Origin of the sequence: Paenibacillus sp. FJAT-26967, from assembly GCF_001541095.1 — a bacterium.
Classification (GTDB): Bacteria; Bacillota; Bacilli; order Paenibacillales; family NBRC-103111; genus Paenibacillus_F.
Genome location: NZ_LMXH01000013.1, coordinates 1,351 through 59,021, shown reverse-complemented (window position 1 = coordinate 59,021; position 57,671 = coordinate 1,351). Strand labels below are relative to the sequence as shown.

The window sequence follows — 57,671 nt, the reverse complement described above, 5'->3', positions numbered from 1 at the left end:
AGCAGAAAAGCAGCGATCACGACATGAACACCAATACCCGACAGGACTCTTCGAGTGCCAGGCTGCCTTATAAGCAAAAAGAGCAAAGCACCGACTGACAGTACCAACAAAGCCCCCATCGCTGCTTTCACCTTACCGTACCTCCTTTCCCACATGATGGTATGTAGTTACGATCTTGAGTGTTTTGGCTTGTCTTAACAGCATTTCGTAGCGTTTCTCGGCAGCCTCCATCGCAAAGATCGCATAATCGATCTCATCTTGCTCCAAGGCATATTCGAAATGATGCTGCGCGGACACCCATTGGAGATGGGCTTTGCGGATTTCCTTCAGCAGGTCCTGCTTATCCTCTTCCTCTGTGCGGCCCTTACGCTGAAACAGCTGTGCGCTGATCTTTAATTCACTCATACCCGTCCCTCCATCTCTCCACAAACTTGACCTTAATACTTATGGCGGGAAAGGAAGGTTTTAGAACGTGGCCATGCAAAAAAAAGCCGCTGTTCCCGAGAGAGGGAATGCGACTTTTAGTCAAGAAACTGTATAAATCGGCTTAAATAAGAACTTCGTTCATATTTCCCTGCGGCCTTCAAGTGCTTTTGTTAAAGTCACTTCATCTGCATATTCCAGATCTCCGCCGACAGGCAATCCGTGCGCTATACGCGTAACTTTAAGGCCAAAGCCTTTTACCAGCCGTGACAAATACATCGCTGTAGCTTCGCCTTCAATGTTCGGATTGGTCGCAAGAATCATTTCCTGCACACCTTCATCTCCAAGCCTTTTCAGAAGCTCCGCAATGTGGATCTGATCGGGACCGATGCCTTCCATCGGCGATATGGCGCCATGAAGCACGTGGTAATAACCGTCAAACTCCCTCGTCCGCTCCATAGCGACCAGATCCTTAGGCTCCTGCACCACACAAATGACAGAAGCATCTCTGCTCTTGTCCTGGCAAATCCGGCAGGGATCGATATCCGTAATATTACAGCAGACGGAACAGTAGTGAAGGTTGCGTTTCACGTTAACAAGCGCCTTAGCAAAATCTAATACATCTTCTTCTTTCATCCGAAGAACATGAAAAGCGAGGCGGCCGGCCGTTTTGGGACCGACTCCAGGCAAGCGGGTGAACGCGTCGATCAACTTCGATATGGGTTCTGGATAATGCAACGCCAGGTTCTCCTTTTGCAAACAAAGATGGAAAAAAGGCTTCTTTACGAAGCCCTTTTATTAAAACAAGCCCGGGATGTTCATGCCGCCCGTAAATTTACCCATGTCTTTGCCAGCCAGTTCCTCCGCTTTGTTCAAAGCATCGTTAACGGCTGTCTGGATCAAATCTTGTAACATTTCAACATCTTCCGGATCTACCGCTTCGGGCTTGATCGCTATAGCCGTAATTTTCTTATGACCGTTGGCCGTTACCGTTACGACGCCGCCGCCAGCAGTTCCTTCAACGGATTTGCTTCCAAGCTCTTCCTGCACCTTGAGCATTTGCTCCTGCATTTTCTTCACTTGCTTCATCATTTGGTTCATGTTGTTCATCGTTAACAACTCCTTAGTCTATTTAATTAGGCTCCCAAACGAACGATAAACGGGATTTATTCGTCTTTAATGCTGACCAAATCTTCTCCGAACAGACGGATAGCTTCATCCACCCACGGTTCCTTCTCCGGCTCGGTTTCCTCTGCTTGAAGAGTCAATTCTTCCCGGGCAGGTTCAGCAGCACCTTCACGCGCTTCTTTCCATTCTTTCTGCATGACGGTGGCAAGTTTAACGGCAGATTGTCCCAGCACTTCCGACATAACCTGCTCAATCAGCTGCTTGTTCGCAGGCTTCTCCGTTGTATCCCGGTGCATGGCGCTCTTGAAGGCAACTAGCACTACATCATTGTGAAAAGCAACTGGTTCACCATCCACCAGCCAAGCGTGAACGGTAATCTTGCGCTCCTTGACGGTAGCAAGTATCTGCGTCCACTTGCCGATAGCCGCTCGGGTATCGGAGCTATCTACAGCCGATGTGAAATCATCCAGCCGAACAGCCGATTTCCTGACAGGGGCGCTTGATGATCTTGGCGCCACCGGGGATCTGGCCGGCGCAGCAGCCGCGGCGGGAACACCACCCTCAAGCAGCTTGCCGAGCTGTTCTTCCAGCTGCTGAATCCGGCGGCTCAGCTGTCCGAGCGCATCCGAGTCAGGTGCTTGGGATATGCCCGGGGATGCTTGTTTGGACGCATCCGCGAAAGCATTCCCCGCTTCGAATGAAACCGCCGGAACAGCTCCGCACGCTTTCATTACAGCTACTTCCAGAATGGTCTGGGGCTGCGCAGAATATTTCATTTCACCCTGGTACTGGTTAAGCACATCGATAATGCTCATCAACTGATCGATGCCAAACCGGGAGGCTACCTGCTGCATTCTGCCGATGTCAAAAACTCGTTCGGTCAAAATGGATGAATCCGGTACGAGCCGGATCATCAGCAAATCGCGGAAATAGTGAATGAGGTTCTCCATGCATTTGTCCGCGCTTTTGCCTTCCTGCATGAATTGGTCAATCAGCTCAAGTGCCGCCCCGATATCCGTCTCCTTAATCGCTCCGACCAGCTTCTCGAACTGATCGGAGGCGAGACCACCCGTCATCGCTACTACATCGCCGGCCGTTATGGAGCCGACAGCAAATGAAGATGCCTGATCCAGCAGACTCAGCGCGTCCCTCATGCCTCCCTCTGATAAGCGGGCGATGTAATGAAGCGCTTCTTCCTCGATCTGGATATTCTCCTCACGGCAGACGTAGGCTAATCGCCCTACCTGTTCTTCCATTGATACCCGTCTGAAGTCGAAACGCTGACAGCGGGAAATAATAGTCGCCGGAAGTTTATGGGGTTCCGTCGTAGCCAGGATGAATATCACATGAGCCGGGGGCTCCTCCAGCGTCTTGAGCAGCGCATTAAAAGCCTCCGTGGTCAGCATATGGACTTCATCAATGATATAGACTTTATACCGAACTTCAGTCGGCGCATATTTCACTTTGTCCCGTATATCACGAATTTCTTCTACGCCACGGTTGGATGCCGCATCAATTTCAACCACATCCATAACCGATCCTTCGGTTATCCGGATGCAGGCTTCACATTCGTTGCAGGGCTCCTCGGCAGGTCCGTGCAGACAATTGACAGCTTTGGCCAGAATTTTGGCCGCGCTGGTTTTCCCCGTTCCCCGGGGACCGCTAAATAAATAAGCATGTGTAAATCTATTCTCACGAAGTGAGTTTTGCAGCGTTTGAACGATCGGCTTCTGGCCGACCAGCTCACGGAATGCTTGGGATCTCCAAGTCCGGTATAAGGCAATATGTGTCATATGTTTTCTCTCCAATAATTCGTCCTGAATTATTGAACTTATTATACTATAACCCGGGCGGGATTAAAACTCGTAAGCTGGAGGCTATACGCAGGGGATACTGACGGTGAAGGTCGTACCGAAGCCTTTGGATGATACACGTATATTTCCACCCATATCATGAATGATCCGCTGACACACAGAAAGTCCTAGTCCTGTTCCCTCTTGCTTGGTCGTAAAGAACGGGTCGAATATTTTATCAATAACATACGGAGGAATTCCGGGACCCGTATCATGAACCTCTATATGAACGCACTTTGTTTCCTCGTCCAGCTTCTCCGTAATCGTAAGCTGACCGCCCTCGGTCAGGGCTTCGATTCCATTTTTACAAATGTTAAGAAATACTTGTTTAAGCAATTCCTGATCCGCAATAACGGGCGGGAGTCCCGGAGCCGCTTCATAACGCAGCTGCACCTCGTGTAAGATGGCTTCATTATTCATGATGGGCAGAATCCCTTTGATCACAGAAGAAATGTCTACCTTTTGCAAAAGGACATTCTTGGGCTTGCCCAAAAGCAGAAATTCATTAACCAGCTCATTCACCCGGTTAATTTCATCCAGCATAATTTCAATATAGCCCTGTTCCTTCTCCAGGTCTTTCATCTCGAACGTTTTTTTCAGCACCTGTAAGAAGCCCTTGATGGATGTCAACGGATTCCGGATTTCGTGAGCTGTCCCCGCTGCAATTTGACCGATCATCGCCAGCCTGTCACTACGCTGTACCTGCGCCTCAAGCGATCTTATATTCGTGACATCTTTAAAAATGATATATGCCCCTACAATTTCATTATCGACGTCTCTAAGCAAATTAGAATCCAGCAAAAGCTCATAGCGGCTTTGATTATTCATCCACGAAACGGCATGATTGCGGACGACCCGCCCCTCCAGTACAGACCTTTCTACCAGTCTATGTTCCGGTGGAACAGAAGCAAAAATATCATCCATGGGTTTGTATAAAATCGATTCTTTCCTAAAGCCGAGAATCCGGCAGGCCATATCACTGATATCTAATAATCTAAAATTCGTGTCAATCAACAGAATGCCCAAGTTCACGTCTCTTAAGAAAGTCCCCGAAAATTGTTGAATTAAATTCTGCTCGCCCATTTCATCCAGATCATCAAGCAGCATCAAATAAAGAGGCTGTCCTTCTTTTTCGGCCTGAATAATGGAGCACTTTTGTAGGAATATAAACCCTTGCCTGTCTTTGACGACAGTAACCGGTTTTCTTGTATGGGAATCATGAGCCGTCTCACTAAAATGCTGCTTATAGAAGAGCTCAAGCGAATCGGGAAGTTGGATAACGTCCGAAAAGGGTCTGTGAATCAATTCTTCAGCTGTAAACCCTGAGCGTGTCAGGAAAGGTCTGTTCACATAAACAATATCACCCCCGCCGTCTGCCACAATCAAGCAGCTTTGAGAAAATAATTCTACTCTCTCTCCCAGTTCTGCTGTAGAAATATACACCCCGAATTGATGAAGGCTGGCATCCGACATAAATCCTTCCCCCTCATTAAACCAGCTTAAACATCGGCAGTCCCGATGGATTACGGATGTTAACCTATTCTATTTGTGTTTTCATTTTCCTTCTATTGGAAAACAAAAATAGACTTTATCCCTTTTCACCCAGAAATCCCCAGAAAACTGCCCTACAAAAAAGCCCTCGTCTTTAATGACGAAGGCTTGTTATTGTCCTATATAAGGTACCGTGCACCTGTTATTGATAAAGCGATACGAACGTACCTTTATCGTTAGCTCAAGTTAGGCAACCCCTCGGCACATGGGCGCTCCTGCTTACGGCTGCTTCCTTCCGGACCTGACCGGGTTCACTGGTGCTCATTGCGAAGGACCCGACTCTCAACACCACGTGTAAAAGCCGAACCTCACATCGGCAGTACCTCTAACAGGGATTCAACCCCGCTACAGCGGATTGCGGGCAACAGGGCACCGCTACCTCCCCGTCTAGCACGGCAGAATTAAGTATAGCGGATTGTGAAGCAAAGTGCAACCTCGCGGACAAACTTACCATTTCCAAGCCGACGGATTCTCTGCCTTAACGCATAATGGTGACGATAAACCGGTATCTCGGCAGGCTCGTATGCAAATCCTGCTCGGCTTGAGCTCTAATTCCCGCAGCCATATCCGGCGGCATTCCAGGCGGCAGACGAAGCTTAACATAACCGATGGGTCCGTCTAAACGGACATGAACATCTGAAACATAAGGCAGTTTTTTCATTTGGTGATGGACAATATCCGAATCCGTCTGATACGTGTGGTACCCAGGATTGAGCGCCAGATTAGGATTTGCACTGGTTGTGCCCAGATAACCATCCTTGGTGTATTGATATGTCCTCGGACCCGCAGCCTGTCCCGGACTGCACGCCGTCACGGATAAAGCTGCAACAAGCAGAGCTGTCCATACCGCAGCAGCTTTCTTACTCCTTGGCTTTTCCAAAAGCAAAAACCCCCCTTGGCATCCTGCCTCGTGTTAGAACACGATATTAGGATGACCCGGGGGGGTTGTGTTATGCGATCTGAAATAATGGCTTAGATGCCATATTTTTTCTTGAATTTATCCACGCGGCCGCCGGCATCAATAAACTTCTGTTTGCCAGTGAAGAACGGATGGCAGCTGGAGCAAATCTCTACACGGAGGTTCTCTCTAACCGAACCACTTTCGAAAGTGCTACCACATGCGCAAGTTACCGTAGTCTCGTGATATTTGGGATGGATCCCTTGTTTCATTCCCATTCACCTCTTTCCGCCCTGGATCTGTTTGTCGAACCAGAGTTAAATTGACACATAAGAGATTATAGCACGGGCTCATCCCATATTGCAATGCCACTTTTTTATAGAATGTACGTCAAGCGTCCGATCTATTCTTAAAAAAAGCAGGTACATGGGTATAAGAGCCGATTACCACATCCGGAAGTTCTTCCCTGTAAATCTCAAGCATCTGCTTCATGCCCAAAATCTCTCCCTGAGCAGGGGGAATGAGATTCAAGTAGCTCTCCGGGTCAATATTCAAGTTCCTCATCTGAATCAGACGAAGTCCCGTACGGCGGACAAAGTCAATCATGGCTTCCACTTCTTCTTCGCGGTCCGTTACCCCCGGGAAGATCAAATAATTGATCGAAGTTATAACCCCTTGGCTCGACGCATACTTGATGGATTTCTCCACATTCGCAAGCGAATAGCCGCGCGGTTTGTAGTAGGCATTATAATGGTCGTCCAGCGCACTGATGGTACTGACGCGCATTAGATCCAGACCGGCATCGACGATACCGCGGATAAAATCGTTAAGACCTGCGTTTGTATTGATATTAATATATCCCATATCCGTTCTGCTCCGGACTTCACGCATAGCCTCTATAATCAGTTTGGCCTGGGTTGAAGGCTCACCTTCACAACCCTGACCGAAGCTGATAATACTGTCGGGGGTTTTCAAGTGTTCCATCATGATTTCCACAAGCTCCTGAGCCTTCGGCTTGAAATTCATCCGAGTCTGAGGGGCAGGAAATCCACTATCGTCCGGCTGTTCCGAGATGCAGCCGAAACAGCCTGCATTGCAGGAGTATGAAACGGGCACAGCCCCTTCCCAACGGTTTAAGAAGGTATTAGAAGCAGTCAGACACTCATATTCGAGGGCGCATTTGGACAAATGCTCATAGAGACGATTGTCCGGATACTGGGCCCTGATACGGCTCACACTAACTTCTAGCTCATCCGGATCACAGTTGCGCGGATTCCAAGGTTCGGGATCATCGCACTGCTCCGCGGCGACATAGAATCCGCCATCTTTCCATACTACTGCGGTATAGCCAAAGAGCGGAAACTTCTCTTCTTTGTTCGTTTTAACATAGCCGGGGAGCATCAATCGGGTAAAACCCTGGGGAAGCAGAGCCCCTACGGCCGCATAATCTCCAGGAAGCACCTCCATTTCACCGGTATCTCGGTTGATCCCTATCGCACGCGTGTGCGGAAGGCTCACGAGTGTAGCTCCTTCGGGTAATGGAATTAATTCTTCATCCAACAGCTCAACAATTTGATCGGCACTTCGTCCGAGCGCATCATATTCGGGATGATCGAACACGTTGCCGGACAAGTCCGAATAAACCACATTCATGATTAGGTACTCCTTTAATGCCGGGTATTAACGATATTTCAGATGTCTAGATCGACTGAAACGGCCTCAGGAAACAGAATTCTTCATCTTCCCTTTGCCAAGCGTAACATTGCCGTTATTCGTTTCGAGGGAGTCGAGGAATTCTTGGTTCGTCTTCGCCTCGCCCAGCTTCTTGATGAAAGCTTCTGTATATTCATAAGTATCGCTCATGCTTTTACGCAGTCCCCATACCTTCTCAAGTTCTTCTTTGGTTAATAAACTTTCCTCGCGCCGGGTTCCGGAGCGGCGGATATCAATCGCAGGGAACGTGCGGCGCTCAGCCAGTTTGCGGTCAAGATGAAGCTCCATGTTCCCTGTTCCTTTAAACTCTTCATAAATAACGTCATCCATACGTGATCCTGTTTCGACAAGCGTAGTTGCCAGAATCGTCAAGCTGCCGCCTTCCTCGATATTCCGTGCGGCACCGAAGAAACGCTTGGGGCGGTGAAAGGCCCCCGGATCAATACCGCCCGAAAGGGTACGCCCAGACGGCGGAACAACCAGGTTGTACGCTCTCGCCAGACGCGTAATACTATCCAGCAGGATAACAACGTCCTTCTTGTGCTCGACAAGACGCTGTGCACGCTCCAGGACAAGCTCGGCCACTTTGATATGATTCTCGGGCAGCTCATCGAACGTAGAAGCAATAACCTCACCTTTGACTGAGCGCTGCATATCGGTTACTTCCTCTGGGCGCTCATCAATCAGAAGGACAAAGAGTTCGATTTCCGGATAGTTTGTGGAAATGCTATTCGCAATTTCTTTGAGCAGCAGCGTCTTACCGGCTTTGGGCGGCGCCACGATGAGACCACGCTGTCCAAGACCGACAGGAGCCAACAGATCCATGATTCTGGTCGACAGTTTATGAGGCGTTGTCTCCAGCACCATCTTCTTCTGCGGATAGAGAGGTGTAAGTGCCGGGAAGTGAAGACGCTCAGAGGCGGTATCGGGGCTTTCTCCGTTCACCGCTTCTACATGCAGCAGTCCGAAATAACGCTCATTCTCTTTGGGAGGGCGGCATTTACCGGATACCAGGTCTCCCGAACGAAGATCGAATTTCCGAATCTGAGATGCTGAAATGTAAATGTCCTCGGTGCTTGGAAGGTAATTAATAGGACGCAGGAAACCAAAGCCCTCCTGGAGAACCTCAAGCACCCCCTCCATGAACATAAGGCCGCTTTCCGCTGCCTGGGCGCGCAGAATAGAGAAAATAAGCTCTTTCTTTTTGAGCTGCCCGTAATAAGCAATTTGATATTTTTTAGCGAGCTTATAAAGCTCCGTTAATTTGAGGGCCTCCAATTGCGCGAGGTGCATATCCATTCTATTCAACCACCAAACTAGTAAGTTATTTTCTTAGAATCTAGAAAGCTAGCACCTAGTACTAGTACAAGTGTAGCCTAAAGGTCTTAAGCTTATTCTTCTCTGTCCTCACGCCAAACTTCCGCGCCCAAGAGAGTCAAATTCGTTACGAGGTTGTCGTAGCCCCGGTCTATAAACTCGACTCCGGCCACTTCTGTCACATCTGAAGGAACCGTCAAGCCTGCAATGACGAGGGCAGCCCCGGCACGCAAATCTGTAGCCTTAACTTTAGCGGCACTCAGCTCACTGCCCTCAATGACCGCGGTACGGCCTTCAACTTTAATTTTAGCACCCATACGTACCAGTTCCGGTACATGCTTGAACCGGTTGCTGTAAACTAAATCAGTCAGCATGCTGACCCCGATAGCTTGAGTAAGAAGACTTGTCATCGGTGACTGCAAGTCAGTCGGGAAGCCCGGATACACAAGCGCTTTGACATCCACACTTTCATAGAGCAGCTTGCCCACTACACGGATGGACTCATCCATCTCATGAATCTCAACGCCCATTTCCTGAAGCTTGGCTGTCATGGCTTCCATATGTTTAGGAATAACATTGTCTATCGTGACATCGCCGCGGGTTGCCGCAGCAGCAATCATGTACGTTCCGGCCTGTATGCGGTCCGGTATAATGGAATGACGACAGCCGTGCATATGCTCGACGCCCTCAATACGGATTGTTTCGGTTCCGGCACCCTTGATCTTGGCGCCCATGGAGTTAAGCAGTGTAGCCACATCTATAATTTCAGGCTCTTTGGCCGCATTTTCAATCAAAGTAGATCCTTTGGCCCGTGAGGCTGCGAGCATAATATTAATGGTTGCGCCCACACTTACCATATCCAGATAAATCTTAGCTCCACGCAGCTGCTTAGCGCGAATATGAAGCGCGCCGTTCTCATTTGAAATTTGAGCACCCAGTGCTTCAAATCCTTTGATATGCTGATCAATCGGGCGGGGCTCAAAATTACAGCCGCCTGGCAGACCGATAATAGCCTCACCGAATCTTCCGAGCATAGCCCCCATCAAATAGTACGAGGCTCTTAACTTCTTCACATTGCCGTTAGGCATAGGCTTGCTTCTCATGGCACTCGGATCTATAACCATCTGATCCCCGTTCCACTGAATAGACGCACCCAACTCACTGAGAATTTCCGTATAAATAGCCACATCACTTAAATGCGGCAAATTGTCCAAGGTTACCGTCGACTCGGCCAGTATGGCGGCAGGTATCAAAGCCACTGCACTGTTCTTGGCCCCGCTGATCGTTACTGTTCCTCTAAGCGGGCGACCGCCGGCGATCATTAACTTTTCCATAATGCGTTATCTTCCCCCTACATCCGGTAGATAGCTTTTAGTTGTGCTGCAGCTTGAATAAAGCCGCGTGATTAAGTGACAGCCGACTATTACATGTCGAGAATAATGGAGCTGGCTTACAGTTCATAAACCAGAAAAACCCACTTGCAATCCGGAAAATCTCAAGAATTCTAAGCGAGCACGTAGCAAAACAAAACGCAAGAACTGCGTTTTCTGTGTAGCTATCCTATTATAAAGAACGGAACATATAATACAACAGAAGGGAAATGCATCAATTAAGATGCACTTCCCGTTTATACAAGGAATGTTAGGCTTGATTGGAGCTGCCGAACAGTTGAATTTTGGATTTAACCACTTCAACCATTGCTTTGCGAGCTGGAGTGAGGTATTTGCGGGGATCGTATACTTTAGCGTCTGCACCAAGAACTTCGCGGATAGCTGCAGTAGCGGCCACTTGGTTCTCTGTGTTCACGTTGATTTTGCCTACGCCAGCTTCGATCGCCTTGCGGATCATTTCGTCAGGTACGCCGGAACCACCGTGAAGTACAACCGGTACCGGAACAGCCTTGGAAACTTGCTCGATGATATCAAAGTGAATGTTCGGCTCACCCGCATACATGCCGTGTGCAGTTCCGACAGCGATTGCCAGGCAATCGACACCGGTTTCTTCGTAGTAACGAATCGCTTCTTCCGGCTTCGCCAGGTTAGCATCCGCTTCATCAACCGAGATGTCGTCTTCTACGCCACCGATTGTTCCAAGCTCACCCTCAACGGAAACGCCCATTGCGTGTGCGGCTCTAACAACTTCTTTGGTCAGACGGACATTCTCTTCATACGAATAGTGGGAACCGTCAAACATAACGGAGCTGAAGCCCGCACGGATACATTTCATAGCTACTTCAAAAGAGCTTCCGTGGTCCAGGTGTAGCGCAATTGGAAGACCGGATTGTTTCGCTGCCGCTTCTGCGATTGCTACTGTGTACTCAATCCCCATATACTTAAGCGCACCCTCGCTTACGCCGAAAATGAACGGTGAGTTCAGTTCCATTGCAGCTTCCGTGATCGACTGTGCAAACTCAAGGTTGTTCATGTTGAACTGGCCTACAGCAAATTTATTTGCTTTAGCCTTAGGCAAAAATTCATTCATTGATACCAATGGCATGATTTCTTCCTCCTATATGTGTGTGTTGGCTTGATCGTTTTTAAGATGCGCTGCCGCTCTTTTTGTCATACCGTGCTATTATAGCACACTCAAACATAAAACGTAACTGAACCAAATCATAGACGTGAAAGTTTTCACAAAAAGAAGAAACCTGACTTTACGATCAGGTTCCCAGAGTAGTCGGAGTTTCAAGAAGCTCCGTATTTACAGCCAGCCTCAGTTCGTCAATATCGAACGGTTTTGTAAAGTGCATGATGGCACCGAGTTCCGTAGCCTCTTTGATCATATCCAATTCTCCGTATGCCGTCATCATGATTACTTTAATCGAGGAGTCAATCTTCTTGACGTGCTTGAGAATATCCAGGCCGTCCATTCCCGGTATCTTCATGTCTAACAGAACTAGATCAGGAGCATGCTCCCTAACAATCTCCAAGGCAATCTTGCCATTCGGAGCCTGATAAGTCTGGTATCCCTCACTGCTGAACACTTCTGTTAAAAGCATCCGAATCCCATTCTGATCATCTACTATTAAAATCTTTTTATCCACGGGAATGCCTCCTTCCACAAACTCCGGCTGAGATTTTCCGATACGACTGCGGCACCTACAACTTCACCATACTTCGCTGCGCGTCCGTCAATTTCCTCCCTATTTCCCGAGAGAATTATCAATTTATTGAAAAAAAAGAAGAATCCCGGCTGTTAGGCCTGGGATCCTTGTTGTTTATAAGTGAATGCAGCTTTGACGAATTCACGGAAAAGCGGCTGCGGGCGATTCGGACGGGATGTAAATTCCGGATGGAATTGAACGGCCAGGAACCATGGATGGTCCGGAAGCTCAACGATTTCCACCAGACGTCCATCCGGTGATGTTCCGGAAATACGCAGGCCGGCGGATTCGATCATTTCGCGGTATTCGTTGTTGAACTCATACCGGTGACGGTGACGCTCATATACCAGCTCATCATTGTAGCAGCTCATTGCAAGCGAACCTTCCGCGATTTTACAAGGGTACAGCCCCAGACGCATCGTACCGCCAAGGTTCTCGATATCCTTCTGCTCAGGCAGCAGGTCGATGACCGGATAAGGAGTTACCGGGTTAATCTCTGAACTGTTGGCACCCTCCAGGTTAGCAAGCGCACGCGCATACTCGATAACCGCGACTTGCATACCCAGGCAAATACCAAAGAACGGAACCTGCTTCTCCCGCGCATAACCGATCGCAATTACTTTACCTTCAATACCCCGGTCGCCGAAGCCTCCAGGCACGAGAATGCCGTCTACGCCGCCGAGAAGCTCGTCCACGTTGTGGTCGTACACTTCTTCCGCATTGACCCAGCGGATCTTGACTTCAGCTCCGTTGTCAATGCCCGCATGTCCCAGCGATTCCACAATACTCAAATAAGCATCATGAAGAGCAACATACTTACCAACGATAGCAATCTCCGTTGTTTCTTTAAGACCCTTAACGCGTTGAACAAGCTGTTCCCATTCGACCATATCGGGCTCTGGGGCTCCGCCAAGCTTCAGATGGTTCACAACGATATCGTCAAGTCCTTGCTCTCTAAGCATCATTGGCACTTCATAAAGCGTCTCTGCATCCAGACACTCGATTACGGCTTCGGGATCCGTATCGCAGAATTGTGCGATTTTACGCTTCATGTCTTCCGTCAGAGCATGCTCCGTGCGGCAGACGATGACATGCGGCTGGATTCCCAGACTGCGGAGTTCTTTTACACTATGCTGAGTCGGCTTTGTTTTGACCTCACCGGCAGCTTTGATGTAAGGAATCAGCGTAACGTGGATGTACATAACATTCTCGCGGCCGATATCACTTTTGATTTGACGGATTGCTTCAAGGAAAGGCAGACTTTCGATGTCGCCGACAGTACCGCCGATTTCAGTAATGACGACATCGGAGCCGGCTTCTCGGCCAGCACGGAAGACGCGGTCTTTAATTTCGTTTGTAATGTGTGGAATAACCTGTACAGTCCCGCCCAGATATTCGCCTCTGCGTTCTTTGGTGATAACAGAAGAATAGACTTTACCCGTGGTGACATTCGAGTTCTTGGATAAGTTGATGTCGATAAAACGTTCGTAGTGGCCCAGATCCAGATCCGTCTCCGCGCCATCATCCGTTACGAATACCTCACCGTGCTGGTACGGACTCATCGTCCCCGGATCAATGTTGATATAAGGATCAAACTTCTGGATGGTCACCTTCAGCCCCCGGTTCTTGAGCAATCGGCCGAGTGAGGCCGCTGTAATGCCTTTACCGAGCGAGGATACGACGCCCCCCGTTACAAAAATGTATTTAGTCATCTGAGAACTCCTTCCGAGCTTTTCTGTATTCAAGTTGCATTAGGGTAGCCCTACAAAAAACCGTACAGATCGTACAAAACTACAAACCGGCAAATATACTTACACGATCAAACGCCGAACATGCACACAAAACAGCTAAGCTCTGCTTGTATGTTTCCACTAAAACCTCCGGGTCATCAATATCTCCCGAAAATAAAAAAAAGTGACACCCGTGGTATACGGGGGCACTTTTAATTCAAGTCAAATTGGTCGTTCTTTTTGAAGCCCATGCAATAGTTTACTAAGAACGACATCGGCTGTCAAGAACGTTAGAGCGAATTATTTAAGGTCTTTGTCTTCATCCTCAAAATCTTCTTCACTATCGTCCGAGTCCTCATCCGAATCGTCGTCCGAGTCGTCTAATTCGCCGTCCTCAAGTTCTTCATCGATTTCTTCTTCTTCGAAGAATTCGGTCTCTTCTTCTTCCTCTTCTTCTTCCTCTTCTTCCTTATCGGCACTATCGAATCCGCGGTCCGCATCGAGGGCTGTGTACTCTTCTTCTTTGTACTCTTCCTCGTCCGAGTAATCTTCGTCCAGATCGTCGTCTTCATCATTGATAATACGCGGACGTTTGGCGTTTCCTACAGCATCATCGGATTTCTCCACCGGATACCAGCGTTTCAGGCCCCACAGGTTCGTACCGACACAAGCAAATCGTCCATCAATATTGATCTCTGTATATAATTGGGCAATGACATTCATCATTTCGTTCTCGGCTAAGCCTTTGATTTTCGCGATTTCATGCATCAGATCACGATAATAAAATGGCGTGTTGGCCGCTTTCAGCACCTCAAACGCCAGATCCACCATTGGCATTTCTGCGGCTTTATCCGGCTTGATTTTAAGTGTGTATGGGCTACTCATTTGTGGCACTTCCCTTCACCGTAATAACAATACTTTAACTACCTTATCCCATTTCATCATTAAGTAAAACCTATTTTATGTAAAAATGCAACTCTTGCTGTCAAGCCCTTTATAACAAAGGCAAAAGCGAAGGTCCCCCTTCGCTTTCTGACTGTATCCTGCGGTCTGATGGAGCAGCCTGGCTGTATCCATTACCGCCCCCTATTTTGGAAACGAGAGGCATTTTCACCTCTCCCTTCATCGTATGTAGGCAGAAGCACGTTGACACGGCCGCGCACCTATTTATTTGGAAAAAGGCCAATCTCTCAGTCGGGCCCCCCGACCTGTACATATAATGGCTCAGAATCGCACCACCTTGTTATGGGGGGAATGGGGCTTTGGACTCGATCAAATGGTTGGAGATGCTGCATGCAGAGATCCAGGCGTCAGAAGGGCGGCGCAAGTATATCATTCTTTTTCAGAGCCACCGGGATTACAAAAATATCTCCAATCTCATCGGTCTTCATAAACATTCTCTTCCCGGTCTGTCCGCTGTACAAGATTTGAAGCTCATTCATGCTATTTCATGTCCGGTGCGTTCATATTCAGATCTAGCGAAGCACCCCACCGTATTATCCATTGAGGAGGATTCGGCTGTTAATATTCAGCTGGTTCCCCGAAAAAAGGCCAGAACGTCCGATGACAGCGATACATCCTATGAAAGCACCCAAGTCATCCCCTGGGGCGTCCAGCAGATTAAAGCGCCCGATGCCTGGAAAAAGTCCAAAGGAAGCCGGGTGAGCGTAGGTGTCATTGATACCGGCATTGACTTCTACCATCCCGATTTGCAGGCTTCCGTCGCAAGAGGGATTAATATCCTGAACCGTCACCAGCTTCCCGTAGATGATAACGGCCACGGAACACACATTGCCGGTACCATTGCGGCAGCGGGCAAGCGGATGGGGATTATGGGCGTTGCTCCCAAAGCGGTCATTCATGCCGTCAAAGCTTTCGATATGAACGGAAGCGCTTATGTCTCAGACATCGTCGCAGGGATAGATTGGTGTGTACGCAATGGTCTGGATGTCATCAACATGAGTTTCGGCATGAGAACATACAGTCAAGCTCTGGAGGATGCCGTTACAAATGCTTATCAGGCAGGAACTGTGGTCGTAGCCTCTTCCGGTAACGACGGGAAGAGTGCACAAATCGATTACCCCGCCCGATTCCCCAACGTATTCTCAGTCGGAGCAACCACGAAGACGAATAAGGTCGCGCCGTTTAGCAACCAGGGGAAGCGTATTGATATTTATGCGCCCGGTGAAAGCATCTATTCCTGCTGGCTGCAAGGAAAATATAATGAACTAAGCGGCACGTCCATGGCAACTGCTCATGTCAGCGGAGTCATAGCGCTCATGCTGTCGGTACGGGCGAGACTCCGGCCGAGCCAGATCAAGCAGATCCTGCGGCGGAGCTCTACGCCGCTGAAGAAATCCAAGTCCGCGGATACGGATGCTCCGGGACTGATCCATGCGAGGCGCGCGGTATCCTCGCTGCTCAAAACAAATAAATCCTGATCCCGCAGAGGGCATCAGGATTTATTTGTCAGGCCGGCCTGTCCGTCTATTGCGGACAGGCCGGGGGCCGTGCGGCACACAAGGCGTGCCGCTCCCAGAACCAGCGGCGCGCAAGCCGATTGCCGCTGTCTCTTGCGCGGGCGCCGGGCCCTGACCAGGCGCGCAGGGCTGCATCGGCGCCGATACTGCCAGAAGCGCTCGAGCGGAGCGCTTCCTCCTGCAGCGTCACCATTATCCGCAAGCAGCACCCTGAGCTCCGTCCCGGGGAGGGCGAGCCGGCCATGCAGCAGGGAAACCCTCTGCATGCATAGCTCCATAGCCGCCTCCGAAGCTGTGGTCAATGGCTACATCCGATCCGGAGCAGATACGCCCACAGAAGCGAGTACGTTGCGGATCACGATGCGAAGCGCCGATAGAAGCGCAAGGCGAGCTTGAGTCTGCTCCGCATCTTCCGTGATGACGCGTTCCGCTCTGTAGTAACTGTGGAAAAGTCCTGCCAGATCATACACATAGCGGATCAAGCGGTGCGGCGCATACAGATCGGCGGCAACCGCCACTTCTTCCGGAAGCTCGCCCATTTTGCGGAGCAGCTCGAATTCTGCTTCTGTATTCAGATAGGAGAGATCTACTTGCGCAAGGTCACGTATCTCCACTCCCTGTTCCTCCGCCTGGCGGAAAATGCTGCAGATACGTGCATGTGCATACTGCACATAGAACACCGGATTCTCGTTCGATTTGGAAATCGCGAGATCCATATCAAAATCAAGATGAGAGTCCATACTCCGCATCGTGAAGAAATAACGAATCGCATCCACGCCGACTTCGTCCATCAAATCTTCCATCGTAACGGCTTTGCCCGTACGCTTGGACATTTTGACTTTCTCGCCGTCCTGGAACAAGCTCACCATCTGGGCGATAAGAACAGTCAGGCGGTCTGCCTCATAGCCAAGTGCTGTCATGGCCGCTTTCATACGCGGAATGTAGCCGTGGTGATCGGCTCCCCAAATGTTGATCAGCTGATCATAACCGCGTTCGAATTTGTTCCGGTGGTAAGCCACATCCGGTGTCAAATAAGTGAAAGACCCGTCATTTTTAATCAATACGCGATCCTTATCGTCACCCAGCTCCGTCGTACGCAGCCACGTAGCACCTTCGTGCTCAAATACATAGCCGGATTCGCGGAGTTTGCCCAGCACGTCGTCGATGAGCCCTTTTTCATAAATGGACGTTTCGGAGAACCACTCGTCGAAGTGGACACCGAAGCGTCCAAGATCGCGTTTAATTTTATCAAGCTCTTTCTGGAGCCCGTACTGACGGAAATAAGCGAGGCGTTCTTCTTCACCCAGATTAACCAGCCGGTCGCCCTCTGCAGCAGCCAGATCCTGTGCAAAGCCTTTGATGTCTTCCCCGTGGTATCCGTCTTCCGGCATCTCGGCTTGTTGTCCAAGAGCCTGAAGGTAACGGGCTTCGATCGACTTCGCCAAATTCATCACCTGATTACCGGCATCGTTGATGTAGTATTCGCGCGTAACATCATAGCCCGCCAATGTCAGCAGGTTACAGAGCGCATCGCCCACGGCTGCTCCGCGTGCATGTCCAAGATGCAAGGAGCCTGTAGGGTTCGCGCTAACGAACTCGACTTGAACTTTCCGTCCTTGTCCAATATTAACCTCACCGTAGTTGTCGCCCTTGTCTGCTACACCGGCAAGAATCGGATACAGGTAGCTCTTATCCATACGGAAATTAATGAAACCGGGTCCGGCAATTTCAACATCCGCGATTTGGGCCTTGGCCTTATCCAGCTTGGCAACAAGCTGATCGGCAATGGCGCGCGGGTTCTGCTTGGCTATACGGGACAGCTGCATGGCCAGGTTAGTTGCAAAATCTCCATGTGCCTTGTCTTTGGGCACCTCCAGTACAATCTCCGGCAGCTCCGATGCCTGAACAAGCCCTGCTGTAACCGCCGCTTCACCAATCGCTTCTTTGAGCGTATGTTTTACTTGCTCCAACACATTCATGTTACATCCTCCTGAATCGTTAACGTTAATGTATATAAACCTGCATGTTCTTCTTCCACATACAGGTCATAGCTCCACTGAATCCGGCCTATTCCCTCGACAAGCTGGCGGGTATACGTTCGCGTGTGTATATCAATCGGAAGGGAACCTCCGGCTGCACGGTACCAGCCTCTCCTCGATTGCCCGGGAACAAACGTCTGCTCCGCCCCGACTTCGCCGCTTCGCATAATTTTGAGCTCACCCGGGGCTATTTTCACCATCGTGAGCGTCTTCCCCATCTCGGCCGATGTCTCCTCATAGCGGACATAGACTTTATCCTCCCGAAGATACAGCTCACCACGCGCTTCTTGTGTTATCCGTTCCTCACCCGCAACACTGCTGATGAAGACCTTGACGTTCTTTTTATTAGACATAATCGTTAAACGCTCCGTTCCGTCCTGACGGCCGCCAGAGGGCTGAAGCAGGAAAAGAAAAGTTAGCTATAAGTGTATAGCATCGCACCGGGATTTTCAATGGACCTTTGCAAGACCGGGCCTTGCGGGCGGGCAGAGATGTACCCACCAAAAAATCCCCCGGAGCGGATCGGCCCCGGGGGATTTGCTTGTTTATTGGCTAAGGTATACGAAACACCTTCATTATAACTACTTCACCAGTCCGAGCAGCATTTCACGGATAAGCTTGGCCGCAACAATCTGCGTCTGCTCCGACGGGTCGTAAACCGGAGCTACCTCAACTACGTCAGCTCCGACAACGTTGACGTCGGAACCGGCGATAGCGTGAACGGCCGCGAGCAGTTCCTTGCTCGTAATGCCGCCCGCTTCAGCGGTACCTGTGCCCGGCGCTGCCGAAGGATCAAGCACATCGATGTCGATAGTCAGGTACACGGGGCGGCCTGCCAGATCCGGCAGCACCTTCTTCAGCGGTTCCAAGACTTCGAACGGATGGAAGTTCAGGTTCTTGCGCGCATATTCAAACTCTTCGCGCATCCCCGAGCGGATACCGAACTGGTACACATTCTTGCCTCCGATAAGCTCAGCGGCTTTGCGGATTGGAGTCGAATGTGAGAGCGGCTCGCCTTCGTACTGCTCGCGAAGGTCGGTATGCGCATCGAAATGGATGAGCACGAGATCCGGATATTTCGCATATACTTCGCGGATGACCGGCCAGGATACGAGATGTTCGCCGCCTATTCCGAGCGGGAATTTGCCGTCGTCCAGCAGGCCGCGCACGTACTCGCCTATGATCTCCAGGCTGCGGCCGGCGTTACCGAACGGCAGCATCAGGTCGCCTGCGTCGAAATAGTTCACTTCGTCCAGGCTCTTATCCAAGTAGGGGCTGTATTCCTCAAGCCCGATGGACACTTCGCGAATGCGGGCAGGACCGAAACGGGAGCCCGGGCGGAAGCTGACGGTATAATCCATAGGCATTCCGTATAACACGGCGCGGGAGGCCGCGTAATCTTCTGAAGCGGCAATAAAAATATTGCCGGAGTATGCTTGATCTAATCGCATGCTGTCGTCGCTCCTTTCTTTTATAGGAAGAGAATTTATTTAACGAGATCTTCTACGAACTTAGGCAGTACAAACGCTGCTTTATGAAGGCGCGGAGTGTAGTACTTCGTCTCGAATTCTGGAATCGATGCTTCTTCAACCTGAAGCGGATCATACTTTTTACTGCCCATAGTAAAGGTCCACAGACCACTTGGATAAGTAGGAATATTTGCTCCGTATACACGGACAATCGGGAAAATTTCACGAACATCGCGGTTAACGGTCTGGATCAGATCCGCCTTGAACCACGGGTTGTCCGTTTGCGCAACGAAGATGCCGTCTTCTTTCAATGATTCATAGATTCCTTGATAGAAGCCTTTGGAGAAGAGCTCAACTGCGGGGCCGACAGGCTCCGTGGAATCAACCATAATCACATCGTACGTATTTTTATGATCATGAATGTGCATGTAGCCATCGTTTACGATGACTTCTACACGAGGGTTGTCCAGTTCGCCGGCAATTTCCGGCAAGTATTTCTTAGAATATTCGATTACTTTACCGTCGATTTCCACGAGAACGGCTTTTTCCACTTCAGGATGCTTCAGTACCTCACGGATCACACCGCCGTCGCCGCCGCCTACTACAAGTACGTTCTTAGGGTTCGGATGCGTTGAAAGCGCCGGATGCGCTACCATCTCGTGGTATACGAATTCATCTCTTACGCTAGTCATAACCATGCCGTCCAGGACAAGCATGCGGCCCCATTCGTTCGTATCAATCATGGCGAGATCTTGAAAATCTGTTTTCTCCGTCACCAGCGTCTCTTTAATTTTGGACGTAATGCCGAAGTTCTCCGTCTGTTTCTCGGTGTACCAAAGTTCCATATTCCCAGCCTCTTTTCTTCGATATTGGTTGAGTAAGGAGAGCATACAGTGAGGTGGTCTTGAGACCGCCGCCCCGTTGTTCCGTACTAATTAATAGCCTCGTCATTGTCTTGCGGGCAGATCATTCCATTCACGGGACAAGCCCTGTGTCTTGAAGGTTTGCTCACACAAATTGTATTATAGAGGATTGAACCCGAAATGCAAGAAAATTGCAGGACGGAATGGGGCAGGTTTACGAAATTTTAGGACCCTGGCGGGAAAATAATTGAATAGCGCCCGGTAAGCTTTTCCATACTGATAGTAAGGATGCCAAGCAAACCAAGCGCAGAAGCAATCCGTCCCGTCCCCTAGTCCGATGCCCCCAGAAGAAAGGAGAGTGAGGGACTTTGGCCGAACAACCTGCTACACCCGAACAACCAGCCGCCCCCGCGAGCAAAAAGAAGGAAGGTCCAGCCGGATCACCATCGCCCTGGCAGCGCCGCCTGAAACGGGGATTCTCTTTCTCCTTTGCAGCTTTCCTGATTATTTGTGTACTTACCGGGTTCTCCCTGCTTTACCTGCGGTCGCAGGCACTTCCGGTCACCAAAGTACTGCAGACTTCTCAAATTTTCGATGTGAACGGAGAATTGATTGAGACACTCGATTCCGGTCAGAACCGTAAAATCGTGCCGATCAACGAAATTTCCGTCTACGTCGTGAAAGCAACCTTGGCGATTGAAGACCAGAACTTTTATAGTCACCCTGGCTTTGATGTGAAAAGTATTGCACGGGCGGCGGTTGTTAATTTAAAAAACATGTCCAAGGTGCAGGGTGCTGGAACGATTACGCAGCAGCTCGCCCGTAACTTATATTTAAATCACGACCGGACCTGGACACGTAAAATAAAAGAAACGGTCTATGCCGTGCAGATGGAAATGCAGCTGGATAAGGATCAAATATTGGAAAGTTACCTCAACCAGATCTATTATGGACATTCCACTTACGGTATCGAGGCGGCTTCGCAGTTATTTTTTGGCAAGCATGCCAAAGACCTGACCCTTGCAGAGAGCGCTCTGCTTGTGGGAGTCCCGAAAGGGCCCAAGTATTATTCACCCTATTACAATATGGAAAATGCGCTGGACCGTAAAAATGTCGTCCTGAAGACGATGGTTAATGAAGGATTTGTTACTCAACAGGAGGCGGATGCGGCGGCGGCGCAGAAGCTGGACATCAAGCCGCTGGCCGAGAAGAAGCCTTCACCGGCCCCTTATTTCCGGGACTATATTAAAAATCAGGCGATCCAGAAACTTGGAATCACAGAAGAACAGTTTGAACAGGGCGGTCATAACATTTACACCACGCTGGATCTCCAAGCGCAGAAAATCGCCGAGCAGCAGGTCAGCAAGCATATTCCTAAAGACAGCGAGCTTCAGAGCGCCCTTATCTCGATTGATCCGCGAAACGGGTACATCAAAGCGATGGTCGGCGGCAAAAATTATGAAGCGAATCAGTTTAACCGCGTATTCGCAACTTCCCGGCAGCCCGGCTCCAGTTTTAAGCCTTTCGTCTACTTGACCGCTCTGCAGAATGGGTTCACTCCACTGAGTAAAGTTCGGAGTGAGCCCAGGACATTTACTTACGATGACGGCAGGAAAACGTATACGCCGCGCAATTTCAACGATCAATATGAAAATACGGATATCGATATGCGCCGGGCCATTGCCAAATCGGATAACATTTATGCGGTGGATACTATTCTCAAGATAGGCCCGCAGCAAGTTGTAGATACAGCCCGCCGTTTCGGAATCAAAGGAGATCTGCAGCCTCTCCCGTCACTGGCCCTGGGTACCTACCCCGCGAGCCCTTTCGAGATGGTCTCGGCCTTCGCAGCCCTCGCGAATCAGGGCGTTCAGGTGGAGCCGACCGCCATCATTAAGATCGAGGACATGGCCGGTCTCCAGCTTTACAAGGCGGAGCCCAAGAGCGAACGGGTTGCGGATGCGGCTCCATCCTATGTACTCACCCATATGATGGAGAGCGTATTCGAGACGGGCGGTACCGGCAGCCGGGTCGCGGCAACGATCAAGAGACCGGTGGCCGGCAAGACCGGCACAACCGATGCCGATGCCTGGATGGTCGGCTATACACCCGAGCTGGCTACGGCCGTGTGGGTCGGTTATGACAAGGGACGGGCCATCAACACCGCCGAATCGCACTTGGCTTCACCGATCTTCGCCGGATATACCGAAGGAGCGCTTGCGGCGATTCCCCCGAAGCTCTTCCCGGTGCCGGAAGGCGTCACGACCGTCTATATCGATCCGGTTAGCGGCAAGCTCGCTAATGAAGATTGTTCGACTGAAGCACGTGTCGAAGCGTTCCTGACGGGTACGGAACCGAAGGAATACTGCACGAACCGCTCATCGCGCGACAAAGGGTTCGGAAGCGGCGCGCGTTCCTGGTGGAATGATGTGAAACGCTGGTGGAATGACTAGCTTATTAAACACTGGACCGAACATCCATACTTTACCGAAATCAAAAAGGCCGATGCGGTTTGTATCCCGCATCGGCCTTTTGATAATTTCATCTGACCCGCGGACAAGGGGGGGGTATCGATAATTCCCGTCCGTATCCGTTATTAGAACATACCTCTTATATAGAACGAATTCCACTGCCGGTATCGCTCGCAGCTCGTCCCACTTGTTGCGTGTATTTGCACGCAAAAAGGCAGAAACGGGCGTCCCCCATCTGCCTTTTGCTGTCCTAGTATATGAGCATAACATACACTAGTGATAGTATACTCGCTTCCCATTATCCTAACAATGGATGACACAATTTGTACATATTTGGCTGAAGATTAAGCCAAAGCCGTTTTGAGGCCGTCAGTTGAGCGGTCCCACCACTCTTCATTGTGATCGATCAAAGCCTTGCGGAGCAAGGCTTTTTCCTGGTCATCCAGGTTATCGACCATGATCTTGCGCTTCATAGCGGCATCCATCCGGTTCACATGGTCGGCAAGGATTTTCCAGCCCCGGCGGGCTTCGGTATCGACCAACATTTCACAGGCCGTCACACCCGCGTAATAGGTTCCTTCGGGCGTGCGGTCCACGGCCACCCATATGATCCAGCATTTGCGTCCATTAGGAACATCCTCTTTATTCGTCGAGAAACGGATTCTCTTCTCTACTGCGCTCTTGGCATGCAGAGCGCCCATATCAAGATAAGCCTCGTCCCCGTCAATAATGAGGCTGGATACGTTGCTGAGGTCAATAGAGCCCGCGCCGAATCCTTTGTGATTGATCTTGGTGCTGACGATATTCAGCGCCGCAGGTTTTTTCTTCGGTGTTTCTTCTTTATTTGAATCCATGAAAGGCACCTTCGCTTTCCTGAAAAATAATTCTTCTCTACTTCCTTCATTTTAGCTAATAATCCCCGGAATGCAAACATATACATGCTGTAGATGCTTGTCAACGGGGTGAAAATCATGAATTTAAAGTTGGCTAATCGAAAAACAGCTTGGTTCGCAACAGCCGCCACGCTTCTCAGCGCCGTCCTTCTTACGAATCTGCTCCTTTCGTCCCCTGAAGAGCGGACGGGCCTGACAAGCAGGGTCCTTCTAACCGACACGGCTCCAAATGCCGCAGCTCCGGCACAGGCAGAACCTGTTCCACCGATTATGCAGCAGCCATCCTCAAGCGGAACCGTACACCCGCAGCTTAGCAAACGAATCGTCGAATATCACATCAATGTTGAATACAACCCGGAGACCCAAACCCTCCTTGGACAGCAAACCATGACCTGGAAGAACCCGGGTTCCCAGCCTGTTCAAGAGCTGTACATGCATCTGTATCCGAATGCGTTCGCATCGGAGAAGACCACCTTTATGAAAGAGTCTGGGGGCAAATTGAGAGGAGACGAAGCCAAAAAGGGAAGCTTCGGCGAAATGGAGCTCCGCAGCATCAAGACCGGCGAAGAAATAGACCTCAGCTCCACTATGCAATATGTCCAGCCGGATGACGGCAATCCCGATGACCGCACTCTGCTCAAAGTTACTCTGCCCAAACCTGTAGCCGCAGGCGGAGCCGTAACGCTGCATACGAATTTTGCGGTCAAGCTTCCGCAGGCTTTCGCGCGTATGGGCGTAACTAAGGACTATGTCATGGCCGGCCAATGGTTTCCCAAGCTTGCGGTGTACGAGCCTTCAGGCACACGCGGCCGGCAAGCCGAAGGCTGGAATCTGCACCAGTATCATGGCAATTCCGAGTTTTATGCGGATTTCGGCATCTTTGATGTGCGGATTAAGGTTCCTTCTAATTATATTGTCGCCGCCACAGGATTTCAGACCAAGAATCCCATCGAAGACAAGGGAACGAGAACTTACCAATACTATGCCGATGACGTTCATGATTTTGCCTGGGCCGCTTCCCCCCATTTTAAAACATACGAAGAACCGTATTCAGCTCCTAACCTGCCTGGTGTCAAAATCAAACTGTATCTGGACCCTAAGCATGAGCCCTATAAAGCCAGATATATGGTAGCCGCCAAAAAAGCACTTAGCCGCTATTCCCAGTGGTACGGGGCTTATCCTTACTCGACGTTATCGATCGTAGTGCCTCCTGAAGAAGCAAACGGTACGGGAGGCATGGAATATCCCACCCTCATCACCGCCTGGGGAGCTTCAGAAGGCCCGCCTGATCTTGAGCTGGAACGGGTTGTCGTCCATGAGATCGGCCACCAGTTCTGGTATGGACTGGTCGCCTCCAATGAATTCGAGGAGGCCTGGCTCGATGAAGGGTTTACCTCCTACACCGAAGACAAGTTAATGGAGCTGGAGTACGGAGCAAAGCCTAACCTTCCGGTTGAGGCAAGCTACATTACCTCCCCCGCCGATCTCAAAAAGAATGCCTGGGCCTACCGGGATCACAGCGAGTACGCAGACAATGTGTATACAAGGGCCAAATTGGTGCTCAAGGAGATAGAGAGCCGTGTCGGGCTGAACACGATGGATCGGGTCATGAAAACATACTTTCAGAAGTGGAAATTCAAGCATCCCGGCACCCGGGACTTCCAGACTGTTCTTGAGGACGTAACCAAGAGTAAATGGAACGAGTTTTTCGATCAATATGTATATGGGAATAGCATGACCGATTACGCCGTTGACCGTATCCACGTCCGCCAGACCGAGAAATCCGGACAACTTCTGTATGAAAGCAGTATACTGATCCGTAAGCTTGGCGGAACCGCCCCCGCCGTCCCGATTCAGTTCCATTTCTCCGATGGCTCTACCATAGAGAAAACTTGGGATGGTCAGGGCGAGCAGATTGAATATAAGCTGACCAATCAAACGCCTGTAAACTGGGTCTCCGTTGATCCTAAGCATTCCCTCGTTCTGGAGAACCGGCATATTAACAATTACATGAAAGCCGAGATTGACTCACGGTGGCAGATCCGCTGGACCTTAAGCGTGGTCAAAGTATTGGAAACCTTATTCGAATCTGTGGCATGGTGAGGTGCTGAAATGCTTCATTTTCTACGGCAGGGCCTGATGGCCGCGCTTAAGCAGCCGTTTGCAGTCTGTATCTTGTATTTGTATCAATTCGCTTGGGGGATTCTGCTGTACAAATTCGTCCAGTCCGTCGTGGTCCCCCTGCTTCACCGCTATCCAGGCAGCGATCAGCCTCAATCCGCCGTTCATCTATTCTTGGCCGAAGGACAGTTCCGGCTATTTAAAACAGACTTGATTCAGCCCTACCTCTGGTGGATCATCCTCCTGCTTGGCATCCGCATGCTCCTCAGCCCTATGCTGAGTGCAGGAGTTTTCTATTCACTAGAGCATCCGAACATGAATGCAGGCTACCGTTTCGTAAAAGGAATCCGCCAACTGATTCTGCCATTCTTCGGATTCTATCTGCTGCAGACCCTTCTGACACTTGCGCCGCTCTACTTTCTCGCTCCCAAAGCGGTCCATGTATTCCGGGAGGCGATTAGTTATCAGGAAATCCTGATCTCTTTGCTTCCGGCAGTTTTCCTTTATATCCTCTATGTCTTCCTTATTCAGCTCTTTTTCCTTTTCCTCCAGTTCAACCAGACGTCTGATACGCGGACCGGATTCTTCAACATGCTGGCCGTTATAATGAAGCAAGGACTTCGAATAGCCGGGAACGCCCTGCTGATTGCAATCCTCGGAGGCATTCTGGCGGTGGCCGCTACAACAGTCTCTTATGTATGGGCGGGGTTTGCAGCCTTGATTATCCAGCAGTTATACCCTTTCCTCCGCATGTTCCTCAAAATGTGGTCGATCGCCGCGCAGCATCAGCTGTGGCGCAGCAGCCGGTACTCGGGCTGATCCGGAGTCATTTCCCGATCCCTTCCGTGATTTACGGAAGGGATCTTTTATTCCCATTTGGGTATATTTCAGCTATCATGGAAAGATAGAATATAAAGGAGGCATCACCGATGAAATCCCCACGGACCAACACCGTCGTGGCGGCAGTAATTGGCCTGTGCATTGCCGCCGGGTCGTTTGTATACGGTCAGTCCGACGCCAAAACCAAAAATGTTGTTGCTATCGGACCTGACGTCCGCATTACTACTACCGCTTTCGACAAATTGAAGAAAGATGTCGATCTTGCCTATCAAATGCAGGGCGCTCAGAATAATTTGACCGATGAGCAGATCCTGGATTTGATGCTCAGAGACGAGCTATTCGTCCGCTACGGGCAAAAGCTGGGGGTTAAAGTGAAAGAAGCGGAGGTCAAAAAAGTTATTGAGCAGCAGCGCGAGGCACTGAAGCAAGCCGGAGCACAGGCCGAGCAGCTGCAGGAGATGCTTTACAAAAATTCAGGACTGACCGCCGAGACGTATTGGACTGATTTTTCTACCGTCAATCAGTACGCTAAATATCTGCTGCAGGAAAAAACGATTGAATATCTCGTTAAAAAAGGCGAACTGAAGACCCAGGAAGATCTACAGGCCCTTCAGGAGAAACTTCTGGCCGAAGTGAAGCCGGAGCTTCGCGTTAATTTTGCAGCGGACAAGCCCCAAACTTAATCCGATAAGCAGCTTGTAAAAGCCTTGGCCCGATCTTCTCGGGCCAAGGCTTTTTATTCTGCTCTAACCCATCCTTTTTACTAAATGTACAACAAAATCAGATTTGACAGGAAGAGAGATCTGAAAGACCTATGACAGCGGTTCCAAAGACACAGCCTTATACAATACTATTTTTACAATCATTGGTATTTTTATATCTTTGTTCCCACGGAAATACGACTAAATGACTGCTTTTGAAACTTTTTTGTAACCTTTCTTAGATTTTTGGAAGGATTTTCTGGTCCTATGGCGAATATTTAGTGTCGGAACAGAAAAGATTGCCGAATTTCTTCTCAGACGAAAGGAAGAGAACGGGGGAACCATTCTGGGTGAATTGATCTTGCAACACAGGGATCATAGGGGATACCTTCTACCGAACCCTCCAGCTAACCTCGTAGGCACCGGAAGGAGCAGTAAATTTGAAGAAGACTGTTTTAGCTTTTGCATTAGGTTTTACCTTGTTTTTAGGTGTGGCAGGTGGGAGTGCTTTCGCCAAGTCGACACTAGACTCCACTATCGACGGATTAGTTGGAACCCCTTACAAATGGGCTGGTACATCGACCAGCGGTTTTGATTGCTCGGGTTTCACATCCTATGTATTCGATAAGTTCGGAGTAGACCTGGCCCGCACTTCAAAAGCTCAGAATGGACAAGGATCCGCGGTTTCCAAAAGCGATCTGAGAGCCGGAGACCTTGTGTTCTTCAACACCGACGGAAAGGGTATTTCTCATGTAGGTATCTACATTGGAAACAACAAATTTGCCCATTCCGCTACAAACAAAGGTGTTATCAAGAGCGATTTGAGCGAATCTTACTATGCCAAACGTTACGTTTCGGCACGCCGCGTCCTTGGTGAAAATACGTTCAACAAGGTTGCTGTTGATTAAGTAAGTACACTTGTACAAAGAAACAAGCACATACCCGAAGAGGAGCTCTGCAGACCAGGTGGCCGCCTAGTTTGCCGGGCTTCTTTTCATTGAGCTACAATAGGATAAGACGAAATCCGAAGGAGCAACCCTTCCTATGATCCTATTTATTCATCGAAAAGATTTGCGCATAGACGATTTGACCGCATTTGATTACATTCACAGCAAGAATCGTCCGAGTCTACATGTCCTCATTCTCGATCCTTTTCTGCTTAGGGACGGCCGGGAACGTGAACACAGCGGAATCAATTTCCTCCAGCATGCAAGTAGACTTATGCGTCTATATCACGAAGCCGGTGCTTATCTGACCGTGCTGTATGGCGATCCTGCTGTCCTTATAGATCAGCTTATGGGCGAACTCCCTATCGAGGAAATCGTTCTCCACGGAGATGTAACGCCCTATGCGATAGTACGTGACCGTAAAATTAAAGTTTCAGCCTCGGCCCATGGTGTTCCGGTGACTACCTTCATCGACCATACCCTTGCTGACTTTACCGAACTCCAGCGGTACGCCGGACGTAAAGAGCCTTACCAAGTTTTTACCCCGTTTTATAAAAAATGGAGCGGCTTTTTACAACTTTTTCACCGGCCCTCGTCCGATCGTACCCTGCGCGATCTTCAGACGACGGCGCTCCCGGACCTGGCCACCTGGTCCGGCCGTTTCCCGCTTCCATTCGAGCTGGAAGCGTACGGAGAGCCGCCTGATCCCGCTGAGGCACTCAGCACCTTCCTCGAGGAAAGCCTAGGCGCCTACGCGGCGCAGAGAGACCGCTATGCCCTCGAGACAACCAGCGGAATCAGCCGGCACTTGAACACCGGCGCACTGTCGGTGCGCCGTGTCTATGAAGCCGCTCTCGCGTTCGAGCGGCATGAAGCCTGGACGCGCCAGCTCGCGTGGCGCGACTTTTACCTGTACCAGGCCGTCTACAACCCCGATTTCTTCCTCTACGAGAAGAAATTCGATCTTTCCGGCCTGGAAGACACGCTTTTCGAGCGGTGGTGCCGGGGTGAAACCGGCATTCCGGTCATCGATGCAGCGATGACCGAGCTGAACACCACAGGGCACATGCCTAACCGGCTGCGAATGGTGACGGCCATGTTCCTGACCAAGAATCTGCGCTGCAGCTTTACTCTTGGGGAGAAATATTTCCGGCGCAAGCTCACCGATTACGATAATGTGATCAACCGGGGAGGGTGGCTATGGAGTTCTTCGCTCGGTTTTGACGCTTCACCGTATTTTCGTGTGATGAATCCCGTTACTCAGTCGGAGACACACGATCCGGCCGGTATGTACATCAGGCGCTGGCTCCCGCATCTCGCCCGCTTAACGGACAAAGAGATCCATCTGCCGCAACCCGGTGCCATCGTCGATTTACGAAGCTCCAGGGCCCAAGCCATCGATATATACAGGCACATACTGGCTGAAGCCAAAAGTAACACTCTTCCTTTATAAAGTCAGATATAAATCGGAAACCTGTTCTATGAACTCACCTGATTTTTGTCATTACTTCACTATGACTTTTAACCCTGACGTGTTTAAAGCTCTATCATCCGGGTAATTAGAAATACGAGGTGATAAACATGGAAAATCCAATGGTGAAATGCAGCATTGCTAACTGCGAATATTGGGAGCAGGGCAATAACTGCAGCGCGGAAGTCATTATGATCGAAGTCAATGCTCATTCTAACAAGCCCCAACCCGAGAAATTAGACGGACTGCCATACGATTCCGAACATCAGGATTCAGCCGGTGGCATCACCGACACATGTTGTCAGACTTTTGAAGAAAGAACTCATTAAATCCTATTAAAACACTCTTATTACGAGTCCTACTATGCAAGGACACAAAGAAGAGGAGCCTCAGGCTCCTCTTCTTTGTTATTTCAGCGTCCTTTTACCAGCCTAGATCAAGGGTACGCCCCGTCTCCACGAGTGTCTTTATACTGCTCAGCAGCATCCACCAGGCCGGATCGGCTTTGTCGCGGGAGGGATGATTCTCGCTCCACTGATCATTTATCAGAGTTAATTGTGTGCAGTTCCCTACCCGTTCCAGTGTAATCGTCACCCTTGTCTGCAGTTCTTCATGATTCGAATAATACGACGGTCCCGGATGCTCCGTATAACTGAACAAGTGATTGGGTACAAAGGCCAGCACTTCTCCATAAATATGGACGGTATCTTCTCCATCATTACCCGGTCCCACATACTCCAAGGAAGCTCCTGTCTCGAAAGTCGAACGAATATAGCATCCGTAAAAAATCTTTTTACTTTGCACAGGAGACATGAATATCTCCCATACCTTTTCGGGTGCTCCTTCTATATAGAACTGATACTTAAGTTCCATTACAATCCCTCCTGAAATAGATTCAAACGGAAAGCGGTATTGAGTAAACCACCTTCATTTGCTACATTAAGTCTACATAGAATCTAACCGTTAGGATTGTAAAAAGACGTCAAGCTTCATCTTTTCAATTACATTGGAGGTTTCGTTCATGCAGCCTGCTCCCCCTACTTCCAATAAAGGTATCTTAAAATACTCTCAAGGCAGAGAGAAATTTTCAATGACCCGAGTAATTCCCTCCCGCGATTTAAGACCATTTATTACTCATTACTGGTTAATAGCATGGGATTTAAGGGGACAGAATTCTTACCGGCAGGAAGTCTTGCAGCATCCCGGAGTCAACTTGGTTTTCGAACGGGGAGAAACCTGTGTTCACGGCGTTAGAAAAGGAAGATCATCTTATCTTCTTCAGGAGCAGGGGGAAGTCTTTGGCATCTTATTCAGACCCGGAGGCTTCCATCCTTTCCTGCAAGAGCCCATATCCAGCCTGACAGATCAATCTGTTCCTCTAAATCTCTTATTTGATGTAGATAGTGATGCGCTGGAAGAAACGTTGTTTTCCATGGAAACAGAATCAGATCGTATTCAAGTGGTTGAACGATTTCTAAGAAACCAGCATCCTAAAAGAGATTCTCAAATCGAATTCATTAACGAGATTGTTCATTATATAATAGAGCACCGTGAGATTAACAGAGTGGAGGATATCGCCGTTCATTTCAGTCTTTCTCCAAGAACGCTGCAGCGTATGTTTAATCTCTATGTTGGAGTAAGCCCTAAATGGGTCATTCAACGCTCTCGCATTCAGGACGCAGTAGAACTAGCCGACGGGGGCGTAACACCGGAGTGGTCCAAGCTTGCCCTTGATTTAGGCTACTATGACCAAGCCCACTTCATTAAAGATTTCAAAACCGTAGTAGGCAGTTCTCCACATGAGTACGCTATCAATGGCATAAAATAACCAACATGATATATCGGGTCAATCAACGGAAAAAGGATGCACAAATGTGCATCCTTTTTTAAACGATAGATTTTCGGAATTGTAATAAAGAATTACTTCTTCTTCATTTTTTCTTCGTTTTCTTTCCACTTCTTGGTCAAATAGGTGTTGAGTTTCTCGATTCCGAGAGTTTGGGCATCTTTCTCACCTTTATCAAGGATAGCGATAACTTCTTCTTCGCTCTTAGCTAGGATAGCTTGAGCGCGTACTTTCTTATAAAGCTCAATCCAACGCTCACGGATAAGACCTTCCGAGCTATCCGGAGCTGGCTCGATACCGCGCATTGCAGTCAAGTCCTTGTGTGTTTTCCAAGTGATCGTTTGCTGATATTTTGTTTCCCATGATTGTTTTTCTTCTGGCAGAGACATTTCCGCTTTTAATTTGATTGCGTCATTATAAGTGGAATTGCCGACGAATTGAAGATCATTCGTAGCATTCATATTCTTGGTGCGCTCTTCCGGCTCGTTGAAGAACTTCTCTGTCAGGTTAGGCATACCATCTTTATCTACACCTTGCCAGTACATGCCTTCAGGTCCCCATACAACAGCGTTCATACCTTCTGGACTTGTCATCCAATCCAAAGTTGCAAAGATTTTTTCTGGATCTTTGGCTTTGGTCGTAATAGCCGCTGCGTTCCATCCAAGACGATCGTAGTGGGCAACCGTAATTTTATTCTTATCAAGACCTGCTTTGTGAATCGGCCAGATCATGAAGTAGCCATCATTCGGATCTTTCTTCACGAGTTCAGCATCTGCTTTTGAAGCGTATTCAATTGCGGTAACGTCCGCATAGACAGCAACACGGCCAGTATTCAATTTCTCACGAACTTGGTCCACTGTTTGTGTTAGTGCATCTTGAGTCATCAGCTTCTCGCGGTGTAATTTATTCACATATACCAATGATTCTCTGTAAACCGGATCTGCGAACAAGGACGTAAACTTGCCATCCTTAGGCATAGCACGCAATGTACCTGCGTAACTTGCAGGTGTTTCTTCCGCGAATGCGGATAACAGAATATCTACACCTTTTCCTTCTTGTGCTTGACCAGGCTCAAACGGAATAATATTCGGGTATTTTTCCTTTACAAGCTTCAGGTAGTTGTACAGATCATCCGTTGTCTCAAGTTTTGGCTTGCCCAATTCGTTGTAGATTTTCTTGTTTACAACATAACCGGCATTACCAGTAGGTTTATTGGTGTACCAGTTCGGGAACAGGTACAATTTTCCGTCTGGGGCACGAAGCATATTAAGGATTTCATCGCCTGCCCATTTTTTAAGGTTTGGGTATTTATCCAGATAAGGGTCTAAAGGCACTAGAGCACCGTTATCGCGCAGACGGTCGAATTTATCACGGTCTCCCCATACTACGTCCGGAAGCTCGTTACCAACAATCAGGGTATTCAACTTAGAGTTTGCGTTACCTTGAGATTGAACCGGAACAATGTCCAATTTCATTTTTTCTTTAACTTCTTTTGTAAAAAGGTCTTTGCCCCATACAGGCATTGTATACCAATCGTAGTTACCAAATAGTGAGAAACTGAATGGCTCACTACCTACTTTCCAAGCTGCTGAATTGTTACCATCAGGTTTATCTGTAGTTTTAGGATCGCCCGTTGCAGTGGTATCGCCTCCGCTACATCCTGTTACAACCATAGCCAGCGCTAAAGCCGCTGCGAGTGGAGCCGACCCTTTTTTAAGCTTATTGCTCATGTTTTTATGCCCCTTCCCATTCTTTGAGATTATATGCTTAAAGCTAATCGCTTTGAAGCCAGACCTATTCTTTCAGAGAACCTACAAGTACGCCTTTGACAAAATAACGCTGTAAGAACGGGTATACCATGATGATCGGAAGCGAGGTAACCATCATTGTCGCCATCATCAATGACTTCGTTGTATACTCTTGTCTCTTAGCAAGATGACTTGCCGCTGCCGTGTCGGCATTCAACTCCGTAGCGATGTTGGAATCCAGTGTCTGTTTGAGTATGGTCTGAACCGGGAGTAAATCCGGAGTAGAAATGTAGATGGAAGCCACGAACCAATCGTTCCAGTGGGCAATCGCCGTAAAGAGAGAAAGAGTGGCGACTACTGGACCTGATAATGGAACTACAATTCTGAGAAAAGTAGACCAGTAGCCACAGCCGTCAATGCGTGCCGCATCTTCCAAACCCGCAGGAATTTCTTTAAAAAATGTCCGGAAGATAATCATGCTCCATACGCTGACCATGGATGGAATAATAAATACCCAGAATGAGTTGAACAATCCTAAGCTCTTAATCAGCAAGTAAGTCGGAATGAGTCCACCGCTAAAATACATGGTAATGATAGCAAATGTCATGTAATAATTGCGGCCTACAAGTTCTTTTCTCGACATTCCGTATGCAAATAATGCCGTTACCGCAATTGTCATGAATGTTCCCACGATGGTACGTGCAATCGAGACCACGAAACCTGAAAGAATACGGTCATCGGCTAAAACAATCTTGTAGTTCTCCAGAGTGAATTCACGAGGCCAGAATGTAACCCCGCCCAAGGCTGTATCCATCCCCTGGTTAAAAGACACAACGGCCGAATTCCAGAAGGGGTAAAAGGTAACGAAAGCGAGAAGCGTAAGTAAAATGTATATGACAATACTGAAAATGCGATCTTCCAAACCCATCTTCATGCTATTTCCTCCCTACCACAAGCTGTTGCCGGTTTTTCTCGCGAGATAGTTGGCCGTTGTCAGCAGTATAACGCTCACAACTGCTTTGAACAAACCTACCGCCGTTGCGAATGAATACCGGTTTAATCTAATCCCCATTCGATACACATAGGTATCAATAACATCTGATACGTCTTGAAGTGCCGGATTGACACCAAGAAGCAAGAGATCCTCGAAACCTGCATTAAGCAAGTTGCCGATAGCCAGAATGGAGAAAATCATGACAACAGGCAGGATACATGGGAGCGTAATCAGATAGGTCATGCGGAACCGGCTAGCTCCATCAATTGCTGCGGATTCGTAAAGACTTGGATCAATAGAGGAAATAGCAGCCAGATAAACAATCGATCCAAATCCGATTTCTTTCCATACATTTGTAGTGACCAGAATCGTCCAGAAATAGTCCGGGATAGACATGAACGGTATCGGTTCATCTGTAAGTCGCATGCTCTCCAGTAACATGTTAATACTGCCATTATCTGTCGAGAGCATAGCTATTGCGAAGTTAGCAACGATTACCCAGGACAAGAAGTACGGCAGATAACTGACCGTTTGTACGATTCGTTTGAAGAACATATTCCGGACCTCATTCAGCAGAATAGCCAGAATGATTGGAGCCGGGAACCCGATTGCCAGCTTCAGGAAGCTGATAACGAGCGTGTTACGCATAACCATAGGCAGTTCCGGTGATTGGAAAAAGTCGATGAAATGCTTAAAACCTACCCAAGGGCTGTCTCCGTACCCTTTAAAGACGTTGTAGTCTTGAAATGCGATGATAACACCATACATCGGAAAATAGCTGAACACCAGAATTAAGACGAGTGCGGGCAGTACCATCAGCTGAAGATCCCACTGTTTCAACCATGTCTTAATTCGGGATTCTTTAGGCTTTGCCGCAGGGCGACCCGTCCGGATCGATGTAGCGGTTTCTTTCAAACCGACCACCCTTTCGTATTTCGTTGTTGATACGTTTAATCTTATAGCGAAAGGGGTACGCCGCCTACTTGCCTAATCAATGAAATGTTATAGTATTCAATGAAAGCGTATAACTCTTGACCAGACATTGATTTGATCCATGATTTTACAAATTTTATATCATGTAAAATTTTATTTAAACAAAATTTTACAAACGGATAGAACAATTTAAATGCATCACATAAAAACCAAATATCTTTATTAATAGTCATCTGGCTTTTGCTTGTTTAAAGCCGATTTGATATAAGTATTTTCTCGGCATCCTAATTTATGGTATTTTTATTTCAGGATTTATAATCTATATATAAGTAAATCAGATGAATTCTGGAGGTGCAGAATTGAGGGAGAGATTGGATAACAAGAACAAAGTACCCGCATGGTTTGATGAGGGATTAGCCGCCATGATCGATGGAAGATACACGACTAACGAATCCGTATGGAAACAATAAACGAATGATGGAAGCAATCCTATAGACTACGATCAATTAAATTCACATCAAGCATTCAGTTACGGAACTAAAGAAGCTTGGAATCCTGCAACTCTATCACCTGCAATACGCAGCGTACCACGAAAATGAAAAAAGGAGATTACAATATGAATACATATGTAGGCATTGAAATAGATGGCGGGCAGATGTTTATGATGGCGGAGATAGCAGGCGGTTCTTTAGAACACACAGTACCGACAGGTGCCGATTGTACGCTGCTTCAACTTCAGCAGGAGGTCGAGGCCTTTATATCCAAGCTGCCCTACACTCCACGAGGAATCGGAATGGGCATGCCGGGACTAGTCATCGGAAGCGACAAAGTAGAGCTAAGCCATGTATTGCCCGCGTTAAATGGTGCTACAGCTGCTATGTTTGAAACGTCAGCAAACATTCCTGTAGCATTTATTAATGATGTGAAGGCAGCCACAATGGCTGAAGCGGCATATTTTACAGACAAAGAAACGGTTATCGTCATCATGTCCGATGCTTATATCGCGGCAGGCGTTGTAGCCTCCGGTGAATTACTGCTTGGCGCGAAGGGTTGGAGCGGTGAGATGGGCTATATGATCCTTACTGTGGACGGGAAAGCAGTACTGCTTGACACTCTTGCCAGCGGCCAGGCCATTATGGATCAAGCGGGTATGGATGATGCTGCGCTGCGCAAACATCTGGAAGCAGATGATGAGCAAGTTACTAGTCTTATAAACCAGGCAGGGCAGTACTTCGGGTATGCTTTAACTAACTTGCTGCACATGTATAATCCGGATGTCATCGTGGTGGGCGGAAGTACACCGACCTACAAGGGCTATATGGAAGCTGCAATAGGTGCCCTCCAAATGCACGCTTTACCTGAATTACTTAATTGCTGTACGCTAACGACACCAAAGATTCAGAACCGTGTGATCGCTTTCGGTGCCCGGGAGTGGATCCGCAAATGTACGCAGCTTTGATGCAGCAGAGATACGCCTCGTTGTGAAGCTGATGTACTGCGAGCCGACAAAGCCCAAAGAGGGCCGCAACAGGTCACTTGCTCATAACCTATCACAGCCCTTAATTCACATTCATTTAGAATTTCCGCTCTTATTCTTCTCCAGTCGCCACCGGATTCTCAGGATAACTGACCCAATCGCTCCAGCTTCCCGCATACATCTTCACGTTGCGGAATCCCGCCTCGCTTAGCGCGATCACATTCGGACAGGCGGTTACGCCGGAACCGCAGTAGACGATGAGCTCTTCCGCGTCTTCAAGCCCGCTGAACCGTTCACGCTGTTCTTCGGGACTGCGCCATGATCCTTCCGCATCCAGTCCATCCTTCCAGAAACGATTGCGTGCGCCCGGAATATGTCCGGCAACCGGATCAATCGTTTCCTGCTCGCCACGATAGCGGCCTCCATCACGAGAATCAATGAGAATCGTTTGAGGCGTGTTGAGCTTGGCTTTCACTTCGTCCATGCTGGCCAGCATATGCCTCTGCACCTTGGGCGAGAATACGGCAGCATGCGCCTCCGGCATAACGGCAGACACCGGATAGCCGGCTGCCTTCCATCGTGCGTAGCCGCCGTCAAGCACGTACACGCGCTCGTGTCCCAGGAAGCGCAGCATCCACCACAACCGGGAGGCCATTGCGCCGCCTTGGTCGTCATAGGCAACAACCGTCTTCGACGCATCTACTCCGATCGCACTCACACGCATTGAGAACGTGCCCAGGTCAGGAAGCGGATGACGGCCGCCGTGCTCGCGCTTCTCAGCAGACATATCGTCTTCAAGATCCATATAAAAAGCACCGGGAATATGATCGGTTCCATAGCTTTGACGGCCGCTCCAAGGCTCGCCCAGAACGAAACGGCAATCCGCAATAATGAGATCAGGGTCCTGCAGGTGATCGTAAAGCCATTCCAAGCCGACGATATTCTTCATCAATATTCCTTCCTCCCAGCCCCGAAGAGCTCCTATCATGTTATAACCAAATAACTGCATTTAATTATAAAATAAAATGGCGGAAATTGCCTTTAAAACTTAGTCGCCGATGCCGATCCTTGGTTTTATGGAGTATGGGTACCACTCATCGCGTTCTCCGCCCATTTTTTCGTAGAATTGCTGGGCTTCCACATTATCCTTAGAAGTTTCCCAGAGCATAGCCCGGTAACCTTTATAAGCGGCATATTGGCTGCATGCACGGAACAGCTTGGTGCCGACTCCTTGGGACCGGCATTTATCCGTTACGAAAAGATCATTCATAATAACAACTTTACCGCTGCGGAGTGTACTATATGTAAAATATAAGGTAGCAAAACCGACCAGTTCCCCTTCGTGAACGGCTACGAACTGAATGCCGGCCTGCTTCTCCATCAACACATCCAAAAGTGCCTCAAGCCTCTCTTCTTCCGGACGCGGGTATTGGTAAAAGTCAAAAATGTACCGGTTCATTAATTCACGCAGAGCATCGCGATCCGCTAACTCCGCCTCTCTAATTTCAATACGCATACGCAGCCTCCTCTTCTCTCTCATCTTCCCTTGTTTTACCAATTTTGTCACTTTATTTTTTCGAAAGAAATAGGTTCTAATTTATGCAGGTTCGATTGTTCAAGGAATTTTGCAATAAATACGCGAAGGATTATAAGACTCAGTTTACCATATTGACACCCTTATTGAAAAACCCTATAGTTGTATATGATTTAGATTCTATAAATTTTATATCTAAAATAGCAGCCGCAATCCACGACTTTGACTCCAGAGGAGACCCCTACTATGCCCAATCGAGAACATATCGAAATGGATACTGCTTTCAGGCAGCTTCTGCGGAAAATGTCCAATGAATGGACAAAATGTGTAGACCGTTCCTTCTCCAAGTCGCAATTTCTTATCCTTGAGATATTAAGTAAAGAAGGCCCCCAGAAAATTTCGAGTCTGGCTGATGCTTTGTTTATTACCGCCGGGGCCGTTACCGGCATGTCGGATAAATTGATTGCCAGCGGATTTGCCGAGCGTATCCGTACGGAAGAAGACCGGCGCTGCGTCTACCTTGCCATTACGGAGGAAGGCAGACAGATGGTTGCCTCAATGGGAGCTTACCGGCATAATATCATTGAGCGCATGCTTCAAGGCTTGACAGATGAAGACATGAGCAACATGACGCGGATTTTTTCTCATATGATTAACAATCTCGAGGCGGACGAACCGTCTGATAAAAAATAATGCTCAAGGCTTTACCCTATATGCTGAATCTCGGCTCTTACTTTTCCGGATACCGGAGAGAAGGGCCTTTGTGCGTTACCCGGATATCTAGAAAATCACCTGCTCTTGTGTCATATTCTGGTGATCTAATTTATAATGAACATGCATAATACGGACCGATATTCTCCAGAGAAAGGAAGCGAGAGAAATGAACAACCGATTAAAATGGCGCATACGTCCCTTAACGGAGCAGGATGGCATGGAAATCTGCACTTGGTCCTATCCCGCTCCCTATGATGTCTATAATTGGCCCAGTTGGGACCAGTTATCAGCAGGCCCTAATGAATTTGCGGATTCCGATATCCGAAACCAGCAGTATGCAGCTCTTGAGAATGAAGAAGGCACACTCTGCGGATTCGTCCAATTCTTCCCGTTAACGGATGTCATTCGTCTGGGCCTAGGCCTCCGGCCTGATTTATGCGGACGCGGAACGGGTGAAGCATTCGTCCAACTGCTCATTACGGAAGCGCAGAAGCGCCGACCCGGACAGGAAATCGACCTGGAAGTTCTTGTACGCAACGAGCGAGCCATTAAAACCTACATCCGCGCCGGATTCGAAATTACCGATACTTATGAGCGGATGACTCCGTCGGGAATGGCATCTATGCATTGTATGGTGTATCAGCCTGCGGAAGAAGTAGGGCAGGTTTAAAGTATTCACTTTTGTGAATACGAAAAAAAGGGCCTCTCTTCCTTGCGGCCCTCATCTAATTTCTTCTGGCGCTATCCATGTAAGTGTTACCCTCGTGCCGGCAGCACGCCGTCATATTGCACCGCAGAAGTGAAATCCATATCCGACAGCCCACTCACATCATGGGTACTAAGCTGCACCGTAACCCGCTTGCCCTCCACTTTAATCAATGGATGGTGTTCAAGCGACTCAGCCACGTCCGCTACGCGGCCTACAAAATCAATAGCGTTTCGAAAATCTCCGCATTCATACGTCTTTTCGATCGTGCGCTCATCCCGTAAATTCCACCCGGTAAGTCCTGCTAACTTTACAGCAATTTGATCATGAGAAAGTTTATCTGCAGAAGCCATCTTGTATATCCCTCCTTTCCCTCTATGCAATCATACCCTCTAAGAAGGGGATCCGAATCTCAATGCGGACCCCTTGACCGGTATTCGTATGGATTACAAAATCGCCATCCATCAGCAGTACACGCCCCTGCATTTGATCCAGTCCGATGCCCGATCGGCTCGCAACCCGTTTATTGAGGCCGCTATCCTTCTGAAGCAGCTCAAAACCAACTCCGTCATCTTCATAAGAAAGTTCAATGCAGCCGCCATCTTCAGACAGAGAGATCCGAACATTCTCTGCATGGGAATGCTTTTTGGCATTGTTAAGGAGCTCCTGTACTACCCGGAAAAGATGCTTTTTACGTTCTACATCCAGCAATTCGATATGAACGGAGCAGTTCTCCTGAAACTCCAGCTGGAATTCACAGTAGGCACTCTCTACGTCGACCAGCTTCTGGATACTGCCTATAAGCCCTGCCTTCTGCAGCAAATACGGATTCAGTTCGAAGCAGCTCTGACGAAGATTCTCATTGATCAGATCAATGTGCGTCAAAATGGTAGTAAGCTGCCCGTATTCATCCGTCATATGAGGAAACCGCTGCAGAATCGGATGCAATCGCCGCTTTAGCAGGAATAAGTCCTGCATCGTCGTATCGTGAAGATCCATGGCTATCCGCATCCGCTCTTTCTCCTGGATCTCGAACATCGTTTTACGCAGCCACACGAACTCTTCCGTTGCTTCCGAATTGGGGATGTTGGCCATCAATTCATACATTTTAAGCGTTAGCTTACGGAGAAGATATACATTTTCCAGACTGGCAGAAAGGTATGTAATAATCAGATGGATCCACTGGCGGTCTTCCATACCGAGATAAGTGTTTGATTTCTTGCCGGTCAGAACCAGAAAGCTTTTGTATTCCTCATTTTCATTGATTTTAAAAGCCGTATATTGGTCGTCCTGGTTGACTCCCTTTTCTAACAATTCACAAACCTCTTCCTCATCAATATTGCCTGCCGTAATGACCTGGATTCCATCCGTTTCAACAAAAACAATAGCGCCCCCGTGTATTTCTAACGCATTCACTATGTCGTTAAGTATAATTTCTTTGAGCGCATTGAAGTTGCTGACCGTGCCTAAGGCTTTGGAGATTTTTTTGAGCGACTGCTGCAAAAAATATTTACGAGGAAACATAACCTTTTCCAGCCTTGTAGCAATGTATTCCATAGAGTAAGTGAAGATTGAAAAAATGACTAGAACAATAATGAAAATAAACGTTACTTCAATCCAGGTAATGGTATGTTGATAAACAAAGAGAATAAACCCTACTGTCAATAAACTTGGCAGCGTAGAAACCAGCATGGTAAACAGAACACGCCTTAGATAAAGATCAATATCATACAGTTTTTTGGATAATATAAAGTAAGCAAATGACAACGGAAGAATAAGAATAAACCAGCTTGTATAAAATGCACTTACTAGTTCTTTATTAAAAATTAACATCGGCAGTAAAGATAAAAAGGAAAAGGGAAAGAAACAAATGATCAAGGAATATAAAATACTTTTAATGAGAGACCTCATATAGAGATTAGTCCTCAGTTGTCGGTAAGCTTGAAACAAAAAATAAATATTCGATATAATCCCAACTAAGAATAAGGGAATAACCGTGTAATTACTGTATTCATAGTATGTATGCGCATATTTTTCAGAAAAATAAACAATTCTAAGAACGGCTCCGATTCCAGCTAATCCATATAAAACGTGCAAGATACGCTTGGGAAATACGACCGGTGCTCTTTCATTGAAAAAAGTAATTAGAAAATGAAGAAATGCTACAGGCACAATGACAATTACCGTGGTAATCAGATATTTGCCCCATATGTCTCCTCTGCTCGAGGCGCCTAAAACCATAAACTCCAGCCCAATTGTAAAGAAAACTAAAATTAAGTACTTAGCGGATTGAGACTGCTTTGCTTTGACATATAAAAATGCAGCAAGAAAAAAACTAAGCACTTCAATAATAAATGCCCCTAAATCATTAGCGTATAACGTTCCACTTTTAGGAATATGTATTTGTACATCTTCTCCACCACGCTTAACTTCAATTCGCTCGGCCTGCTCTATGTTTTTCCACAATCTCCATTGTTGATGTTTATGTAACTCTTCCCCGTTGATCTTCTCAACTATATCACCAATCTCGATCCCCAACGCCTTTCCTTTTCCCAGTTTTTCAAAATCTGAGACTACCCAGCTTCCGTTGTTATCAGGGGTAATAACAGCTCCGATATATGGATAGGCATAAACAAGCCATAGAAAATAGGTTTGCATGAGACATAATAAAAAAAACATTATAAAAAATAGTTTTTTCTCTTTCATAAATATCCACTCCAGTAATATAATAGTAACAGCAATTAATCTATAATATGAGGTGATAATTTATGCTAGCAAATTCAATTGTCTGGTCTCCAGAAATCAAAGAAGTCATTCGTAACGTGAAAAAAGCAGGCATACAATCCACGGAAAAATTGAGCGTGTTGGAGAAAGTATCATTAGAAAAGTCTTTTTCACAAAAAAAACCTCTAGAGAGGAACTATTGGGGCTAATAGCTATTTAAACATGTTTTTATTATCATTTTTTTCCTTCTTTAATACAAGAGTGGAAAAATAAAAAAATGCCCTCCAACAACTTGGAAGGGCATTTTTGATCATATATTATTTTAAGATTCAATCCTATAGCCGGACTTCCTTACTCTTCCACGACAATCGACAACGATTTCAGCTCATGGCTGTTCGGTCCCAAATGATCTTGCGGGACAAAATCATCGGCCAGCCGGTAACTCGCAAAGCGCTTAACAAAAGCTTCTAACGCGTATACGGCCTCCATTCTAGCAAGAGGGGCACCCAGGCAGAAATGATTGCCGTTACCGAACGTCAGGTGCTTGCCAGCTCCCTCTCTGTGAATATCGAATATTTCACCATTCGGGAACTGGCTCTCATCACGATTCGCAGAAGAAACCCACGCAATGATCAGCTGGTCCTTCCGCATGAGCGGACCAAAAATATCGGTATCGGACGCAATCCGCCGATCCAGAGCTATGTTAAACCGGTAACGCAGTACTTCCTCAATGGTTTGAGGCACCAGTCCCGGATCTTTACGCAGCTGCTCGTAAGCACCCGGCTGATCCTCGGCTAAACAGTAGAACATGTTCGTGATCAGCGTAGTTGTCGTTTCATTACCCGCTCCGAGAAGTCCCATAACGGTTTGAACGATTTCCATGTCATTGAAGAAAGCACCTTCATATTCGGCTTGAATCAGATCTGACAGAAGATCATCTTCCAGATTCAGGCGCTTTTCCATCACGATCGGATATAAATATTCGCTGAACTCCCGGCCAGCCTGTTCCTTAAGCCTGTTCAGTTCCTCGATACGATTGTAATCATGGCTCATGAAGAGAATGTCGGACCACTCTTTAATTTGTTTCCAATCTTGGGTCGGAACCCCGAGCAGCTTTGCAATAACCGTTACAGGTAACGGAACAGCGAGCTCTTCCACGATATCTATGGCCTTGCCTGCAGCAACGCGATCGATCAGCTCATGAGCAAGGTTCTGTATGCGGGGCTTCCAGGTTTCCAGACTGCGCGGAGTAAATGCTTTGGCTAGCAGCCCACGGCGTTTTCGATGATCGGGAGGATCTGCAAAAATAAGGTTAACCTTGTTGTCCTGAAGCGGGACAGGAATCAGACTTCGGTCTCTTGCGCTTGAAAAGAGCTGATAATCACCCGCCACCTGCTTCGCATCTTTATACAAAAATACATTCCAGGTGTCCTGCTGCTCATCATAAAAAACAGGGGAGTTCTCCCTCATTTCCTTGTACCAGGGATAGGGGTTCCAGAACTGCTCCTTTGTCTTGAAGCGGGTAATCTCCTGAAGATATAGCTGTTCCTGCGTCTTCATCTGTTTTCCTCCTTTAACTTCCTGACCAAGCGTGGAAAAGAACATCCGGGCAGTGCATCTCTATAATGACTGGAGCTACAGCAACTAGTAGAGCAAACTCTATCAACGAACCCTATTTTACCATTTTTTACTTTATATGTATAGTTTCTCACAGCCTTATCCACCACTATCAAGCTGAATATAAAATAAACAAACGGCCCCTTTGCAGGACCGTTTGTTCGAGTTCTATAAAATCCATTATGCGGTTATAAGGGCAGCCGTACACTTAAAACTCTCCCGCATGTGCCTCCTGCTCGCGCACATAGGTTTGCAGAAGCTCTAGGAACGGGAGACCGTAGTTACGGAACTTCACTTCGCCAACACCCTTGATCTTAAGCATTTGCGCTTCGGTAGTCGGGCAGCGCTCGCTCATCTCACGCAGGGTGCTGTCGTTGAAGATAATATACGGCGGCACTTTCTCCGTTGCTGCCATATCGCGGCGGAGCAGGCGAAGCTGTTCGAAGAGTGCGTTGTCCACGGCCGATTCCAACGGCTGGCTCGGGGCGACCTTCTGGTATACCTGCACACGCCCCTGCAGGACTTCTACCGCCGGAGCCTGGAGCCTCACAACCGGGTACTGCCCTTCCGACAAGCCCATATAGCCTTCGGCTATGAGTACGTTGATGAGATCCGCTATCTCTTTCTCGGTCCTGTCCTTCATGATGCCATACGTCGGCAGCCGGTCGAATTTGTATTGCAGTACTTTCTTATTGCGCGAGCCCTTCAGCACTCCGGCCACCATGGAAATACCGAAGCGTTCCTGCATCCGCCGGACACAGGAGAAGATCTTCTGGGCTTCGACGGTAATATCGACCGTCTCCCGGTCGTCCTTACACGAGCTGCAGTTGCCGCAAGGCTTCTGCTCCCCCTCATCGCCGAAGTAGTGCAGAATATGATTCTGCAGGCAGCGGGGCGTATGACAGTAATCGATCATCGTCTGCAGCTTCTTGTACTCATTGCTCTTGCGCTCCGGCGAGAGCTGATTCTGCTCTATCAGGAACTTCTGTGTCAGAATATCCTGAGCGCTGAACAGGAGCATGCATTCACTCGGGTCCCCGTCTCTCCCCGCACGTCCCGCTTCCTGGTAATAAGCCTCCATATTCTTAGGCATATTATAGTGAATGACATAGCGGACGTTTGATTTGTCGATCCCCATGCCGAATGCATTGGTGGCTACCATCACGCGGACATCATCGTAGAGGAACGCCTCCTGATTACGGCCCCTCTCCTCATCGGAGAGCCCCGCATGATAACGACCGGCAGCCAGCCCTTTGCGGCGCAGCTGCTCATACAGCTCGTCCACATCTTTGCGCGTAGCCGCATAGATAATGCCCGGCTGATGCGTATGGGCCTTCGCATAATCGAATACGAAGTCCCGCTTGTTCACACCGCGCAGGACGGATAACTCCAGGTTGTCCCGGCCGAAGCCGGTCACGACAACCTCGGGCTGATCCAAATCGAGCAGACGGGCGATATCTCTCGTCACCTCTGTCGTCGCAGTAGCCGTAAAAGCGGCGACCAGCGGACGGCTCGGCAAATCGCGCACGAACGGTGCAATATTGACATAACTGGGACGGAAGTCATGTCCCCACTGCGAGACACAGTGCGCTTCATCTATCGCAACGAACGAAATGTTCATCGAATGCATCCATTGGCGGAACCAATCCGACTCCAGACGCTCCGGAGCAATATACAGCAGTTTATATTTGCCCTGCATGGCTTCGCGGATTCGTCTCCCGGCCTCGCCCGATTCCAGCGTACTGTTAAGGAACGTCGCCGGTATTCTTACCGTATGCAAAGCGTCGACCTGATCCTTCATTAATGAAATGAGAGGCGATACGACTAAGGTTACTCCGTCCATCATCAGCGCAGGGATCTGGTAGCAGATCGATTTGCCTCCGCCCGTCGGCATAATGCCGAGCGTATCCCGCCCTTCCATCAGTGCGGTAATGATCCGTGTCTGCCCTTCCCTAAACTCCGGGTATCCGTAATATTGCTGCAGAAGCTCTTTCGCTTTGGCTAGCATGTTTGGTTGCACCTCTTGTTCTTTTCCTAAGCACGGCAAAAAAGTACAGGACAATTTTACTTGCAGGGGTTATGCCGATATCAGCCGTACAATCGTAACGACCTGATCCTCGTGATCGATCTGTATCAGATGCTTATCTTTCAAATAGCGTACCTTCGCATCCGCTACCTGCAGCAGCGGCTCTGACCCGAGTCCATAGAAGATATCGTCTGCCAGCGTACGGAGACATTCTTGCCGCTCCACCTCCGGGAGTTCTTCCCAATCGGTCTGCGCCATTTCAAAAAAATCATAAATTCCGTCCACCCGGTCAAGCCCTTTCACCAGATCCACAATAATGTCCTCGTATTCCCTGCCGAACTTGATTCCCATACGCTTTGAGCGCCTCCTTGAATTGGAAAAAGCTCCTGCTCTGGAGCTTATTCATGTGTCTTTTAGTATACCATCGCCTGATTCTAAATCCAAACCTGCGTTCGTTTTTCTGCTAGTTTACCCCTTTTTCAAATCAGACAGACCTTATGTGGTAAAATAGATAGACTGTACCTATTACATTCAATAGGAAGCGGTATTGTGCTCCGCAGCCGTCTGTTCTTTCTTGAAATTAATTCTTATGAGTTCAATTGTCAACGAATTACGAAGATGGACCCGCTGACCGCACAGCCTGATTCACACAAAGTCTTTTCTTATATAAGCTGTCATAAATACGTCTGTTCCTACGCGGACTTAGACACAGCTCGGATTCATAAACTAAAACAAAGCTCCTATTCTTGCAGTACCTTTTGCCTGCCGGCTTGAAAGCGATTCCCTATCACATTGACTGGCAGAGCATGTCTAAAATTTCTTCCATTAGCCGATCCTAAACCAATGGGCAAAACAGGAAAAAATCTGGTACTATGGAGAGTAAGGATCAACTCGGAGGTTCAGACGGATGCTCAAACTGCAAATCCCCAAGAACAGAATGAACTACTTGATCAAGCAGATGCAGATCCACATGGACCCCGAGGACGTTGAACGGGGTTGGATGTATTTTCACAAGGGTCGCGTCACAGGTGCTGAACTTGTAGGAGCTGTCGTCCAGGCTTCTGTACGGGGTAAGGAACGGTATACGACGACTATTAATCTTGAGAACTTCTCGGCTGGAAGCTGCAATTGTCCCTTTGACAAGCCGTGTAAGCATATGGGCGCGGTTATTTTTGCGCTGTATACGCCGCACGGACGGCCGGAACTGCTTGTGCAGGAGCTCAAAAGAGCTATGCTTACCAAGAAGAAATCACCACGGGACCGCAGCAAAGAAAGCTCACGTGCCACTGAGCCCGTCCCTAACGGTTCCTCAGCAGAATGGCATCGTTTTTTCGAAGCCCAATATCATGGCTTCTCGATTTCCCATCAATATTCATTTGATCTATTCGTAACCTCGGCATTTGAAAGATTCAGAGCCTATGCAGCAAGCTGGGCAGACGATATACGGCTGCTGTACGACCTGCACGTCATCCTGTTTGTCATGCACCGCATGGAACAGTTTTTTACCGATACGAAGAACTCTTATTTATCCGGCTACCATGAGTCCAATGCCAAAACTGCAGCAGCCGAGTGTCTCACCAGATTGGACAATCTTATGCAATCCCCAGGACTTGAGGACTCCCTTAAGAAGCATGCCAAGCTGTGGCAGGAAGCTCTGCGCCGGTTGGGTACACTTGCATTGGAAGGACATGATAGCCCTATTGACTGGCTGTATGTCTACCGGGCTGTATGGTGGAGTCTGTCAGAACGGCCCGCATGGATTCAGAAAGAAAAGGCCCGGCTTGATAAGCTGCTGACAGATTCAGAAGCAAAGCCTCGTAAACAGGATGCCCTGCTTATTGCGCGGGCGCATTTTGACTTTATAGAGAACCGTACGGAAGAAGCCATTGAGCGGTTGGAGAAGCTTCATAAAAGAAGAGCCCAGAACTTCCTCCTCTATATGAAACGCTGTCATGAGCAGGCGCAGTGGGAACAGCTGCTGGCATGGCTGCGCTGGCTCGCTCCTACTATGCAATCGGCCTCGCAGGAAGACTTCCGGCTGCTCTGCCAATATTGGACCGATTCCGCCAAACACGCTGACGCCGATGCCGAATGGGTTCAGCTTATGGAGACTCTGCTGCCCCGTTCCTATTATGTCTATACCGGCTATCTGCTGCAGACCAAACGGTACCGGCAGTGGATTGACCTGCAGCTTGCTAACCGGATCGGGCCCCAGAATCTATATGCGCTGGAACTGCGGGCCGTAGAAGAAGCGGATCCCGCACTACTTCTACCGCTGTATCATCAGGCAGTAGAACGCTCGGTTCTTGAGAAGAACCGCACCTCCTATAAAACCGCTGTCCGCATGCTGAAGAAACTTGAGAGCTGTTACCTTGCGCTGGGGCGTGAGCGGGAGTGGGATATTTACATCAACCGCTTGGCGGACCATTTCTCCAGGCTCCGCGCGTTTCAGGAAGAACTGCAGAAAGGACATTGGATTCCATGATAGAAACAAGCCCGCTGACTGTTCACGCCGTCTGGATGCCCTCCGGTTCCTTCTTTGTATGGGGAACACGGGAAAACGGCGGCATCTGGGATGCTCATGATTTGAAGGGCCTGCTTTTCGCATGGCATGCACCCTCTTTTTACGGCACTTTTATAGAATCCATAGACTGGGGCCACAGGGAAGGTCTAGCCGTTCCTGCTTTGACGGCCCTGGACTTCTTTGGAAACCCCCAAACTGTTCAACATCTGGCCATACGCTGGGATGCGGAAACTTCCGCTCTGCGGCGCCTGGCCCCTTCAATTCGCCAAGCGCTCAGTGAAGGACGATTCGTCCCTGACTATGAGCAGTGGAAGGCCGGCAATCTGAGCTGGAAGCTTCAGCTGGAAGGAGATGCAGCCGCTTCTGTCACCTCCCAGTCGGAGCTCTGGCTGGATCAGCTTATTCCAGCCTGGGTTGAAGCCGACGGCAGCCGCAAAGCGGCGCTGCGCCGGCTTGAAGAGGCGCATCCGCTGCTGCGTCTCGGTTCCCGTCCGGCCGACACCTGGCTGGACGAGGAGGACTGGCTGGTCGCGATCGGCTGGAAACACGATCCGACGCCATTTCGCTGCAGCGTCCAGCTGCTGGAGCCCGAAGGCGACTCCAGCTGGTCACTGCAGGTGCTTCTGCAGGACCGTGCCGACGACACGGTCCTGCGCGCTGTGACTCCGGCCGGTGAGCTGCAGAGCGGCGAGCAGCCTCTGCCGGAGTCATGGACGCCGGACCTCGGACGCGTCCAGCGCGATATCGGCAGATGGCTGCGCCTTCTGCCCTGGCTGAACGCGGCGGATGGCGGAGGCCCGGCGCGGCTGCGTACGCAGCTCAGCGAGGAGGAAGCCTGGCGCTTCCTCACGGAAGGCAGCGTGCGGCTCGTCGAGGCAGGCTACGCTGTTATGCTGCCCGCCTGGTGGGAGCGGACGCGCAAGCTCCGCCCGAAGCTGCAGGCCAAGCTCAAATCTTCGCTTGGCGGTGGCGGCGGCGAGTCGATGTTCGGCCTCAGTCAGCTGATGCAGTTTGACTGGAGGGTCGCCATCGACGATCTCGAGCTAAGCGAGGAGGAATTCCTCCAATTGCTCGAAGAGAAGCGCAAGCTCATCCGCATCCGCGGCCGCTGGGTCCAGCTCGACCCGCAGTTTCTGCGGCAGGCGGAGGAGCTGCTGGCGCGCTCGAATCGCCAGCAGGGTCTTACGCTGCGCGAGGTGCTTGAGCTGCAGCTTCTTAGCGGAACTGCCGACGAGGGCGTGGCGGAAGCTGCGGACGGTGATGCCGATCCGGATGAGAGCCGCCCTCCTTCCGTCGAGATCGAGCTGACGGGTCAGCTGCGGCGCCTATTCCAGCAGTTGACCCGTACAACCGAGCTGCCGCGTATCGAGCCTCCTGCGTCTTTTAAGGGGACCCTGCGCCCCTATCAGCTGGAAGGCAGCACGTGGCTGCTCTTTCTGAGGCAGTTCGGCCTCGGGGCATGCCTGGCCGATGACATGGGTTTAGGCAAGACGATTCAGTACATCACCTACCTGCTGCAGGTGAAAGCTAGCGAGAATCCCGGCCAGCCTTCGCTGCTTATCTGCCCTACCTCTGTAATCGGCAACTGGCAGATGGAGCTGCGCCGCTTTGCGCCGAATTTGCGGGTCCATGTGCATTACGGCCCTCAGCGCGCCAAGGGATCTTTCTTTGAAGAATCCCTCCAGAATGCGGATCTGGTGATTACTTCGTATACCTTGTCCCATCTGGATGAAGAAGAGATCCGTGAAATCACATGGAGCTCCATTTGTCTCGATGAGGCCCAGAATGTAAAGAATCCATATACGAAGCAGGCGGCCGCCATACGCAGTTTCCATGCCCAGCACCGGATTGCGTTGACGGGTACTCCTATGGAGAACAGGCTTACCGAACTCTGGTCCATATTTGACTTCTTGAATCCGGGATATCTGGGGACGTTAGCGCAGTTTACACGCCGTTTCGTCACACCTATCGAGAAAACCCGAGACAGCGGCTTAATTAGCAGCGTCCAGCGTCTCGTGAGGCCTTTCCTGATGCGCAGAATTAAGAAAGACCCTGCCATTCAGCTCGATTTGCCCGAGAAGAACGAATCCAAAACCTTTGTGACACTTACCGCCGAACAAGGCACGCTCTATGAGCATTATATACAAGAATTATTTCAGAAAGTCGACGCCATGTCTCCTATGGAACGCCGGGGACACATCCTTGCAGCTCTAACGAAGCTGAAGCAGATATGCAACCACCCTGCTCTTATTCTGCGTGAGGGATCCCGTGCCAACTGGCAGAACCGCTCAGGCAAAGTCGAGCGCCTACTGGATATGATCCAGGAGCTGCGCCAGCAGGGAGATAAGTGTCTGATCTTTACCCAATTCGTAGAGACCGGACATCTGCTCCAGGAAATTCTTCAGAATGAACTCGGTGAACCCGTTTCTTTCCTTCACGGAGGGACGCCCCGTCAGACACGCGATGCCATGATCGCCAGGTTTCAGAACGCGGACGGAGACATTCCACCGGAAGAACAGTTCTCTGTCTTCATTCTCTCGCTCAAAGCGGGAGGAACCGGCCTTAACCTGACGGCCGCTAATCATGTGTTCCATTTCGACCGCTGGTGGAATCCTGCCGTTGAGAACCAGGCAACTGACCGTGCTTTCCGCATCGGTCAGACCCGCGATGTCCAGGTTCACAAATTTGTATCTTTGGGCACGCTGGAGGAAAGAATCGACGAAATGATTGAGCGCAAGCTTGGACTCAGCGAGCAAATTGTAGGCAGCGGAGAAAACTGGATTACGGAACTTTCCACGGACGAGCTTAAGGATATGCTGTCCTTGAGAATGGAATGGATGAATGGATGACGCCATGCATGAAATGGTAAAAAATGCTATAACTTTTCCCATATCGGTGGTATACTATACTTACAATAGACTAGGCATTCGAGGGTGGTCGGCTAACCTTCTTTAAATGGAGGTGATGCCCTGTGGAAGTTAAAGACGCTTTGACGCTAATGATTTCATTCGCGAGCTTAGTGGTTCTCATTCTTTCACAGAAAAAGAAATAGACCTCCCTTGGGCTAGCGGCCTTGGAGGTCTATCTTCGTCACAAACTATACAGCTGATCACCCTTGAAGGGCGAGCTATTGGAACCGACCGCTTTGATGCCCCCGCATCAGCGGTCTTTTTTGGCGTAGGAACACGCCATAGTGTATTCAGTCGATGCCTAACCTGACACCGTGCTCCGAAGACACATAAATATCTATACGTTGGTTACCCGTATTTTAACACAGTGCATCAGCAAAATATAATCAAAAGTTTGGGATGCAGATTGCGGGACGAGACAGACAAGGCAGCTCGTCCTACCATTATCTTACATTAAAAGGCGTATGAAAACAATCCTCGTTTTGATCGTTTCATGAAGGATTCCGTCAACTGGTGTCGAATGTTGAAAGTTGCTGAATTTTTCCAGCACCAACTTTTTAGAAACCAGGTGAAGGTATTTGAAAACGACACGTTCTCGGTTATCGATGTCTTATGTTTTTGCTATTGTTCTGCTTCTCGCCCTTGTCGGGACTTCTAGTTATATCTCTTCTTTAAATATGGAAAAACAAAGTGATGCCGTTATTGAAGACGCTATGCCCGTTATATCTGCTGCTAACAACTTACTTCAAGATCTGCTTAATCAGGAGACTGGAATACGGGGCTACCTGATAACCGCCGATGAGACTTTTCTTGAACCTTACGAGAAAGGCAAAACCCAGCTTAAGCAGGATCTTGAAACCATTCATAAACTCGAAGCGGGACATGCGGATCTCAGGGCCGTTATCCAGACTGAAGTCACGCCTCAGATTGACAAAATGGTTAACTTCTACTCCTCTCAAATCGAACTGGTGCGCACCGGTAAAATAGAAGAGGCTCGCAAGCGGATCAGTAAAGGGAAGGAATACATGGATGAGTATAGGACCATTCATGTGAAAGTAGCCGATGTCCTGCAGACGGTCAGCGACAATTCGCATGATTCCATCAAGAAAGCAGGCTCCGTTTCCCGTTTCATTATCTTGAGCGGCGGTATCCTGGGAATTATTCTTGGTGTGTTCTCCGGCTTTATTCTTCTAAGAGCAAGCCGGGCGGAACGGCAGCTTCGCAAAAGTGAAGAAACATACCGTTTTATGGCCGAAAGTTTGGAAGCCCAGAACGAAGAAATCATTGCCCAGCAGGAAGAGCAGCAAATCACGTTATCCAAATTATCGGATCGGGAGCGGGAGCTTGAACTAATTTCAAGCTATCAGGAGAAGTTGACGGGCTTTACCGAGCTCAAACAATTTCTCCGTCATTCTATTCCGGCCCTGCTTGATTCCTTGAGCTATGATGCCGCATTAGTTGTGGTGGAAGATAAAAAAGCCGAGCAATTCGAAGTGCTCTTCTCAAGCGGCTATCCGCAGAACTTTACTTACCGGGTCAGACAGGAGCTCTACGGTCCTGCACGCCGCTTGTTCGATGAGGGACGTGCCTTTGTGCAGAAGCGTGAAGCCAGCGAGAATGAGCGCGGCCTGCACGATGGAATCTCGGTCGCTATCGACCATTACTTCCCTCTCCAGGATGAACAGCACCGGATTATTGGTTATCTTCTGCTGACCAACTTTCATGAGCTTGATCGTCATGAGGATAAAGAACGATTGACCCAAGGCCTAATCCGCCAGTTTGATCTCGCCTTCTACGCTCAGATGACCAATGATGACCGCCGGAAGCAATCCCTGAATTTAAGCGAATTGAACGAACAGCTTATCCAGGAAAAGCAAAACATCGAATCCCAGCGCGATCTGATCAAGGGTATCCTTGAATCTGCGCATGAAGGGATGATGATGTGTGACCGTAACGGTAAAATTCTGATCGCCAACAAGCAGATGGAGAAGTACTTCCATCTCAATCATCAAATCGGCCAGGATTTTGTGGAGTCTTGCAAAGAAATTGCGGCAGCTTCGAACGGGTTTGTCAACGTCTCCCAATCGATTAAAGCCTTATTTGAAGGAGACATTGACCGTTTAATCGAACGGTTTACGTTTATGAATGGTGAGGAACCTCTCTTCACAGAAATTTATGCAACTTCAGTTGGCGAGAATGGCAACGCCGATTCCGGCTTTTTGTTTGTTTTCCGTGACCGGACCGAGGAAGAACGCATTGATGCCATGAAAAATGAATTCGTCAGCATCGTTTCTCATGAGCTGCGTACCCCGCTGGCCAGTGTACTTGGCTTTATCGAAATTCTGATCCACAGAGAACTGTCGCGAGAGAAACAGCAGAAATATCTGGATACCATCTTTAAAGAGGCTACTCGCCTCTCCAACTTGATTAATGATTTCCTCGATCTGCAGCGGATGGAATCAGGACGGCAAATTTACCATTTTGCCCCTGTCGATATTAAGGAACTTGTAAACGACGTAGTCGATAAATGGCAGGACAAGCAGAATCACGAAATTAAAGTGTACAGCGAATCCGCCGAGAATTGGGTTCGTGGGGATAGTGACAGACTGCGTCAGGTAATCCAGAACTTGCTCAGCAATGCGATTAAATACTCCCCGGGTGCGCAAGAGGTAGATATCCATATCCGTCAAGTCGACGGCTCCGTATTGATTGATATAAGGGATTATGGACTGGGAATCCCTAACGAAGCCAAAGAGTATCTATTCTCGAAGTTTTACCGGGTAGACAACTCTGACCGCAGACAGATCGGCGGTACGGGACTTGGCCTTGCAATTGTCAAAGAGATCGTAGAAGGTCATAACGGAATGCTGACGTTCCAGTCGGAGATGGGCAGAGGCTCGACATTTACGATAGCGTTAGAACCCTTTGAGATGGTTTCCTTGAACAGCCGGATCGTTATTTTCGAAGACGATGATAACCTGGCTAAACTTATTCAAGTTGCGCTGACTAAACTCCAGCTGCCGTCTGTACAGCTTCGTTCCGCTGAGGAGGGCATTCTCTCCCTGCACCGTAAGACGACAGAAGCTCCGCTTCTCTTTATAGTGGATATTCATCTGGAAGGCGCTCAGACGGGCTGGGACTTCCTTGCTGAGCTTTATCATCACCCTATTTACAACAGAACGCCTGTCATCGTATCTACGGCTCTGGAACCTCCTATGGATTATCATGAGAAAGACATTGAGAAGTTCATGCGAAAGCCATTCACCATGGAACGATTGATACAAGTAGCCCAAGACCTGATCAGCAACCGGCATAAGCCGTCATATGTGTTCCCGACACAGGACAGGAATCTTATTGCAACCTCTCTGGAGCGTAATGGGATTAAGGTAAATGAGATAAAAGAAAGCTCAGACATGATCGAGTTTGAAATCAACACCGATGATAATGATCCGAATGCGGACAAATCGTAACTCTAAATTCTATGCCGATACTCTATCGGTGCACACAAGAGGCTATCTAGAAGTCATACGACTTCCGGTAGCCTCTTTCTCTATCTTTCTCTTTTAATTAATCCATACTAGATACTGGCGTGGGTTTAAGCATTCAAGTAATGTTCGGGAGCCAAGAAGCGAGCACAAGGTACAATGCTTTAATTGTCACGGAAAAGGGGTTATTCCAGCTATAGGAGAGAATCTTGGCGTGATGGAAGATGCTAGCATCACCTGCGATGACAATCACGTGACAATCATCCCGTTGCTAGAAGAATACGCCGATTGCGTGGCCTTCTTTTTCTATCTGACCATCCAGAAGGATTGGCTCACACATATGTTAACTGGAAGGAAGCAGTCGAAGAGACACATGTGGAGGGTTTATACGATGGCGTATGCATGATATAACAGTGCAGGAATTTACCTTCCACAAATCATGCTATTTATTGTGATCGGCATAGTCGGATTCAAGTTCAACGGAGATCAAACTGCAGCTGCCTATATGAAGAAGAATCAGATAAGTTTCAATCGGCTAGCTAACGGCTATTGACCGGATAGAATTACGAGAATTTAAAATCCTTGTGTAAAATCGTGTGTAAAACGTTTATATCAGCATAATATTCTATGTCGTTACAAAACAACAAAAAAACCGTTAAACCCTTGATATACAAGGAATTTAACGGTTTTTACGGTATCTAAAGTTAATTAGATTACGTCCCAGGAGGGATTCGAACCCCCGACAACTCGCTTAGAAGGCGAGTGCTCTATCCAACTGAGCTACTGGGACAAACGTATCGGGACGACACGATTTGAACATGCGACCCCCTGGTCCCAAACCAGGTGCTCTACCAAGCTGAGCTACGTCCCGACAAAAAATATGGCGTGCCCTGAGAGATTCGAACTCCCGGCCTTTTGATTCGTAGTCAAACGCTCTATCCAGCTGAGCTAAGGGCACGTATGAAGTTGGAGCGGAAGACGGGAATCGAACCCGCGACCCTCGCCTTGGCAAGGCGATGCTCTACCGCTGAGCCACTTCCGCATAATAAATGGTGCGCGTGGAGGGACTTGAACCCCCACGTCAAAGACGCTAGATCCTAAGTCTAGTGCGTCTGCCAATTCCGCCACACGCGCACATAAGTGAAAATGGTGAGCCATGAAGGACTCGAACCTTCGACACCCTGATTAAAAGTCAGGTGCTCTACCAACTGAGCTAATGGCTCGAAATAAATGGCTGGGGATATAGGATTTGAACCTATGCATGACGGAGTCAAAGTCCGTTGCCTTACCGCTTGGCTAATCCCCAACATCTAACATTTTTAATTAAGGAATGGGGCGGACGAGGGGAATTGAACCCCCGAGTGTCGGATCCACAAACCGATGCGTTAACCACTTCGCCACGACCGCCACACGGACATAACGCTTATTGTAAAGAAATTTAATGGCGGAGCTGACGGGATTCGAACCCGCGGTCTCCTGCGTGACAGGCAGGCATGTTAGGCCTCTACACCACAGCTCCAAGTAAATAATTGCGGGGGCAGGATTTGAACCTGCGGCCTTCGGGTTATGAGCCCGACGAGCTACCGGGCTGCTCCACCCCGCGTCAGTTAAAGCTTATATGGTGGACGCTGACGGGATCGAACCGCCGACCCTCTGCTTGTAAGGCAGATGCTCTCCCAGCTGAGCTAAGCGTCCATGATGCTGATTCTAGTTGTCTATCCCTTAATTATTTCCTTATAAGGAATAGTATGACCCGTAGGGGATTCGAACCCCTGTTACCTCCGTGAAAGGGAGGTGTCTTAACCCCTTGACCAACGGGCCTTGTATGTATCTATAGCGGCGGAGGGACTCGAACCCACGACCTCACGGGTATGAACCGTACGCTCTAGCCAGCTGAGCTACGCCGCCTCATAATAAATCTGGCGGAGAGAGAGGGATTCGAACCCTCGAGACGCTTTTGGCGCCTACACGATTTCCAATCGTGCTCCTTCGGCCAGCTCGGACACCTCTCCATCGTGTCAGGCCAGTTAAATCCCCATAAAAAAACCCACTGTTGTGGGCCCGCTTGGCAACGTCCTACTCTCCCAGGACCCTGCGGTCCAAGTACCATCGGCGCTGGAAGGCTTAACGGTCGTGTTCGGGATGGGTACGCGTGGTTCCCTTCCGCCATCGTCACCAAACAGGATGTTCCGAAGTGTTAGAGACTTCGAAAATCGCAGCATCTCCTTGCGGACATACTACTCATAGCAGGGTTGTACCCTGAAAACTAGCAGCGAAAGATGTACTAAGATCCATCCAAAGATCTTGTGGTGCACAGCCATAGACTATGCTTCCGATGTTGGCCTCTACTCGCGTAAAGACCTGTAGGTCAAGCCCTCGACCGATTAGTATTGGTCAGCTCCACACATTGCTGTGCTTCCACC

Annotated in this window: 47 protein-coding genes, 14 tRNA genes, 1 rRNA gene, 1 other RNA gene and 1 riboswitch (1 of these 64 running past the window's edge); of the genes, 16 read left to right on the top strand and 47 right to left on the bottom strand. The window is 48.8% G+C overall.

Annotated features, from left to right (window positions below):
* From AR333_RS23615 to rpoE, 16 genes are all read right to left on the bottom strand, one after another.
* Positions 1 to 131: the 5' portion of a pro-sigmaK processing inhibitor BofA family protein gene (locus tag AR333_RS23615; protein ID WP_068777807.1), read on the bottom strand. The gene continues 133 nt to the left of window position 1, outside the view; only the first 131 of its 264 coding nucleotides appear in the window; the start codon lies at positions 129 to 131; its stop codon lies beyond the left edge, outside the window.
* 1 nt (position 132) lies between these two features.
* On the bottom strand, positions 133 to 405 hold the full coding sequence (locus tag AR333_RS23610) for a YaaL family protein (RefSeq protein WP_068777806.1): 273 nt from the start codon (positions 403 to 405) through the stop codon (positions 133 to 135).
* A gap of 159 nt (positions 406 to 564) precedes the next feature.
* Positions 565 to 1,161, bottom strand: coding sequence for a recombination mediator RecR (gene recR / locus AR333_RS23605; RefSeq protein ID WP_068777805.1), 597 nt, complete (start codon positions 1,159 to 1,161; stop codon positions 565 to 567).
* A 60-nt stretch (positions 1,162 to 1,221) separates the two neighbouring features.
* The gene (locus AR333_RS23600; protein ID WP_068777804.1) at positions 1,222 to 1,533 is read right to left on the bottom strand and encodes a YbaB/EbfC family nucleoid-associated protein; all 312 of its coding nucleotides are present in this window, start codon (positions 1,531 to 1,533) and stop codon (positions 1,222 to 1,224) included.
* A 56-nt stretch (positions 1,534 to 1,589) separates the two neighbouring features.
* Positions 1,590 to 3,344: a DNA polymerase III subunit gamma/tau gene (dnaX, locus tag AR333_RS23595; RefSeq protein WP_068777803.1), complete on the bottom strand. Its 1,755-nt coding sequence runs from the start codon at positions 3,342 to 3,344 to the stop codon at positions 1,590 to 1,592.
* An 84-nt stretch (positions 3,345 to 3,428) separates the two neighbouring features.
* The gene (locus AR333_RS23590) at positions 3,429 to 4,877 is read right to left on the bottom strand and encodes an ATP-binding protein (protein ID WP_068777802.1); all 1,449 of its coding nucleotides are present in this window, start codon (positions 4,875 to 4,877) and stop codon (positions 3,429 to 3,431) included.
* Between the two features lie 209 nt (positions 4,878 to 5,086).
* Positions 5,087 to 5,351: signal recognition particle sRNA large type (gene ffs, locus AR333_RS23585), an RNA gene on the bottom strand.
* Between the two features lie 82 nt (positions 5,352 to 5,433).
* A complete protein-coding gene (locus AR333_RS23580; protein WP_068777801.1) occupies positions 5,434 to 5,835 on the bottom strand; it encodes a hypothetical protein in 402 nt (133 codons plus the stop codon).
* A gap of 92 nt (positions 5,836 to 5,927) precedes the next feature.
* Complete coding sequence (gene rpmE, locus AR333_RS23575) at positions 5,928 to 6,125, bottom strand: 50S ribosomal protein L31 (protein ID WP_068777800.1); 198 nt, start codon at positions 6,123 to 6,125, stop codon at positions 5,928 to 5,930.
* A gap of 118 nt (positions 6,126 to 6,243) precedes the next feature.
* Positions 6,244 to 7,506 carry a radical SAM protein gene (locus AR333_RS23570; protein WP_068777799.1) on the bottom strand — a complete coding sequence of 421 codons (1,263 nt, stop codon included), beginning with the start codon at positions 7,504 to 7,506 and terminating at the stop codon, positions 6,244 to 6,246.
* A 66-nt stretch (positions 7,507 to 7,572) separates the two neighbouring features.
* Positions 7,573 to 8,865, bottom strand: coding sequence for a transcription termination factor Rho (gene rho / locus AR333_RS23565; RefSeq protein WP_068777798.1), 1,293 nt, complete (start codon positions 8,863 to 8,865; stop codon positions 7,573 to 7,575).
* 92 nt (positions 8,866 to 8,957) lie between these two features.
* The gene (locus tag AR333_RS23560) at positions 8,958 to 10,217 is read right to left on the bottom strand and encodes a UDP-N-acetylglucosamine 1-carboxyvinyltransferase (RefSeq protein ID WP_068777797.1); all 1,260 of its coding nucleotides are present in this window, start codon (positions 10,215 to 10,217) and stop codon (positions 8,958 to 8,960) included.
* Positions 10,218 to 10,524: 307 nt separating this feature from the next.
* Positions 10,525 to 11,379, bottom strand: a complete 855-nt coding sequence (gene fba / locus AR333_RS23555) for a class II fructose-1,6-bisphosphate aldolase (protein ID WP_068777796.1) — start codon at positions 11,377 to 11,379, stop codon at positions 10,525 to 10,527.
* Positions 11,380 to 11,542: 163 nt separating this feature from the next.
* The gene (locus tag AR333_RS23550; protein ID WP_068777795.1) at positions 11,543 to 11,926 is read right to left on the bottom strand and encodes a response regulator; all 384 of its coding nucleotides are present in this window, start codon (positions 11,924 to 11,926) and stop codon (positions 11,543 to 11,545) included.
* 152 nt (positions 11,927 to 12,078) lie between these two features.
* Positions 12,079 to 13,698, bottom strand: coding sequence for a CTP synthase (locus AR333_RS23545; protein ID WP_068777794.1), 1,620 nt, complete (start codon positions 13,696 to 13,698; stop codon positions 12,079 to 12,081).
* A gap of 318 nt (positions 13,699 to 14,016) precedes the next feature.
* Entirely contained in the window at positions 14,017 to 14,601 is a 585-nt protein-coding gene (gene rpoE / locus AR333_RS23540) for a DNA-directed RNA polymerase subunit delta (RefSeq protein WP_068777793.1), read from the bottom strand.
* 377 nt (positions 14,602 to 14,978) lie between these two features.
* Between rpoE and AR333_RS23535 the strand changes: the two genes are divergently transcribed.
* Positions 14,979 to 16,157, top strand: coding sequence for a S8 family peptidase (locus AR333_RS23535; protein WP_068777792.1), 1,179 nt, complete (start codon positions 14,979 to 14,981; stop codon positions 16,155 to 16,157).
* 344 nt (positions 16,158 to 16,501) lie between these two features.
* Here AR333_RS23535 and argS read toward each other — a convergent pair whose 3' ends face one another.
* The 4 genes from argS to speE all read right to left on the bottom strand — a co-directional run bounded on the left by argS (position 16,502) and on the right by speE (position 20,549).
* Positions 16,502 to 18,175 (bottom strand): arginine--tRNA ligase, encoded by a 1,674-nt coding sequence (argS, locus tag AR333_RS23525; RefSeq protein ID WP_068777790.1) that lies wholly within the window; start codon positions 18,173 to 18,175, stop codon positions 16,502 to 16,504.
* A complete protein-coding gene (locus tag AR333_RS23520) occupies positions 18,172 to 18,588 on the bottom strand; it encodes a DUF1934 domain-containing protein (RefSeq protein WP_068777789.1) in 417 nt (138 codons plus the stop codon). The genes argS and AR333_RS23520 overlap by 4 nt, the downstream gene beginning before the upstream one ends.
* 228 nt (positions 18,589 to 18,816) lie before the next feature.
* Complete coding sequence (speB, locus tag AR333_RS23515; RefSeq protein WP_068777788.1) at positions 18,817 to 19,686, bottom strand: agmatinase; 870 nt, start codon at positions 19,684 to 19,686, stop codon at positions 18,817 to 18,819.
* Between the two features lie 35 nt (positions 19,687 to 19,721).
* Positions 19,722 to 20,549 (bottom strand): polyamine aminopropyltransferase, encoded by an 828-nt coding sequence (gene speE / locus AR333_RS23510; protein ID WP_068777787.1) that lies wholly within the window; start codon positions 20,547 to 20,549, stop codon positions 19,722 to 19,724.
* 386 nt (positions 20,550 to 20,935) lie between these two features.
* Between speE and AR333_RS23505 the strand changes: the two genes are divergently transcribed.
* Entirely contained in the window at positions 20,936 to 23,020 is a 2,085-nt protein-coding gene (locus AR333_RS23505; protein WP_068777786.1) for a transglycosylase domain-containing protein, read from the top strand.
* Positions 23,021 to 23,382: 362 nt separating this feature from the next.
* Here the strand turns inward: AR333_RS23505 and AR333_RS23500 are convergent, their stop codons facing one another.
* The gene (locus tag AR333_RS23500; protein ID WP_068777785.1) at positions 23,383 to 23,892 is read right to left on the bottom strand and encodes a YwhD family protein; all 510 of its coding nucleotides are present in this window, start codon (positions 23,890 to 23,892) and stop codon (positions 23,383 to 23,385) included.
* Between the two features lie 117 nt (positions 23,893 to 24,009).
* Between AR333_RS23500 and AR333_RS23495 the strand changes: the two genes are divergently transcribed.
* The 6 genes from AR333_RS23495 (at position 24,010) to AR333_RS23470 (ending at position 30,340) form a co-directional block, all read left to right on the top strand.
* On the top strand, positions 24,010 to 26,034 hold the full coding sequence (locus AR333_RS23495) for a M1 family metallopeptidase (RefSeq protein WP_253735959.1): 2,025 nt from the start codon (positions 24,010 to 24,012) through the stop codon (positions 26,032 to 26,034).
* Between the two features lie 9 nt (positions 26,035 to 26,043).
* Positions 26,044 to 26,871, top strand: a complete 828-nt coding sequence (locus AR333_RS23490) for a hypothetical protein (RefSeq protein ID WP_068777783.1) — start codon at positions 26,044 to 26,046, stop codon at positions 26,869 to 26,871.
* 110 nt (positions 26,872 to 26,981) lie between these two features.
* Positions 26,982 to 27,575 carry a SurA N-terminal domain-containing protein gene (locus tag AR333_RS23485; protein WP_068777782.1) on the top strand — a complete coding sequence of 198 codons (594 nt, stop codon included), beginning with the start codon at positions 26,982 to 26,984 and terminating at the stop codon, positions 27,573 to 27,575.
* Positions 27,576 to 27,883: 308 nt separating this feature from the next.
* Positions 27,884 to 28,030, top strand: a riboswitch (cyclic di-AMP (ydaO/yuaA leader).
* Positions 28,031 to 28,033: 3 nt separating this feature from the next.
* Positions 28,034 to 28,501: a C40 family peptidase gene (locus tag AR333_RS23480; RefSeq protein WP_068777781.1), complete on the top strand. Its 468-nt coding sequence runs from the start codon at positions 28,034 to 28,036 to the stop codon at positions 28,499 to 28,501.
* Positions 28,502 to 28,637: 136 nt separating this feature from the next.
* Complete coding sequence (locus AR333_RS23475) at positions 28,638 to 29,993, top strand: deoxyribodipyrimidine photo-lyase (protein WP_068777780.1); 1,356 nt, start codon at positions 28,638 to 28,640, stop codon at positions 29,991 to 29,993.
* 128 nt (positions 29,994 to 30,121) lie between these two features.
* Positions 30,122 to 30,340 carry a DUF1540 domain-containing protein gene (locus AR333_RS23470; protein ID WP_068777779.1) on the top strand — a complete coding sequence of 73 codons (219 nt, stop codon included), beginning with the start codon at positions 30,122 to 30,124 and terminating at the stop codon, positions 30,338 to 30,340.
* A 94-nt stretch (positions 30,341 to 30,434) separates the two neighbouring features.
* Here the strand turns inward: AR333_RS23470 and AR333_RS23465 are convergent, their stop codons facing one another.
* Positions 30,435 to 30,884, bottom strand: coding sequence for an SRPBCC domain-containing protein (locus AR333_RS23465; RefSeq protein ID WP_068777778.1), 450 nt, complete (start codon positions 30,882 to 30,884; stop codon positions 30,435 to 30,437).
* A 148-nt stretch (positions 30,885 to 31,032) separates the two neighbouring features.
* Between AR333_RS23465 and AR333_RS23460 the strand changes: the two genes are divergently transcribed.
* Positions 31,033 to 31,839 carry a helix-turn-helix domain-containing protein gene (locus tag AR333_RS23460; RefSeq protein ID WP_068777777.1) on the top strand — a complete coding sequence of 269 codons (807 nt, stop codon included), beginning with the start codon at positions 31,033 to 31,035 and terminating at the stop codon, positions 31,837 to 31,839.
* Between the two features lie 92 nt (positions 31,840 to 31,931).
* On the opposite strand, the gene AR333_RS23455 is transcribed toward AR333_RS23460, so the two are convergent.
* The 3 genes from AR333_RS23455 to AR333_RS23445 form a co-directional block, all read right to left on the bottom strand.
* Positions 31,932 to 33,587: an extracellular solute-binding protein gene (locus AR333_RS23455; protein ID WP_068777776.1), complete on the bottom strand. Its 1,656-nt coding sequence runs from the start codon at positions 33,585 to 33,587 to the stop codon at positions 31,932 to 31,934.
* 64 nt (positions 33,588 to 33,651) lie between these two features.
* Positions 33,652 to 34,539 carry a carbohydrate ABC transporter permease gene (locus tag AR333_RS23450; protein WP_068777775.1) on the bottom strand — a complete coding sequence of 296 codons (888 nt, stop codon included), beginning with the start codon at positions 34,537 to 34,539 and terminating at the stop codon, positions 33,652 to 33,654.
* A 12-nt stretch (positions 34,540 to 34,551) separates the two neighbouring features.
* The gene (locus AR333_RS23445) at positions 34,552 to 35,415 is read right to left on the bottom strand and encodes a sugar ABC transporter permease (protein WP_084784006.1); all 864 of its coding nucleotides are present in this window, start codon (positions 35,413 to 35,415) and stop codon (positions 34,552 to 34,554) included.
* Positions 35,416 to 36,148: 733 nt separating this feature from the next.
* Here AR333_RS23445 and AR333_RS23440 point away from each other — a divergent pair.
* Positions 36,149 to 36,991 (top strand): ROK family protein, encoded by an 843-nt coding sequence (locus tag AR333_RS23440; RefSeq protein WP_068777774.1) that lies wholly within the window; start codon positions 36,149 to 36,151, stop codon positions 36,989 to 36,991.
* A gap of 130 nt (positions 36,992 to 37,121) precedes the next feature.
* On the opposite strand, the gene AR333_RS23435 is transcribed toward AR333_RS23440, so the two are convergent.
* Positions 37,122 to 37,958, bottom strand: coding sequence for a sulfurtransferase (locus AR333_RS23435; RefSeq protein WP_068777773.1), 837 nt, complete (start codon positions 37,956 to 37,958; stop codon positions 37,122 to 37,124).
* A gap of 99 nt (positions 37,959 to 38,057) precedes the next feature.
* On the bottom strand, positions 38,058 to 38,525 hold the full coding sequence (locus tag AR333_RS23430; protein ID WP_068777772.1) for a GNAT family N-acetyltransferase: 468 nt from the start codon (positions 38,523 to 38,525) through the stop codon (positions 38,058 to 38,060).
* A 264-nt stretch (positions 38,526 to 38,789) separates the two neighbouring features.
* Between AR333_RS23430 and AR333_RS23425 the strand changes: the two genes are divergently transcribed.
* Together AR333_RS23425 and AR333_RS23420 are read left to right on the top strand one after the other, a co-directional pair.
* Positions 38,790 to 39,236 (top strand): MarR family transcriptional regulator, encoded by a 447-nt coding sequence (locus tag AR333_RS23425; RefSeq protein ID WP_068777771.1) that lies wholly within the window; start codon positions 38,790 to 38,792, stop codon positions 39,234 to 39,236.
* A 187-nt stretch (positions 39,237 to 39,423) separates the two neighbouring features.
* Entirely contained in the window at positions 39,424 to 39,927 is a 504-nt protein-coding gene (locus tag AR333_RS23420) for a GNAT family N-acetyltransferase (protein WP_068777770.1), read from the top strand.
* Positions 39,928 to 40,013: 86 nt separating this feature from the next.
* On the opposite strand, the gene AR333_RS23415 is transcribed toward AR333_RS23420, so the two are convergent.
* The 5 genes from AR333_RS23415 to AR333_RS23395 form a co-directional block, all read right to left on the bottom strand.
* Positions 40,014 to 40,316 carry a 4a-hydroxytetrahydrobiopterin dehydratase gene (locus AR333_RS23415; RefSeq protein ID WP_068777769.1) on the bottom strand — a complete coding sequence of 101 codons (303 nt, stop codon included), beginning with the start codon at positions 40,314 to 40,316 and terminating at the stop codon, positions 40,014 to 40,016.
* 22 nt (positions 40,317 to 40,338) lie between these two features.
* Positions 40,339 to 42,669, bottom strand: coding sequence for an ATP-binding protein (locus AR333_RS23410; RefSeq protein ID WP_068777768.1), 2,331 nt, complete (start codon positions 42,667 to 42,669; stop codon positions 40,339 to 40,341).
* Between the two features lie 369 nt (positions 42,670 to 43,038).
* Positions 43,039 to 44,247, bottom strand: coding sequence for a cytochrome P450 (locus tag AR333_RS23405; RefSeq protein ID WP_068777767.1), 1,209 nt, complete (start codon positions 44,245 to 44,247; stop codon positions 43,039 to 43,041).
* A gap of 265 nt (positions 44,248 to 44,512) precedes the next feature.
* Positions 44,513 to 46,312: a DNA helicase RecQ gene (gene recQ / locus AR333_RS23400; RefSeq protein ID WP_068777766.1), complete on the bottom strand. Its 1,800-nt coding sequence runs from the start codon at positions 46,310 to 46,312 to the stop codon at positions 44,513 to 44,515.
* A gap of 69 nt (positions 46,313 to 46,381) precedes the next feature.
* Entirely contained in the window at positions 46,382 to 46,681 is a 300-nt protein-coding gene (locus AR333_RS23395) for a hypothetical protein (protein WP_068777765.1), read from the bottom strand.
* Positions 46,682 to 47,237: 556 nt separating this feature from the next.
* On the opposite strand from AR333_RS23395, the gene AR333_RS23390 reads away from it, so the two are divergent.
* The 4 genes from AR333_RS23390 to AR333_RS23380 all read left to right on the top strand — a co-directional run bounded on the left by AR333_RS23390 (position 47,238) and on the right by AR333_RS23380 (position 55,233).
* Positions 47,238 to 48,815 carry an SWIM zinc finger domain-containing protein gene (locus AR333_RS23390; RefSeq protein ID WP_068777764.1) on the top strand — a complete coding sequence of 526 codons (1,578 nt, stop codon included), beginning with the start codon at positions 47,238 to 47,240 and terminating at the stop codon, positions 48,813 to 48,815.
* Complete coding sequence (locus tag AR333_RS23385) at positions 48,812 to 51,703, top strand: DEAD/DEAH box helicase (protein ID WP_068777763.1); 2,892 nt, start codon at positions 48,812 to 48,814, stop codon at positions 51,701 to 51,703. The genes AR333_RS23390 and AR333_RS23385 overlap by 4 nt, the downstream gene beginning before the upstream one ends.
* Before the next feature lie 122 nt (positions 51,704 to 51,825).
* Complete coding sequence (locus tag AR333_RS25840) at positions 51,826 to 51,906, top strand: putative holin-like toxin (protein WP_219819079.1); 81 nt, start codon at positions 51,826 to 51,828, stop codon at positions 51,904 to 51,906.
* A 435-nt stretch (positions 51,907 to 52,341) separates the two neighbouring features.
* Positions 52,342 to 55,233 (top strand): ATP-binding protein, encoded by a 2,892-nt coding sequence (locus AR333_RS23380; protein WP_068777762.1) that lies wholly within the window; start codon positions 52,342 to 52,344, stop codon positions 55,231 to 55,233.
* A 731-nt stretch (positions 55,234 to 55,964) separates the two neighbouring features.
* On the opposite strand, the gene AR333_RS23370 is transcribed toward AR333_RS23380, so the two are convergent.
* The 15 genes from AR333_RS23370 to rrf all read right to left on the bottom strand — a co-directional run bounded on the left by AR333_RS23370 (position 55,965) and on the right by rrf (position 57,428).
* Positions 55,965 to 56,038: transfer RNA gene (locus tag AR333_RS23370), tRNA-Arg, on the bottom strand.
* 7 nt (positions 56,039 to 56,045) lie between these two features.
* Positions 56,046 to 56,119 (bottom strand) — tRNA-Pro (locus AR333_RS23365).
* Positions 56,120 to 56,129: 10 nt separating this feature from the next.
* A tRNA-Arg gene (locus tag AR333_RS23360) sits at positions 56,130 to 56,206 on the bottom strand.
* A gap of 9 nt (positions 56,207 to 56,215) precedes the next feature.
* Positions 56,216 to 56,290 (bottom strand) — tRNA-Gly (locus tag AR333_RS23355).
* Between the two features lie 8 nt (positions 56,291 to 56,298).
* Positions 56,299 to 56,382: transfer RNA gene (locus AR333_RS23350), tRNA-Leu, on the bottom strand.
* A gap of 13 nt (positions 56,383 to 56,395) precedes the next feature.
* Positions 56,396 to 56,471: transfer RNA gene (locus AR333_RS23345), tRNA-Lys, on the bottom strand.
* An 8-nt stretch (positions 56,472 to 56,479) separates the two neighbouring features.
* A tRNA-Gln gene (locus tag AR333_RS23340) sits at positions 56,480 to 56,554 on the bottom strand.
* A gap of 25 nt (positions 56,555 to 56,579) precedes the next feature.
* Positions 56,580 to 56,655, bottom strand: a tRNA-His gene (locus AR333_RS23335).
* A gap of 35 nt (positions 56,656 to 56,690) precedes the next feature.
* A tRNA-Asp gene (locus AR333_RS23330) sits at positions 56,691 to 56,767 on the bottom strand.
* Between the two features lie 10 nt (positions 56,768 to 56,777).
* Positions 56,778 to 56,851: transfer RNA gene (locus AR333_RS23325), tRNA-Met, on the bottom strand.
* A 16-nt stretch (positions 56,852 to 56,867) separates the two neighbouring features.
* A tRNA-Val gene (locus tag AR333_RS23320) sits at positions 56,868 to 56,943 on the bottom strand.
* Positions 56,944 to 56,997: 54 nt separating this feature from the next.
* Positions 56,998 to 57,069, bottom strand: a tRNA-Glu gene (locus AR333_RS23315).
* A gap of 13 nt (positions 57,070 to 57,082) precedes the next feature.
* Positions 57,083 to 57,156: transfer RNA gene (locus tag AR333_RS23310), tRNA-Met, on the bottom strand.
* A 12-nt stretch (positions 57,157 to 57,168) separates the two neighbouring features.
* Positions 57,169 to 57,260 (bottom strand) — tRNA-Ser (locus tag AR333_RS23305).
* Between the two features lie 51 nt (positions 57,261 to 57,311).
* A 5S ribosomal RNA gene (gene rrf / locus AR333_RS23300) occupies positions 57,312 to 57,428 on the bottom strand.
* Positions 57,429 to 57,671: the final 243 nt, after the last annotated feature.

Bases quoted from the DNA above. Each gene is read 5' to 3' on its own strand.
- AR333_RS23495 (WP_253735959.1), top strand. From the start codon at position 24,010: ATGAATTTAAAGTTGGCTAATCGAAAAACAGCTTGGTTCGCAACAGCC.
- argS (WP_068777790.1), bottom strand. From the start codon at position 18,175: ATGAATGTGTTGGAGCAAGTAAAACATACGCTCAAAGAAGCGATTGGT.
- AR333_RS23590 (WP_068777802.1), bottom strand. From the start codon at position 4,877: ATGTCGGATGCCAGCCTTCATCAATTCGGGGTGTATATTTCTACAGCA.
- rho (WP_068777798.1), bottom strand. From the start codon at position 8,865: ATGGATATGCACCTCGCGCAATTGGAGGCCCTCAAATTAACGGAGCTT.
- AR333_RS23390 (WP_068777764.1), top strand. From the start codon at position 47,238: ATGCTCAAACTGCAAATCCCCAAGAACAGAATGAACTACTTGATCAAG.
- AR333_RS23560 (WP_068777797.1), bottom strand. From the start codon at position 10,217: ATGGAAAAGTTAATGATCGCCGGCGGTCGCCCGCTTAGAGGAACAGTA.
- AR333_RS23445 (WP_084784006.1), bottom strand. From the start codon at position 35,415: ATGGTACTGCCCGCACTCGTCTTAATTCTGGTGTTCAGCTATTTTCCG.
- AR333_RS23500 (WP_068777785.1), bottom strand. From the start codon at position 23,892: ATGGATTCAAATAAAGAAGAAACACCGAAGAAAAAACCTGCGGCGCTG.
- recQ (WP_068777766.1), bottom strand. From the start codon at position 46,312: ATGCTAGCCAAAGCGAAAGAGCTTCTGCAGCAATATTACGGATACCCG.
- AR333_RS23485 (WP_068777782.1), top strand. From the start codon at position 26,982: ATGAAATCCCCACGGACCAACACCGTCGTGGCGGCAGTAATTGGCCTG.
- AR333_RS23450 (WP_068777775.1), bottom strand. From the start codon at position 34,539: ATGAAGATGGGTTTGGAAGATCGCATTTTCAGTATTGTCATATACATT.
- AR333_RS23475 (WP_068777780.1), top strand. From the start codon at position 28,638: ATGATCCTATTTATTCATCGAAAAGATTTGCGCATAGACGATTTGACC.
- AR333_RS23600 (WP_068777804.1), bottom strand. From the start codon at position 1,533: ATGAACAACATGAACCAAATGATGAAGCAAGTGAAGAAAATGCAGGAG.
- AR333_RS23460 (WP_068777777.1), top strand. From the start codon at position 31,033: ATGCAGCCTGCTCCCCCTACTTCCAATAAAGGTATCTTAAAATACTCT.
- rpmE (WP_068777800.1), bottom strand. From the start codon at position 6,125: ATGAAACAAGGGATCCATCCCAAATATCACGAGACTACGGTAACTTGC.
- AR333_RS23470 (WP_068777779.1), top strand. From the start codon at position 30,122: ATGGAAAATCCAATGGTGAAATGCAGCATTGCTAACTGCGAATATTGG.
- dnaX (WP_068777803.1), bottom strand. From the start codon at position 3,344: ATGACACATATTGCCTTATACCGGACTTGGAGATCCCAAGCATTCCGT.
- AR333_RS23490 (WP_068777783.1), top strand. From the start codon at position 26,044: ATGCTTCATTTTCTACGGCAGGGCCTGATGGCCGCGCTTAAGCAGCCG.
- AR333_RS23545 (WP_068777794.1), bottom strand. From the start codon at position 13,698: ATGACTAAATACATTTTTGTAACGGGGGGCGTCGTATCCTCGCTCGGT.
- rpoE (WP_068777793.1), bottom strand. From the start codon at position 14,601: ATGAGTAGCCCATACACACTTAAAATCAAGCCGGATAAAGCCGCAGAA.
- AR333_RS23405 (WP_068777767.1), bottom strand. From the start codon at position 44,247: ATGAAGACGCAGGAACAGCTATATCTTCAGGAGATTACCCGCTTCAAG.
- AR333_RS23425 (WP_068777771.1), top strand. From the start codon at position 38,790: ATGCCCAATCGAGAACATATCGAAATGGATACTGCTTTCAGGCAGCTT.
- AR333_RS23420 (WP_068777770.1), top strand. From the start codon at position 39,424: ATGAACAACCGATTAAAATGGCGCATACGTCCCTTAACGGAGCAGGAT.
- AR333_RS23520 (WP_068777789.1), bottom strand. From the start codon at position 18,588: ATGTCTAATAAAAAGAACGTCAAGGTCTTCATCAGCAGTGTTGCGGGT.
- AR333_RS23610 (WP_068777806.1), bottom strand. From the start codon at position 405: ATGAGTGAATTAAAGATCAGCGCACAGCTGTTTCAGCGTAAGGGCCGC.
- AR333_RS23410 (WP_068777768.1), bottom strand. From the start codon at position 42,669: ATGAAAGAGAAAAAACTATTTTTTATAATGTTTTTTTTATTATGTCTC.
- AR333_RS23395 (WP_068777765.1), bottom strand. From the start codon at position 46,681: ATGGGAATCAAGTTCGGCAGGGAATACGAGGACATTATTGTGGATCTG.
- AR333_RS23440 (WP_068777774.1), top strand. From the start codon at position 36,149: ATGAATACATATGTAGGCATTGAAATAGATGGCGGGCAGATGTTTATG.
- AR333_RS23385 (WP_068777763.1), top strand. From the start codon at position 48,812: ATGATAGAAACAAGCCCGCTGACTGTTCACGCCGTCTGGATGCCCTCC.
- fba (WP_068777796.1), bottom strand. From the start codon at position 11,379: ATGCCATTGGTATCAATGAATGAATTTTTGCCTAAGGCTAAAGCAAAT.
- AR333_RS23415 (WP_068777769.1), bottom strand. From the start codon at position 40,316: ATGGCTTCTGCAGATAAACTTTCTCATGATCAAATTGCTGTAAAGTTA.
- speE (WP_068777787.1), bottom strand. From the start codon at position 20,549: ATGGAACTTTGGTACACCGAGAAACAGACGGAGAACTTCGGCATTACG.
- AR333_RS23430 (WP_068777772.1), bottom strand. From the start codon at position 38,525: ATGCGTATTGAAATTAGAGAGGCGGAGTTAGCGGATCGCGATGCTCTG.
- AR333_RS23465 (WP_068777778.1), bottom strand. From the start codon at position 30,884: ATGGAACTTAAGTATCAGTTCTATATAGAAGGAGCACCCGAAAAGGTA.
- AR333_RS23570 (WP_068777799.1), bottom strand. From the start codon at position 7,506: ATGAATGTGGTTTATTCGGACTTGTCCGGCAACGTGTTCGATCATCCC.
- AR333_RS23435 (WP_068777773.1), bottom strand. From the start codon at position 37,958: ATGAAGAATATCGTCGGCTTGGAATGGCTTTACGATCACCTGCAGGAC.
- AR333_RS23455 (WP_068777776.1), bottom strand. From the start codon at position 33,587: ATGAGCAATAAGCTTAAAAAAGGGTCGGCTCCACTCGCAGCGGCTTTA.
- speB (WP_068777788.1), bottom strand. From the start codon at position 19,686: ATGCGATTAGATCAAGCATACTCCGGCAATATTTTTATTGCCGCTTCA.